Here is a 55,442-nt window from a genome sequence, read left to right on the forward strand (position 1 = left end):
ACTTGATTAGCTACCGACAGGGCGGGCGGCGTCCTCTGTGTCGCCTGCGGCGGAAAAATCAAGCAGCAACAACGGCGGACCTTGTGGTTTCCGGCAACTAGGCCTTAACCACACTATCAGGTTGTACGGAGTTGAACCCCGCCGTCAACGGTCGATTCATCATGGGAGGCGCAGAAGCCAGGATACCCGTGCATAAAAAGCACGGCAAGCATTTGCGGGGGTAAGGATGCTTCTCAACAAATTCTGGCGCTCGACGAGCGGCAATTTCACACTTGTGCTGGGACTGGGCTTGCCGACCATCCTGACGGCTGTCGCTTTCGCAACCGACGTCTCCACCCTCATGCGGGCCAAAAGCAATCTGCAGAGTGCGCTGGATGCGGCAAACCTTGCCTCCTCGCATCTTGGCGATCTCGACATCACCCGCAATGACGCCTTCGACCGCTATTTCCAGGCCAACATCGTTGGTCATGGCGAACTCAGCAATGCGCAGGCGACGTTGACCGTCGACAAGGGCATCAATTTCGTCAAGACAAAGGCGGTTGCCTCGGCGGACGTCAATCTCAACTTCGCCTTCCTGTTCGGCAAGGACAAGCATATCGAGGTCGATGCCTCCGCCGTCGAATCGAACAACCAGCTCGAAGTCGTTCTGGTGCTGGACAACACCGGCTCGATGGCCGGCGCCCGCATGACGGCGCTGAGGACAGCGACCAAGTCATTGCTCGACACGCTTGAGGCGGCAAAATCGCCGACACGCAAGATCCGAGCCTCGCTGGTTCCATTCGTCACGGCCGTCAATGTCGATGGCGATGGATTCGACCCCTCCTGGATCGACATGGACGGCAAGTCCTCCACCAACGGCGTCAATTTCCCGGTCATCGACGGCAAGCGGCCGAACCACATGGCGCTGTTCAAACAGCTTCAGCAGGATGTTCCTGTCGGCAAACGGACAGGCTGGAATGGCACTGGATGGAAAGGCTGCGTCGAAGCGCGGCCGGGAACCTACAATATTTCGGACACGCCGCCCGATCCGACCATGCCCGACACTCTGTTCGTGCCATACTTCGCGCCCGACGATCCGGCGAATGCCACGAAGCCGTCGGGCTCCTACGGCAACTCTGCCACCGGCTACAACAATTCCTATCTCGACGACATCAGCGACAAGACCAAACTTGCCCAGTCGGGCGTCAATATTCTCGGCATCGACCTGAGTGGGCTGCTTGGATCCGTCGTCAACCTGCCGCTCGCGGCAGACCTCGAAAAGATCGCCAGATATGTCGCGCCCGCCAACAAGCTGATCACCGAGACCGGCACCGCCATCACTGTTGGCCCCAATCGTTCCTGCCCGACTCCCGTTGTTCCCCTGACCGATGATTTCGACAAGCTGCGCAAGGCGGCCAGCGAGATGACCGAGTGGAACGGTTCCGGCACCAATGTCTCCGAAGGCCTGTCATGGGGCATGCGGGTGCTGTCGCCTGGCGCGCCCTACACCGATGGAGCGCCGTGGAAGACGCCCGGCATCAGCAAGATCGTGCTGTTGCTCACCGACGGCGAGAACGTCGTCTATGGCGCCAGTCAACAACCGACGAAGTCGGACTACACATCCTATGGCTATCTGGCAGGTGGCCGTTTCGGATCGGACAACCAGACGACGGCGGCGCGCAATGTCGACGGCTGGACCAAAGGCGTTTGCACGCAATTGAAGAACGAGGGCGTGCAAATCTACACCATGGTGCTGCAATCCGACACCGCCGCCAACCGCACGCTTTACAGCGCCTGCGCCTCGGATCCGAGCGGCTATTATGCCGTCAACGATCCGACCAAATTGCCGGATGTTTTCCAGCAGATCGCCAACAAGTTTTCGAAGCTGCAATTGACGAATTGAGCGCTCGATCCGAGAGAGTCGATCCGGCTCCCGACGGGATCGATCGGCTCAACTCGTATGGGCGGCGACAACCTTGTCGACCGTTTCGGGGAAGAAGTCGGGCGCCGCGTGGCGTTTGCCGAACATCATGTCGTACTGCAACAGGCGGAAATCGCGGATCGCCGGGTCGATCTCTTTCTGCCGCGCCCAATCGGGCGTGGCCTCGCCAGCCGGCGTCAGCAACAAATTGCGGTCGACGACGCGGTAGCGTTCGCTCATCTGGCCCAGGAAACCGGTGTAGTAGGGATGGCTGATGCCGGCCGTCTTCAGGATATGATAGGGCAGGAAGGCCGGGCTGACGGCGCCCAGGTCTTCAGCCGGCCCGGTGCGATTCGACCAGATGACCAGCGGCGTCTCGTGGTGCTCGAGGGCAGCTTCGGGCGACGCTTCCTTGCGCGGCGCGACATTGTCCTTCAGGAAACCGGTTTCGACATAGACCGGCCCGAGCGGCGGCAGATGGTCGCCGAAGAAGGCGATTACGGTGGGGCGGGAGCGTTTCTTGGCCCATTCGACGAGGCGTTCGAGACCGCGATCGGCATCGGCTGAGCCCTCGGCGTAGCTGAGCAGCGATTCGCGCGCCCACTGGCTGATCGGCGCCTGCACCGTATGCGTCGGGTTGTAATAGCGGTTCGGCTCGTAGGGGCCGTGGTTTTGCAGGCTGACCGCAAAGAAGAACACCGGCTCATCGCTGGCGTCGGCCTCGCTGATGATCTCGTCGGTCATCGCCGCGTCCGATGCCAGCGGCCCGCGCTTTTGCATCGGTGGCAGCGTTTCTTCCGACTTGAAATCGTTGAAGCCGAAATCGGCGTAGACGGCGCCACGGTTCCAGAACCAGTTGGTGCCGGGATGGATGGCGCGCGCCCGGTAACCCTGGCTCTTGAGGAAAGTGGCGAGCGAAGGCGTCGGCGTGCGCACATATTGCTGATAGGGGATGCTGCCGGCCGGCAGGAACGCGTTGGAAAAGCCGGTCAGCGCCTCGAACTCGATGTTGGCGGTCATGCCGCCGAATTCCGGCGAGAACATCGATCCCGAGCGCAGCGCCCGCACATTGGGGATCGGATCGGGCGTGATGGTGACGCCGGGCAGCTTGGTCGGATCCCAGAAGGACTCGCTCATGACGATGATGATATCGGGCTTCTCGGCCGGCACCGAGGCGGTCACATCAGGCCTGTCGATCGCCGCGATCGCCTTGTCGGAATAGCCCGGCGGCGCCGAGACATGCGCCATCGGCACGTTGAGGGCAAAGGCCAGCGCAAAGCCGTTGGAGGCATAGTTTTCCTTCTGGTCCCACATGATCGGGATGATCTGCAGCCGGTCCCTGGTCCAGGAGAAGGTGGCGTAGTCCATGATCGAAACGAAGAAGGCGAGCAGCGGCACGGCCAGCGTCAGCCGGGCAAGGCGGCCCTTGCGGCTGAGCGCCGGAACCTTGCGGCGCCACAGCCGCCAGCCATAGACGAGCAGCGACAGGCCGGCGACGATGCCGACGACCATGGCAAGCGCGGTCATCGGACGGTCGCGCACCAAAAGCGGCAACAGCGCGAAGATCTGGCGGGCATAGAGGAAATCGGTCGGATAGAGCGGATCGCCGAGATAGTGCGACTTCTGGTGACCGACGAAGGCAAGCGACAGGGTCAGCGGTGCGACGATCATCAGGCTCTGATGACTGCGGCCGAGCACCGCATCGAGGCCGATCAGGATCAGCGCAAACACGACAATGGTGGTCCAGCCAGGCTTGAGCGGCTGCAAGAAGAAGGAGACAGTGCCGGCAAAGTCGCCGCGCACGATCAGTTCGATGGCAAACACCAGGACGGCAGCGATCGCCAGGCTGATCAGCCCATAGCGCACGACCGGCCATCTCCGGCCCGGCAGATAGCCGGTGGAGGGGTCGTCTTCCAGGAACTGTGGCGCGGCCTTGCCGGCGCGTTTGTAACTCTTTGCCACCTTAACTTCCCCACCCAGCGACAAACACGTCACTCGATTGTCATAGAATTGTCACGCAAAGCTAGCGCCTGTAGCGAAAATAAGAAGAGCCAGCAAACGAATCGTGAGCGGTTTTCATCAGGAGTGATCGCCAAAAAGCCTTTCGGATCAGGCACTCGGCGCACGAAGCCGCTGCCGGGCAGGGTCGAACCGGGCTTGACTTGGCGGCCTGCCTTGCGTCACAGGCAAGAAAAACTCGTCTATCAGGCAAGCAAAACCAGCCCTTGGGAGTCCTCGCATGGCCGTTGCATTCACTTTTCCTGGACAAGGCAGCCAGGCAGTCGGCATGGGCAAGGATCTCGCCGACGCCTTTCCCGAGGCGCGCAGGATCTTCCAGGAAGTCGACGATGCGCTGGGCGAAAACCTGTCGAAGCTGATCTGGGAAGGACCGGAAGAGACGTTGACGCTGACCGCCAACGCGCAGCCGGCGCTGATGGCAGTGTCGCTGGCCGCGATCCGGGCGCTGGAATCGCGCGGCTTCTCGCTGCAAGACAAGGTCGCCTATGTCGCCGGCCATTCGCTGGGCGAATATTCGGCATTGGCCGCTGCCGGTTTTGTTTCGGTTGCCGATGCGGCCAGGCTGCTGCGCATCCGCGGCAATGCCATGCAGGCAGCGGTGCCGGCCGGCGAGGGCGCGATGGCGGCGATCATCGGACTGGAACAGGCCGATGTCGAAGCCGCCTGCGCGGAGGCTGCAAAAGGCTCCGTCTGCCAGATCGCCAACGACAATGGCGGCGGCCAATTGGTCATTTCCGGCGCCAAGGCCGCGGTCGAACTGGCGGCGAAACTGTGCATCGAGAAAGGCGCCAAACGGGCGCTGATGCTGCAGGTGTCTGCGCCCTTCCATTCAGCACTGATGGCGCCGGCCGCGAACCTCATGCGCGACGCGCTCGCCGGCGTGACAAAGAACGCACCGGTCGTCCCGGTCGTCTCCAACGTGTCTGTGGCGCCGTCGAGCGATCCGGATGAGATCGCGCGGCGTCTGGTTGAGCAGGTGACCGGTCGCGTGCGCTGGCGCGAGACGGTGGAATGGTTCGGCGCAAATGGCGTCACCACGCTTTACGAAATTGGCGCCGGCAAGGTGCTTTCGGGATTGGCGCGGCGCATCAACCGCGACATCGCCACCGCGTCGGTCGGCTCCGCGGCTGAGGTCGAGGCGGCATTGGCAGCGCTTGCATAAAGCGTCATTTGATCCCATCCCTGTAAAAAGGGTGTTCTCTTCTCAATCAGGAGACAAAAATGTTCGAATTGACTGGCCGCAAGGCGCTCGTCACCGGCGCATCCGGGGGCATAGGCGAGGCGATCGCCAGGGTGCTGCATGCGCAAGGCGCCATCGTCGGCCTGCACGGCACCCGCGTCGAGAAACTGGAAGCGCTGGCCGCCGAGCTTGGCGACCGGGTCAAGCTGTTTCCGGCCAATTTGTCGAACCGTGACGAGGTCAAGGCGCTCGGCCAGAAGGCGGAGGCCGATCTCGAAGGTGTCGATATCCTGGTCAACAATGCCGGCATCACCAAGGACGGGCTGTTCGTGCGCATGTCGGATGCCGACTGGGACACCGTGCTCGAGGTCAACCTGACCGCCGTGTTCAGGCTGACCCGCGAACTCACCCACCCGATGATGCGCCGCCGCCACGGCCGCATCATCAACATCACCTCGGTGGTCGGGGTCACCGGCAATCCCGGCCAGACCAACTACTGCGCCTCCAAGGCCGGCATGATCGGCTTTTCCAAGTCGCTGGCGCAGGAGATCGCCACCCGCAACATCACCGTCAACTGCGTCGCCCCGGGCTTCATCGAATCGGCGATGACCGACAAGCTCAACGACAAGCAGAAGGAGGCGATCATGGCGGCGATTCCGACCCGCCGCATGGGCACCAGCGCCGAAGTCGCGTCCGCCGTCGCCTATCTCGCCTCTAACGAAGCCGCCTACGTGACCGGCCAGACCATCCATGTGAATGGCGGCATGGCGATGATCTGACGGACCTTGTTGATAATTCTACCCCTGCCGGCCCTCTGCGCTTCCGGTGCCCGCGTGCTGAAAGTACGCTCCGCTCCGGTTCTCGAAAACCGCACCATATGACTCGGCAGGGCGAATTCTGAACAAGGTCCGGCGGGCTGTGAAAAGAGACCATTTCGGCTTGGACCTCAGCTGTTTTTCGTGTAATGCGGCCCGCAACCCGGCGGTTCGGGCAAAAACCGGTCTGTAGCCGTTGCGTTTCCGGCAGGACCATCTTTCAGCTTGATTAGCGGCATTCTGCCCGCTAACGAAGACAGACAAACAAAAGACGAGGATGCCCAAATGAGTGACACCGCAGAGCGCGTCAAGAAGATCGTCATCGAGCACCTTGGCGTCGATGCTGACAAAGTGACGGAGCAGGCGAGCTTCATCGATGATCTGGGCGCCGACAGCCTCGACACGGTCGAACTCGTCATGGCGTTCGAAGAAGAATTCGGCGTCGAGATTCCCGACGACGCAGCCGAGACCATCCTGACCGTCGGCGATGCCGTGAAGTACATCGACAAGGCTTCGGCCTGACGCTTTCCGCAGTCGTCACCGGGGAGGACCTGCGATGAGGCGTGTCGTCGTCACGGGCCTTGGGTTGCTGTCGCCGTTCGGCATGGGCTTTGAGCACAGCTGGAAGGAACTTCTGACCGGCCGCAGCGCTGCCAAGCGCATCACCGAGTTCGAGGTGGAGGATCTTGCTTGCAAGATCGCCCACGTCATTCCGCGTGGCGATGGCAGCAATGCCACCTTCAATCCCGAGGCCGTGCTCGAGCCGAAGGAATTGCGCAAGATCGGCGACTTCATCCTGTACGGGATTGCCGCCGCCGACGAGGCGCTGAAGGATTCCGGCTGGGAACCCAAGACGCATGAAGAGCAGTGTGCCACCGGCGTCCTGATCGGTTCCGGCATTGGCGGCATCGAGGGCATCGCCGAGAACGCGATGATCCTCAAGGAACGCGGTCCGCGCCGCATCAGCCCTTTCTTCATCCCGGGCCAGATCATCAATCTCGTTTCCGGGCAGGTTTCGATCCGGCATGGGCTGAAAGGCCCGAACCATGCCGTCGTCACGGCCTGTTCGACCGGCGCGCACGCCATTGGCGATGCTGCCCGGTTGATCATGTGGGGCGATGCCGACGTGATGGTCGCCGGTGGCGCCGAAGCGCCGGTGACACGGCTGTCGATCGCCGGTTTCGCCGCGTGCCGGGCGCTGTCGACGGAGCGCAATGATTCGCCGCAAACGGCGTCGCGGCCCTATGATCGCGACCGTGACGGCTTCGTCATGGGCGAGGGCGCCGGCGTTGTCGTGCTCGAGGAGCTCGAGCATGCCAAGGCGCGCGGCGCCAAGATCTATGCCGAGGTGACGGGTTATGGTCTCACCGGCGACGCGCATCACATCACGGCGCCCGCCGAGGATGGCGATGGGGCCTTCCGTTGCATGACGGCGGCGCTGAACCGGGCCAAGCTGACGCCTGCCGATGTTGACTACATCAACGCCCACGGCACCTCGACCATGGCCGACACCATTGAGCTCGGCGCTGTCGAGCGGCTTGTCGGCAATGCCGCGTCGAAGATTTCGATGTCGTCGACCAAGTCGTCGATCGGCCACCTGCTTGGGGCGGCCGGTGCCGCCGAAGCGATCTTTTCGATCCTCGCCATCAGAGACAATGTCGCGCCGCCGACCATCAACCTCGACAACCCGGAGCGCGAAACCGCGATCGACCTGGTGCCGAACAAGCCGCGTGCCCGCCAGATCGACGTGGCGCTGTCCAATTCCTTCGGCTTTGGTGGTACCAACGCGTCGTTGGTCTTCCAGCGCTACAATGGCTGATCGCCCGGCTATCGGGCGACGCTTTGACGTGCCGTCAATTTTGCCATATTCGCCCCTACTCTGCCGCTGGGGATTCGTTGGGCGATCAAACGGTAGGGCGAAATGAACACAAATCCGGCAGGCAACGGAGAATTCGGGCAACGGCCGGCGACATCCGGACCGATCGTGCCGAAAACGGCCAGCGAGGCGTTGCGGCCAGAGGCCGGCACGCCGCCGCCGAAGCGCTCGCGTGCATCACGCAGTCAGGTCGTCGTGTTCATGAACTTCGTCATCTCTTCGGTGATGCTGATGGTTCTGGCGGCCGGCGTCGCGGTCTATTTCGGCAAGCAGGAATTCACCGAACCCGGCCCATCGGCCAATGGCGACACCTTCCTGGTCAAGCCGAACACCGGCGTCCAGGATATCGCCGACCAACTCGAACGCCGCGGACTGATCAGCGATGCCCGGGTATTCCGCCTTGGCGTGCGGGCCTTCGGCAATGATTCCGCGCTGAAGGCCGGCGAGTACGAGATCAAGCCCAAGGCTTCCATGCGCGACATCATGGAGCTTTTGAAGAGCGGCAAGTCGGTGATGTATTCGCTGACCATTCCAGAGGGGCTGACGGTCGAGCAGGCGCTGCAGCGCATCGGCGACGAGACTGCCTTGAGCGGCGACATGCCGGCGACCACGCCGCCGGAGGGCAGCCTCGCCACCGACACACTGCGCTTCACGCGCGGCGCGACGCGCCAGCAGATGGTCGACAAGCTGCTGGCGGATCAAAAGAAGCTGGTTGACGATGTCTGGCAGCGGCGCGCGCCGGACCTGCCGCTGGCCAACGTCGAAGAGTTCGTTACTCTGGCCTCGATCGTCGAGAAGGAAACGGGCAAGGGTGACGAGCGTTCACGGGTTGCCGCGGTCTTCCTGAACCGGCTTGCCAAGGGCATGCGCCTGCAATCCGATCCAACCATCATCTATGGGCTGTTCGGCGGCAAGGGCAAGCCGGCGGACCGGCCGATCTACCAGTCGGACATCCAGAAGCAGACGCCCTACAACACCTATGTGATCAACGGCTTGCCACCGACGCCGATCGCCAATCCGGGTCGTGCAGCGCTGGAGGCGGTGGCCAATCCGTCGAAGACCGACGACCTCTATTTCGTTGCCGATGGCACCGGCGGGCACGTCTTTGCCGCGACGTTGGACGAGCACAATGAGAATGTCGCCCGCTATCGCGCCTTGCAGAAGAAGCAGGCAGACGAGGCCGCCAAGGCCGCTAACACCACTGGCGCCGGCGACGGCAATGCCGACAAGCCGGCTGACAGCGGGCCGGCTGACGGTGGCGACGACAGCGGCGACGGCGGCGGTGACGCGGGCGCTGCCCAGTAGAATAAAGAAAGGCGTTGCCCACCAGGCGATGCCCTGACATTTGGAAGAGCGTCGCGCGTCCGATTTCGACGCGCCTGCGGCGCAGTCATTTTCAAGCCGCACTTGCTCCTCTCCGGAAAGCCGGGTTCGGGGTGGTGCACCAGGGACGTGTGGGCGATATGAATTTGCAGAGCATGACCGGTTTTGCACGTGCCGTCGCCGAGCATGACGGCACCTCGATCGCCTGGGAGGTCAAGTCCGTCAACGGCAAGAGTGTCGAGGTACGGCTGCGACTGCCGCAAGGTTTCGAGCGGCTGGAACCAGCCGTCCGGCAGATACTTCAGAAGCGTTTTGCGCGCGGCAATTTCCAGGCGACGCTGACCATCGGCCGTGCCGCCGGTGCGCAAGCGCAGCCGGTCGTCAACGAAGCCTTCCTGAAGGACCTGGCCGGGCTCGCCAAGCGGCTGCAGGAGCAATTCGGCGCTGCCCCCGCGACATCAGACGGATTGCTGTCGCTACGCGGCGTGCTCGACATTCCCGAAACTGTCGAAACCGAGGAGGCGAGGGCCGCGCTCGATGCGGCGATCATGGCCGCGCTCGAGGTGGCCCTGAAAGGGCTCGAACAGGCACGACAGAGCGAGGGTGCCGCGCTGGCTGTGCTGCTGTCGGGTCATATCGACACAATCGAGGCGCTGACGCTGCGGGCCGAGGCGGATCCGTCACGCGAGACGGCGGCGATCCGCGAGCGCATCGCCGAGCAGGTCAGGCTTCTGATGGACGCTTCCGCCAATCTGGACGCGACCCGACTGCACATGGAGGCGGCGTTCCTGGCCACCAAGGCCGATATTCGCGAAGAGATCGACCGGCTGAAAACGCATGTCGCATCCGGTCGGGCATTGCTGGAGGGCGGCGGCGCGGTCGGCCGCAAGCTCGATTTTCTGGCACAGGAATTTAACCGCGAATCGAATACGCTGTGTTCGAAGTCGAATGCCGCCGCCGTCACCGCGATCGGGCTGGAGCTGAAGGCGGTGGTCGACCAGTTTCGTGAACAGATCCAGAATCTGGAGTAGCCGATGGTTGCCAAGGATTTGGGGTCCCGCATTCGCCGCCGGGGCCTGATGCTCGTCCTGTCGTCGCCATCCGGCGCCGGCAAGTCGACGATCGCGCGCAATCTTCTGGAAAGCGATTCCAGTCTCGAACTGTCGGTCTCGGTCACCACCAGGCCGCGCCGCGGCAGCGAGATCGAAGGCGTTCACTACCATTTTAGGACGATGCGCGAGTTCGAGCGGCTGCGCGATTCCGACGCGCTTCTGGAATGGGCCGAGGTGCACGGCAATTGCTATGCGACCCCGCGCGAACCGGCCGAATTGGCGCTGTCTGAAGGGCGCGACATGCTGTTCGACATCGACTGGCAAGGTGCCCAGCAGCTCAAGGAGAAGATGCGGGCCGATATTGTCTCGATCTTCATCCTGCCGCCATCGATGAAGGAATTGAAGGCGCGGCTGAAGCGCCGCGCCGAAGACCAGGAAGCGGTGATCGAGACGCGGTTGAAAAACGCCCGCAACGAGATCGAGCACTGGAAGGAATATGATTTCGTCATCGTCAATGACGACCTCGACCGCGCCTTCGCCGAAGTGCGCGGCATCGTCGTCGCCGAGCGGCTAAGACGCGACCGCCGGCCAGGCCTGTTCGATTTCGTCTCGGGACTGTTGGACGAGAAGACGGGCTAATCCTCTTCCTTCTCCCCGTTCACGGGGAGAAGGTGGCCCGAAGGGCCGGATGAGGGGCGGAGCTAGCATTTCAAGGTTCGTGCTGCCCCTCATCTGCCTGCCGGCATCTTCTCCCCGTAAACGGGGAGAAGAGAGCTATACCGCGTTGGTCAGCCGCACGAATTCCTCGACGCTGAGCGTCTCGGCGCGGCGTGTCGGATCGATGCCGGCGCGTTCGAGCAGGGCTTCGCCGCCGAGGCTTTTCACGCTTTGCCGCAGCATCTTGCGACGTTGGCCGAAGGCGGCTTCGGTAACGCGGCCGAGTTTTTTCACCTCGGCGGGCAAAGGGGTCAGGCGCGGCACCAGATGCACCACCGAGGAGGTGACCTTTGGCGGCGGCGTGAATGCCTGTGGCGGTACGTCGAAGGCGATCCTCGCCTCTGTCCGCCAGCCGGCAAGAACCCCCAGCCGGCCATAGCTGTCGCTGCCGGCGGGCGCGACGATGCGCTCGGCCACCTCGCGCTGGAACATCAAAGTCATCGAGGTGTAAAAGGGCGGCCAATCGCTGACCGTCAACCAGCGCACCAGCAACTCCGTGCCGATGTTGTAGGGCAGGTTGGCCACGATCTTTACCGGGCCGCCGTCTCCGGCCGCTCGACTGGCAAGTGCCGCGAAATCCGTCTTCAGCGCATCGCCGGAAACAATCTCCAGCCGGCCGGGATAATGATCGGACACTTCGGCAAGGGCAGCCAGGCAGCGTTCGTCACGCTCGATGGCAATGACGTGACGCGCCCCGTTGGAGAGCAAGGCGCGGGTCAGCCCGCCGGGACCGGGACCGACCTCGATCACGGTTGCATCGGACAAGTCGCCGGCGGTGCGGGCGATCTTGCCGGTGAGGTTGAGGTCGAGCAGAAAATTCTGGCCGAGCGCCTTCTTCGCCTGCAGGCCGTGACGCTCGATCACCTCGCGCAGCGGCGGCAGTCCGTCGATACTCATGCCAGCGGTCTCATGCGGCAACTGCCTTCGTGTCTGTGTCGGCCAGCCGCCGGGCAAGCTTCAGCGCCGCCATCAGGCTGTCGGGCCGCGCCACGCCCTTGCCGGCGATGTCGAAGGCCGTGCCGTGGTCGGGTGAGGTGCGGATGAAGGGCAGGCCGAGCGTGACATTGACCGCCTCGTCGAAGGCCAGCGCCTTGGCCGGGATCAGCGCCTGGTCGTGATACATGCAAAGGGCTACGTCGTAGCCGGCCCGTGCCCGGGCGTGGAACAACGTGTCGGCCGGCAGCGGGCCGAAAGCGTCGATACCTTCGGCACGCAGGATGTCGACAGCCGGGCGCACGATCCGCTCGTCCTCGAGGCCCATGGCGCCGCCTTCGCCGGCATGCGGATTGAGCCCGGCAATGGCGAGCCTCGGCCGGGCGATGCCGAAGCGGCCGGTGAGGTCGGCGGCGGTGATGCGCGCAGTGGCGACGATCAGTTCGGTGGTCAGTGCCTTCGGCACTTCGGCCAGCGGGATGTGGATGGTGACGGGAACGGTGCGCAGGTCGGGGCCGGCCAGCATCATCACCGGCATCGCTTCGACGCCGCTGTGCCGGGCCGCCAGATGTGCCAGATATTCGGTGTGGCCGGGAAAGCGAAAGCCGGCATCGTAGAGCGGCTTCTTGGCGATGGGGCAGGTGACGACGGCTAAGGCTTCGCCGGCAAGGCAGTCGGCGACGGCGCGGTCGATGGCTTCGATGGTGGCGGCCGCATTGGCCGGGTCGGGTCGGCCGGGGCTGTCGATGCAGCGGGCAGTCAGTGGAACGATCGGCAAGGCGTGGGCAAAGACTTGCGCCGCCTGCGCTGATGTCGTTTCGACGACCGGCAGCGAAATGCCGAGGAGGCGCGCCCGCGAGGCGATCAGCGCCGGATCGGCGAGCAGATAGAAGGGGGGCAGGGCGGAAGCCTCGCGCGCCATAAAGGCGGCGATGGCAATCTCCGGCCCGATGCCGGACGGATCGCCGGCGCTCAGCGCGAGCGCAGCCACGGTGCTGGCCACGTCAGCGCTTGACGATGCGGGCTTTTGCCTTCAACTCGTCGACATATTTCTTGCTGAGCTCGTCGGCGTTCTTGTCACCGGAGCTTTCACCCTGGAAGACCATCTGCGCGACCTTGTCGTCGGACACTTCGCGCGACGAGCAGATGCCGATGAATTCGACGCCGCGTTCGGTTTCGCGCGTGACGGTGGCGCCGCCGACCTTGGTAGCCTTGATCTGCTCGGCCCAGTCCGGCGGCAGTTGCGGCGCCAGCACCCGGCCCAGATCGCGAACGGTGACGTCGATCAGGCCCTTGGCGAATTCGCGCGTCGTGTTGCAGCCGTTGAAGCGGGCGCGCATGGCATCGGCCTCGCGCTTGCGCTTGCCCAGCGTCGCGCTGCGTTCGGCCGCCGGAACCACGAAGATGACCTGCTGCAGCATGTACTCGGTGGCGCTCGGCTTGGAGCCGCCTTTTTCCAGCATCTTCCTGACAAGATCCTGTTCGCTGACGGCACCGGTGCCGTCGCCGGACCGGTAGCGCGCACTCAAGGCCTGGTTCCAGGCCATCTGGGCGCGGATGAATTCCTTGAAGTGGCCCTTGGTGACGCCCGACTTCTCCATCACGCCGTCGAGCTGGCTGAGCTGCATCTTGTTGCTTGACGCAAAGCGCTGATACGCCGCCTCGACCTGGGCGTCGCTGATGCGGATGCCAAGCCGCTTAGCCTCGGCCATGCGCAGCGTCTGGTCGATCATTTCCTGGCCGGCATCACCTTTCTTGCGCTGCAGCTTCAGGAAGGCGGCGCGATGGGCGATGTCGCCGGTGGTGACCGGAATGTCGTTGACGACGTATTTGATCTCGCTGGCGAAAGCCGGCGGCGTCATCACCGTGATCGACACGGACGTCGCCGCCACAAGCAACGCGAAACCTGCTGAAAAGAGGTATTTCCTCATCGTTGGCATCCCAATTCTATCCCGGTTCCGCCCAATTTTTATCTTTTCAGGTGCGCGAAATCCGTGCCAGCCCTATGCGGCGAAACGATGTCGCCGATTGTTACTGGATCGTGTCGATGGCACTGCTCGACGAGCCGAAATCGCCGAGGGTGCGGAACGACAGATTGAAGCCGATGGTCTGCGACACTTCCCTGGTGTTTATGTCGCGCGACTGCGAGTAGGTCATCAAATAGGTGAAGCAGGAATCGTTGTAGGCGAAGCCGACACCGTCCTTGACCAGCAGGCTTTCCTGCAGGTCGTAGGTTCCGGTGCCGAAGACGCGCCAGTTCTCGGCGAGATGTGTTGATGCACCAAGTGTGACCTCGTGGCGGTCGGTCGTGAAACCGTAGAGCGGCTGGGCCTGGATGAAGGCGTATTTGGCGCTCAGCGACACCGGCAGGCCGGAATAGGCGGCCTTCACCTCGGCACGGCGGATCTCAAAGCTCTGTTCGTCGAAACGGCCGCTGACCGAGGCCGCGAAGCCGTTGGGGCTGTTGATGCCGAACAGGCCGACATAGTCGGACTTGGTCGTGTCGAGGCCTGAATAGGCGCCGACATTGACCAGATCCGGCGCGGCGAAGGAGTTCTCGCCGCCGATCTGATAGGATTGGCCGAAAATGGCATTGGTGCCCCAGCCATTGTTGTACGAGCCGGAATAACGGAAGCCGACATTGGCGCGAGAACCGCCTTCGACGCGGTCGTAGCCGGAGAACTTGTCGCGCTCGAACAGAGTGGTCGCGTCGAACACCATGCTTTGGGCGTCTTCGTTGGGAACGGCCAGACCGCCGACATATTGCTCGTTCGGCCGCATGAAGACCTGCGCCATCGGCTCGATCACGTGGCTGGATCCGCTCGCCATGGAAAATAGCATCGGCCAACGCATTTCAAGGCCTGCAGTTGCCATGTAACGGGCAAACGACGAGCGCATATCGGCCTGCTCGCCCAAATTCGTTGCCATATCGTTGATGGCGTTGAGCGAAGCCGATGACGCGTTCAGGTAGTCCACGTCGCCCTGCAGCGCGAGCAACGGCGTCAGCACCAGCCCGCCATCGGTGACGAAGCTCCGCTTCCACTCGGCCTCGGCGGTGAGACGGCCTGATTCGCCTTCGATACCAGGGACACGCTGTGTGGGGGTGAAGAGCGTGTCATCGAGTTCGTCGCGGCTGATGACACGTGCATTGACGTTGAGCGACAACTGGCCGCCAGCCACTGATACGTCGGGAATATAGGCGTAGTCGAGCGACGGCAGCACCCAGGGCTGTTGTCCGCTTCGCGCGGAGATGTTGTTGTCGAGCGTATCTTCCTGCACGTCGAAATGCATGGCACGCACGTCGAAATAGTTACGGCCGTTGAGACCCGTCAGGTAGACTGTCGATTGGTGGACGCTGCTACTGTACTTGTCGATGTTGTAGGTGTTCGAGAAGTTCTTGTCGGTCTGCAGTAGCACATCCCAGCCGAAATTCCAGCGCGGATTGATGGCGAACTGGCCCTGCGTGCCCATCATGCCACGGAATTTGTTGGGATCGCCCGCTGCGCCCGAATCGACATTGTGGCCAGCGGTGCTGGGGAAGGCAGTCGTGTCGAGGAAGGCGTCGGGATCGTTCTGCCGAATCCCGGCGATCTTCAAACTGTACTGGCCATTGTTGAAGCGTTGGCGCCACTCGGCCTCACCGAGGAAGCCCTGCTTGGTGTAGCCGGTGCCGGTGACGGTCAGGTCATAGGTCGGAGACAAGGCGAAATAATAGGGAACTTTCACGCCGACGCCGAGATCGCTCTTGTAGACGATGCTGGGGATCAGGAAGCCGCTCTTGCGCTTCACCGTCGGGTCGGCAATTTCGAATGCAGGCAGATAGGCGAGCGGGAAACCGAAGAACTCGAAATTCGCATTCTCGAAGCGAACCGTTTTTTTCTCACCGTTCCAGATGATCTTCCTGGCCTTGACGCGCCAGGTCGGCGCTTTGTCGGGCTTGTCCTCGCACGGTTCGCAGGCGGTGTAGACGCCATTGTGGAACGTGGTCAGCACGCCGCCCATGCGCTCGGCGCTTTCGGCGGCGAAATAGGCCTTGTCGACGGTTTCGACGCGCAACGCGTTGACGAAGCCGTCGGCGAAATCATCGGTGATGTCGATATGTTCCGAATTGATCTTGGTGCCGTCGCTGTTGATGACTTCGACGTTGCCGCTCGCGACCATCCGCTTGGTGTTGCGGTTGTATTCGACCCGCTGGGCGACAAGGCGATTGCCACCATAGTCGATCTGCACGCCACCGACGGCGGTCACCGTCTGGTTGTCGTTGTTGTAGACCAGCGTGTCGGCCGCCAGCAGCATCTGCGAGCCGGCCGGAACCGATGTCGCCATGTCGCCGACATCCTGCGCGAACGCCGGCATCGGGACGACAAATGCAAGCAGGCACGCCAAGGCGGTCGCCGCATAGAGGCGCGCCAAACGGGCCTGCCTGTTGCTGGGCAAAAACGCCTCCCTCACTAGCCGTCTTCCTTGTATAGCAGGAAAGTCACCCCGAAGAACATAGCCACCACGACCGGCACCCATGCGGCTACGGCAGTCGGCACGAATCCCGCCACGCCGAATGCCTTCACCAGCACCGAAACGACATAAAGCAGAAAGCCGGCGATGATGCCACCCAGAATCATCGTTGCCGACTGCCCCATCCTAGCAAATCGCATTGAAACCGTTGCCGCAATCAGCGTCATGGCGACGAGAAGGAACGGCAACGCCACCAGCGAATCAAACTGCATGGCAAAGGCATTTGCCTTGAGGCCGAAGGAGCGGGCAACCTCGATCTTTCCCGGCAGGTCATAGAAAGGGATGGTTTCGGGGCGCGCCAGCCGCTCTTGCACGAATTCGGGCTTCAGATTGGTCGGCACGCGATCGCTTGCCGATGCCTGGATCGTGCCGTTCTGGAGCGTCTTGACGTCCTGCAATTCCCAATAGCCGTCGCGCAGGAAGGCGCGCGCGGCGTCCTTGCGCTCGACGATGTTGCCTTGCGGGTCGAGAATGAAAAAGACGACATCGGCCATCTCCAGGCCTTGGTTCAGGATGGCCCGCGCACCGATGATGGTGTCCCCCGAACTGGTTTTCTGCCGAATCCAGGGCGCGGCATCGGCCGAAACCGTGTTCGATTTGCCGGAACGCAGCTGGGTTTCGATCTGCTCGGACCAGGAGAATGCGTGCGCGGCGAGCGGATTGATGACGCCAACCGACAAGACGCCGAACAGCAAGGCTCCGATGCAGCATGGCAACAGGAACTGCCAGGCCGAAACGCCGGCGGAACGCGCGATGACCAGTTCGTAGCGCCGGTTGAGCGACACCAGCGTCGCCATCGCCGAGAACAAACCGACAAACGGCACCGTCTGCAGCATGATCATCGGCATTCGGAGCCCTGAAATGGCCACTGCCGTTCCGTAGGTGAAGCCGGGCAGGCCGGTGGTGCGGCCGGAGAGTTCGGTGAAATCGATCAGGAACACCAGCGCCAGAAGGCCGATGAAGAACCAGATGGTGATCGTCACATAGCGGAAGAAGAAATAGCGGCCCAGCGTCCAACCCATCAGCTGACCCCTTGCCCTGAAGTGCTGCGTCTGGACAAACGCAGTTTGAGAGCGTTCCAGCTGTCACCGATGCGCGTGGCGAAATTTGTCATCCAGTCGGCCCAGGCAATCGGCAGTTCCATGGTCCGGTTGGAGACGATGAACCAGATCGCCACCGCGGAAGCCACGATCGGCACGCCATAGACCATATAGGCATATTGCGGGATCTCATCGGCCTTGCTGGCGGCAAAAAAGCCCAGCCAACGCACGAACAGCGATATCGCGATGGCCGTGATCAGCGGATTGACGCGCGCCTCACGGTGCGAGCGCGCATCTCCGGCGACCGCCAGCGCGATGAGCGCGAAGACCATGGAATACGTCCATTCCGAAAACCGCTGGTTGACCTCGGCCCGGTATTCGTAGGGGCTCTGCTGATAATACTTGTCGTTGGCGCTCGGGTTGAGCAGGTACTGGGTCGTCTGGTCCTTCGGCAGCAACGTCACCGCCGAAGCCGCCGCCATGAAGGCCGACATGTCGAAGGCGTAGGAGGTGAAGCGGATGACGGAGAGATCGCCGGTCAGCGTTTTGCGATGGATGACGCCGTCATTCATCATCAGCACCTTTTCGCCGCCGCGTTCGACGATGCTGCCGGTCTTGGCGTAGTAGACGAGGTTGACGCCTTCTTCGCGCGAATCGGCGACGAAAATACCGCCCAGCCGATTGTCGGGAAGCCGCTCGCCGATCTGCAGGAACAGCCCGTCCTCGATCTTGCGGAAGGTGCCTTCCTGGATGATCAGCGACAACAGATCCGCGCGTGACGACGCCACCAGGGCCCGGTTCTTCTGCCGGGCATAGGGATCGATGCCGTTGTCGACGGCAAAGGAAAAGACCGCGGCTGCCAGCGCCAAAAGCATGATCGGCCGCACGATCGTCCAGCGCGAGGCGCCCGCGGCGTTGACGACGGCGAGTTCGGAATCCGAATTCATGGCACTGAGCGTCTGTGCGACCGCCACCACCAGCGCGAAAGGCACCACGATCGGGATGATGGACGGAAGAATAAGGGCAGCGACCTCGAAGAAGGTCAGTGCCGACTGGCCGCTGTCGGTGACCAGGTCGATCTTTGCCAGCACCTGCGTCGTCCACACGATGGCCAGCGTCCAGACAAGCGCGGCCATGAAGACCACGAAAGTACGGCGCATGATGTAGCGTTCAACGACCTTCATGAAGGCTTTTCTCGATTTTCTCGAACGGCATCATGCCACCGCACAAGGGTAGCTGTCCGGCAGCGCCTGCACAACTGGCTCCAACAGATGGTCGATCCGGTTCCCGTCCCAAGTCACCCGCCCCGGCGGGCCGGAGTGTCGGCGGGAATGGATAAGAAAGGGAGAACATCGATGGTTAACAACAGGTTGCGGCGAAAAGCGGGGCCGTTCCGCGAAGAATCACCATCGATTCCATCGTTGATATGGGGTGCGAATTTGGCAAAGTCTTGCCAAATGGCGGAAAACGACCAAATGTCGCGCATCGTTTCGAACCGCTTCCCCAAAAGCTACGCATTCCCTGAAAGCAGGACATAATGAGCCAAAGACCGTCGATCGCCTTCGCCAAATTTTCCGCACCTCAGAGCGCGGCGAACAGGAAGGGTACAGCCTTCGTGCTGTTGGCGGATGAGGGCGGCCTGAGCGACGCCGCCAAGGCTTGCGATCCCGGCAAGACACTGGAGCGGGCCTTTCCGGTGGCCGAGTTCACGGGCAAGTTCGCCAGCGTGGTGGAGGTTCTGGCGCCGCAGGAAGCGTCGCTTGACAGGCTGGTGGCGATAGGCGCCGGCAAGGTGTCGGGGCTCGACGACTATGCGTGGCTGAAGCTTGGCGGTACCATTGCCGCCTCGCTGCGCAAGGCGACTGATGTAGCGGTGGTGCTCGATCTCGCCGGCGCGTCGCCAAGTGGCAAGGATGCGGCAAGCCTTGCAGCGGGAATTCTTCTGCGCAGCTATTCCTTCGACAAGTACAAGACCAGGAAGGACAAGGACGACGGCAAGGCAGAGCCGAAAAAGCCGGTCAAGGTGACCATCCACACGGCAGATCCGGCCGCGGCGAAAAAAGCCTTCACCGACGCCGAGGCGGTGATCGACGGCGTCCTTCTGGCGCGCGACCTGGTCAACGAACCGGCAAACGTGCTCGGGCCGGTCGAGTTCGCCGCCCGCGCCAAGGAACTCGAGGCGCTCGGCGTCAAGGTCGAGATCCTGGCCGAGAAAGAGATGAAGAAGCTCGGCATGGGCTCGCTGCTCGGTGTCGCGCAAGGCTCGCCGCGCGGCGCCCGCATGGCGATCATGCAGTGGAACGGCGGCAAGCCGAAGGACAGCCCGGTTGCCTTCGTCGGCAAGGGCGTCACCTTTGACACCGGCGGCAATTCGATAAAGCCGGCCTCGGGCATGGAGGACATGAAGGGCGACATGGGGGGCGCCGCCGCGGTCACCGGCCTGATGCATGCGCTGGCTGCGCGCAAGGCGAAAGCCAATGTCGTCGGCATCATCGGCCTTGTCGAAAACGCCGTCGACGGCCATGCCCAGCGCCCCGGCGACATCGTCACCTCGATGTCGGGCCAGACCATCGAGGTGCTCAACACCGATGCGGAAGGCCGCCTCGTGCTGGCCGATGCGCTGTGGTACTGCAACGACCGCTTCCAGCCGAAATTCATGGTCAATCTGGCGACGCTGACCGGCGCCGTCATGGTCGCGCTCGGCCAGCACTATGCCGGGCTGTTTTCCAACAATGACGAACTGTCCGAAAAGCTGACGGCGGCGGGGCAGGCAACGCAGGAGCGGTTGTGGCGAATGCCGCTCGGAGCCGAATACGACAAGCTGATCGATTCCAAGAACGCCGACATGAAGAACATCGGCGGCCGCTATGGCGGCGCCATTATCGCCGCGCAATTCCTGCAGCGCTTCGTCAAGGACACGCCTTGGGCGCATCTCGACATTGCCGGCACCGCGATGGGCTCGCCGTCGAACGAGATCAACCAGTCCTGGGGTTCGGGTTTCGGCGTCAGGCTGCTCGACCGGCTGGTGCGCGACAATTATGAGCAGTGAGTTGGTTCAATCAGTATAGACTGAAGCGATGGCCGACGTCCTGTTCTACCACCTGACCGAATCGACGCTGGAGGATGCGCTGCCAGGCCTCCTGGAGCGCAGCGTCGACCGTGGCTGGCGCGCCGTGGTGCAGACCGGCACCGAGGAACGCCGCGATGCGCTCGACCAGCATCTTTGGACCTTCCGCGACGATTCGTTCCTCGCGCACGCAACCGATCGTGAGGCCTATCCCGGTGAACAGCCAATCCTGTTGACCACCGGCGACGGCAATCCCAACCAGGCCAAGATAAGGTTCCTCGTTGACGGTGCTGTGCCGCCTGACCTTGGCGGCTACGAGCGTGCCGTGTTCCTGTTCGACGGCCACGACGCCGCCCAGGTCGAGGCGGCGCGGGGGCACTGGAAGGTGATGAAGGACGCCGGCCATGCCGTCACCTACTGGCAGCAGACGCCAGACCGCCGCTGGGAGCGCAAGGCCTAATACATGTCGCCCAAAAGTGACCTCGGTTTTGGGAGAACGGAATCATAAAAAACAAATCTAAAGCAGGTCGCCTGAACCGTTCAGTCGACCCGCTTTAGACCAGTGGCTTGTCGCAGAAGACAGTATCTACTGCTTTGCCTTGATGCGGTTCATTTTCCTTGTGACGTAGTCGCCGTATTTCAATTTCATCGACTCGTCCGACCGGTTGCGATGCGAGCTCTTGAAAACGTACCATTCGCCATCAGGCGATTTACGCTTGTAGATAACCTTGCCCACCTGGCGATGCTCGAAGCAGGTCATCGAGCCCTTCACACCCCAGGAGCCGTGCCATTGCGCGCGGTAGCACAGCTTGCCGCCGCCAGGAATGAACCACATGCCGTCGCCGTAGCCCGACTTGCCTTTGTCATGGGTCCAGGCGTCGAACTGCCGCTGCTTGACGGCAAAGAACCCGGCGCCCTTCTTGCCCCATAGCCACGAGTGGTTCTCATAAATCTGGTAGACGCCTTCGTCAGGAACCACTGTGGCCTCTTGCGCCTGCTCGGCGATTTTCGTCGCCGCCTTGGCTGTCGCTGGGACCTGGAAGGCAAGAACAAGAACGGAGCTGGCGAATGCCGCTCCGAGACAATTTCCCACTACTCGTTTCACGAAACTACTCCACAGACTGATTTACGCCACGCCTCAACCATCATCCCGAACCGTTGGTTCGGGATGGATCACGATCAAACAAGGAGATTGGAGATCCATCCCGATCGCGTCGGGATGGATCGGCACGATGCGTCTACGGCAGGACGTGCTGGGTCACCCTCCAGTCGGGCAGACCATAGCTACCCAGCCACGGCCACACTTCCTTCTGGTTGAAGTAGACGACCGAAGTCAGCGCCGGGAACTCCGCATAGGATTTGCGGGTATCGTCCTGCCACTTCGACACATAGTCCTGCTTTCCGACATAGCCGAGTTCCGCCACCACGATCGGCTTGTTGAACCCTGCGACGCGGTCATAGCCGGGCTTCAGCATCTCGGCGAAGGTACGGTCACGACCGGCCTCGTCATTATCCTTTTTCTGCAGGCCGAATACAGACAGGCCGATGACATCGACGTAATCGTCGCCAGGGTAGTATTTTTCCAAACCCTCTTCGCCTTTGGGTGACCACATGTACTTGGCGGCGGGGGCAGCCTTGCGGCAGATATCGACTTCGCGCTTGTAAGCGGAGATCCAGTCCTTGGGAGCCCAGTTGGCCCAGGTGAAGCGGCCGTTCTTGTCTTCCATTTCCTGCGCCCAGCGAATGGTCACCGGGCTCTTCATCTGTCCCACGAGGTCGCAGATTGCCTGCATGTTTGCGTCATATTTGCCGCTCAATATGCCGTCGCGCAATTCGGGCGGGGTGATGCGCCAGTCCTTCGACCAGGTCCACGGCTCAACCGTGATCAGCAGCGAACGGCCGCGTTGCAGCGCATAGGTGTCGGCTAGTGGCAGCGTCGCCAGATCGACGTCTTCCCAGGGCAGGAACAGCTCTTCGATGCTGGCAGTCTTGTCGGCGCTGAAGTCCCCATACGGATCATAGGATCCGAACGCCGAGGCGGCGCTGCTCGTCTGGACGGGGTCCGTCGCTGCTGCGGAGCCAGCGCCTCCTGTAGTGGGGAATGCGGCGCTTCCGCCCAATGCCAGCGCGATTGCAAGTGCCTTTGCTGCAGAGTGTTTCATGTTGATCTCCCATGGCCTCAACTTCTTGCGGAAGTTAAGGCTTCGCCCGTGCGCATCGATGCTTGATCGATACGCCTACCCAAAAACCGATCGGCTCTATTGGCAGAATCTGCGGGATTTCGGAGCGACCATTGGCGGATGTGCGAACCTTGGCACAGGGCCACCCAAAAATTATCTCTCAAGGCGCCGACACAGAGGGGCCGTCGAGAGAAGTTCGCCGCGATACTCACAAATTCGCGTCAATATCCCGATATATCATCCCTAGCTAATTTAAGAGCCGGTCGCGGCCAAGAGTCAAGTGCAATTAACGGTTGCTTAACCATGTCACGCGCAACATGGTTAACGCTGCTCTCGGGTCGGGTCCGCCCGAGCAGCCTCAACCCCGTCAGCGAATTTCCAACGCCGAAGAATTTTCGGCTCACCACGGGCTGGTCGGTGGCGGTTATTCCCTCCCGATTCAAGGTGTTAGGTTAATCGGATCTCAAGAATCGTAGTTAGCGAACATTTAATTTAGTTGACTCTAAGAAAGCGCGAGCTGATTCTATCGCCGGGATTTGGAAGCTTTCAGCCATCTGTCGGCGGAAGCCCAAAGTGGCGGCGAGTAAGTGTATGAGTGCTTCCGTGCATGCAGGCGTCGTTGGCCATACGAGCAGACGGGCGCATCGATCTGAGGCGGCTCTGGCCGCCACTGCGCGGAAGGGGCCCTTTCTGGTGCCCGTGCTGTCGGCCACCCAGCAATGGATCCTGAGACTGGCGCTGGCTTTCTGGTTCTGCACACTCGGGTTTTTCTGGATCTGGTGGCTGAAGCCGGAGCATGTCGAGCATCTCGGGCCATACACATTCGCGACACTCGTCCTGGCATGGCTCACGCTCATGCCGTTGTACTTTCTCTTGAACGTGCATGCGTCGAAAAAACCGTCCAAGCTTCATACGATCCTGAAGCGTTCGCGGGTCGCGATGGTGGTCACCAAGGCTCCGTCCGAACCGTTTGCCGTGGTCGCGCGCACGCTCGAAGCGATGTTGGCGCAGGATTATCCACACGATACCTGGCTGGCCGACGAGGACCCATCAAAGGAGACGATCGCTTGGTGCGATGCTCACAACGTCATGATTTCGACGCGACGCGGCCGGGAAGACTATCATCGCAAGGTGTGGCCACGCCGGACGCGCTGCAAAGAGGGGAACCTGGCGTTCTTCTACGATCACTATGGCTATGAACGCTATGATTTCGTCGCTCAGATGGATGCGGACCATGTACCGACGCCGACCTATCTGAGGGAGATCCTGTTTCCCTTCGCCGATCCCTCGGTTGGCTATGTCTCGGCGCCGAGCATTTGCGACAACAATGCCGCCGAGAGCTGGGCGGCGCGCGGCAGGCTGTTTCCGGAAGGGATGTTTCACGGGCCCTTGCAGTCCGGCCATACGGGCGGTGGAGCTCCGCTCTGCATCGGCTCGCACTATGCCGTGCGGACCAAGGCGCTGAAGCAGGCGGGCGGTCTCGGCCCGGAACTGGCGGAGGATCACTCCACCTCCATGCTGATCAACGCGGCCGGATGGCGCGGCGTGCATGCGCTCGACGCCATCGCCCATGGCGACGGCCCGCAGACCTTCGCCGACCTCATCACCCAGGAATTCCAGTGGTCGCGCAGCCTGATGACGATCCTGCTCGAATACTCGCCGAGCTACCTCCCAAAGCTGTCGCCGCGGCTGAGGTTCCAGTTCCTCTTTTGCCAGCTCTGGTATCCGCTGTTCGCCGTCTTTGCGTTGCTGATGTACGTCATGCCGATCTATGCGCTGTCTACCGGGCGCAACTTCGCAAATGTCATGTATCTCGACTTCCTGTTCTACTATCTGCCGAACGCGGTCGCACTGGTTGGCCTGGTGATGATGCTGAAGGCGTTCGGCCTTTCGCGCCCGATGACGGCCAAGACGATCAGCTGGGAAGGCACGCTGTTCCTCTTCTTCGCGCGCTGGCCGTGGGTGCTCGCCGGCACGCTGTCGTCGATCCGCGACTATCTGACCAAATCGTTCGTCGATTTCCGCGTCACGCCCAAGGGCAGCGGTCCCAAGCACCTTCTGCCGGCCCGCGCCCTCACTCCCTATGTGGCGCTGGCGATCGGTGCGGCACTGCCGGTGCTGTTGGTGGAGCACCCCTTCGATGCCACTGGCTTCTACTGGTTCGCCGCCTTCAACGCCTTCCTCTACGGGCTTCTGGTGCTGGTCATTGTCGTAAGGCACGTCATCGAAAACCGGATTCCATTGCGCGCCAATGCCGCGAAAGTCGCTTTTCAGGCGTCGCTTGCCGTGCTGGCACTGATCGTGCCGGCAGCAGGCTTCTACGATCGTGGCATGGAAGGCGTCTACGGGCTGCAGCAGGGCGCCGGCGGCTTGCGCATCGTCCGCATCGCTTACGTGGTTTCCGGCGCCGGCCAGGGCAACATCGGTGCCCGCAATTTCTACTTCGATCCAGGTTGGGAAGCGCCGCGCTGACCCGAGAGGCGTCCGCGCGCAACCAGCTCCCCTGAACTGCATCTGCCTTGATAGCCGGCCTTCATAACCGGCCGGCACCCTGGAACGGCTGCAGGCACAAGCCCAAAAAGATCAAATTTTAATAATATCCGATCGAGTGCCGAAAGACCGCGCTCATCATGTCGTTTGCATGATCTTTAATAAGTCTCCCCTAATATACAATCCATGATGTGAGTGGCGATAGGCTGCTCGCGTGGCGCGGAAAGCAAACAAGAGCAAATAGATCTCCGCGCTCCAGCGACTTATATTCGTGGCAGGGGATGGCGATGAACAAAGTTATGGAAAGAGGGGCAAGGATGGGCAAGAAATATACCTGTGCATTTGCCGCTGTTGCATTGATCTCGATAATGTCCGGTTGCCAGAGCATGGACGCCACCAAGACCAGCTCGATCGGCACCAAGCCCGCGGTTCATACGCTCGGCAAGAAGGTGCACTACGTCAAGAAGAAGCGGCTGCATCTGATCAACCGCAAACCGCTCACACAGATGACCAGCGTGACGCGGACGAGAGAGGAGGCCTATGCGGCCTTCGTGCGGCCGCAGCGTGTCGGCAGGCCGGCGCCGGTGAAGGTGTCCTACCGCCTGGGCAATGGCGGCCCGTTCCTGGGTCATTCGCCCTGGATTTGTGGCCCGAGCGGCTTCGGCCAACGCGCCAGCTGCCGTTCGCGTTACTAGTGCATGTCGCCCAAAAGTGACCTCGGTTTTGGGAGAACGACATGCATAAAAACAAAGACCTAAAGCGCGTCGCCTGAATCCGTTCAAACGCGCCGCGCTTTAGAACATCAAGCCAAAAGTGGCGGCGCGATTTGACTGAAGAGTCCGCCGCTCTGGTCTTCGCCGGGGGGCGCGAGTCGAGGGCGAGAGGTTGGCGCAGACGTGCGCCTTGCCTCTTGCCCTCAGACCGCCTTTGCTGGCGATACCAGTCGACGAACCCTGCCAGTCCTTCCTCGATCGGCGCCTTCGGCCCTGAAACCGAAATCCCTCTCTAGCGCGCTACCGATGAAGCTACTGCTCCGGTCAACGCTATGGGCGCAGAACCTCTATGGCGTTCCAGTCAGGTCACGATGGTCGGCTGGAGCGGAGCCAGCCGTCATTGGGGCCGGGCGCAGGCCGCGGCCGCGCGACATAGGCCGATGCTCCGTTCGCCTCGTGATAGACGCGTGCCAGCATTTCCGCCAGCACGCCCGACGTCACCATCTGCACCCCGGCGATGAGCAGGAAGAAGCCGGTGAACAGCATCGGGCGTGTTCCGATCTCTTCAGCGAAAAACAGCTTCAGGCAAAGCAGATAGGCAAGGATCAGCGAACCCAGCGTGCCAAGCACGATGCCGATGCCGCCGAAGAAATGTCCCGGCCGTGTGCGATAGCGCATGAAGAAATACATGAACACCAGATCGAGCACGACCCTGAAGGTGCGCGAAATACCGTATTTGGACTGGCCGTGGATGCGGGCATGATGCGTCACCACCTCCTGCGCGATGCGTCTCGGGGTCGTCACCGTGGCCAGCCATGCCGGGATGAAGCGGTGCATCTCGCCATAGAGCTTGACGCTGCGGATGACGTTGCCGCGATAGACCTTGAGGCTGCAGCCATAGTCCTTGAGGCGCACGCCGGTGACGCGCGCGATCAGCGCGTTGGCGATGCGCGAGGGGAGTCTGCGCATGAAAAAACCTTCCTGGCGGTCCTTGCGCCAGCCGACCACCATGTCGAGATCCTCGCTCAGCAGGCGGTAGACCATGCGCGGGATGTCGAAGGGATCATTTTGCAGGTCGCCGTCGATCGTTGCGATGACGTCGCCGCGCGCCGCGTCGATGCCGGCTTGCATCGCGGCGGTCTGCTTGTAGTTGCGCACGAGCTCGACCGCATGCACATGCGGGCCGTAATGCGCTGCCAGTCGCCTGATCTCGCTCACCGTCGCGTCGGTGCTGCCGTCATCGACCAGCACGACCTCCCACGGCTGGTCGTATCGTTCCATCGCCTGGTGAATCCGTGCCAGCAGCGGTTCGACGTTTTCGGCCTCGTTGTACATGGGCACGACGATGGACAGCGTATGGTCCGGCATTACCGCGCCGTCAGGCAGTCCCGAAGCAGGGATGGGCAATACATTCATTGGGATGGCTTCCTTGCAGGTCCGACAGCCGGGTTCCCCGGCAGCGTCGATTTCGAGGGAAACAACCAGGCGATCGCACCGGTGACGATAGCCGAGCAGAAAATGAACAGGTGCAGCGCCAGCGCCGCCTGCAGGCCGTCCTTCATCGTGATCCCGGAGGTGAGCAGCGCCGCCGCCGCTCCCGCTTCATAGGTGCCGAAGCCGGCGACGCCCTGCACCGGCAGTATGGCCGCGCCTTCGGCCCCGACGACGCCTGGAAAGGCGGTCGAAAAGGATGTCCCCAGCAGCATTGCCAGCAACCATCCCTGCACGGCGAGCTTCAGCGACCAGTTGGCGATCGTCCACCACCAGCCGTAGCGCGAGCGCCCGGTCGCTTCGGTGAACACATCGCGGAGCTTGCCGAGCTTCGCCACGATCTTGCCGCGGCCGGCCCAGTCATGCGGCGCGCGCGCCCAGCGCGGCAGGTACCAGGCAGCGGCAATCAAGACGGCCACGCCCGCGATCCTTATCGCTGGATGCAGGCCCGGCCACACCGCCAGGGCCAGCACGCCGACGACGAAGGCGTCCTGCAGTCTGAACCACAGCAGCGAGGCGCTCGCGCGCAGGATCGGCACGCCGAAGACCTGGCGCAGGAGCAGAGGAAAGGCCGTCTCGCCGCCGCGAAAGGGCACGACGTTGATCATCGCATTGTGGATCAGAATGACGCGCAGGCAGGCGCCGAAGCGGCCATGCACCTCGTCGCGGAACTCGTCGCAGACGCGCAGTGCACGCAAGACATAGGTGACGAAGAACGCGATCGTCGCCACGGCGAAGGTGCCGGGCGGGATGCGGGCGAAGGCGTCGCCGACCATCCGCCAGCGCGAGTCGCTGGCGAGCCAGGCCAGCAGGGCCAGCGTCACGACTATCGAGATTGCTCTTTTCAACCAATTCTCCGCCGGTTTCCACCGCCGAGTTCAAGTGGCAGCATCGCGTGGTGCCCGAATATCCCTAGCGCCATCCGGGATCGGTTCGCCTGGCCCATCGCGTTGCCGGCCTTCAGCAGGCGAATGCGGGGCCGCTGAACCGTCGGGACCTGTCCAAGGCCCACAGCCCCAGACTGTCGCGGTTCTCATGGACGGCTGATCCTATAGACCAGCAAATCATCCGAATCCACAAGCTTGGTTCCGGTCTTGTCCAGATAGTCGATGACCCCGTCATGATGCTCGACGAACAGCCGGTCCTGCTTGTCGGCGGCGTTCTTGGTCGTGCCGAACAGGTCTGCGCCTTGCGCGCGCAGTTCCTCGAGCTGCGCGATCGCGGTGGCGTCGTCCGCGACGAATTTCGACCATTCGACATCGCCGCCGCCAGGCGGGAACACCCAGCCACGCGCCCTGCTGTAGTAGACGGCGACGGGATCGCCGACCTCGGGCGCGATGGCGACGACGAGGTCGCCCGGTTGCGCCAACCGCGCCAGTTCCTCGCCAAGCAGCTTGCCGTTCATGGCGATCGGCGTCTTCATTGTCCTGACGAGGGGAAAGGTTGACCAGACGAGCGTGACGGCCGCGATGCAGATCGCGCGCAACACGACCGCCGGCGACAGAACGGTTCCCGATGCAAGCGTTGCCAGGAGAAGCGCGCCGCGGCCGCAGAACATCGCGAACGGCACATGGAAGATGTGGTAGTTCCAGGGATTGCTGGTGATCTCGCGCGCCGCCGCCAGATAGACGACCATGGCCGCAGCCAGCCAAACATAGGGGATTGCCGAAAGGGTGCGTTGCTTCGGGTCTTCGACGGGTCTGGGCGGCAGCCAGAAGCCGACCGCGATCAGCACCATGAGCGGGTAGCCGTAGAACCACCAGATTGAAGTGTTCCATACGGATTTGAAGTAGAAGCTGTTCCTGAAGAATGTCCAGAAACCGGAATCCCAGATATAGCCGCTGCCCGCGACATGAAACGGCGGATAGCTGCGGCCGAGATAGATGGCCCAGCTGAAATAGGCGCCGATGATGGCCAGGCTCAAAAGCCCCGACAGGAAGACCTTGGCCGCCTGCTTTCGCTTCTTCTCCAGGATCCAGCAGACCATCAGGTAGAAGATGACGGCGCCTGCGGCGAGGCCCGGCGGCTTTGCCAGCACACCGAGCGAGAAGCTGACCGTGGCGAGCGGCAAGAGCCAGCCGCTGCTGCCGGCCCAGTATTTCGCGAACAGCCAGACGCCGAGCGTCACCAGGGCCAGCATCGAGGGATCGGGAAGAAACGAGCTGTCGATCATGATCGTCGCCGGCATCAGCGCGTAGGCGAGCGCCGCGGCATGGGCGTGGGTCTCGTCCCAGCATAGCGCCGTTAGTCTGTGCAGCGAAAACACCGTCACCAGGCCAAAGAAGGCCGCAACCATGCGGCCGAACCAGTCGTGCCAGCCGAAGAGTTGGTAGAGCAGGGCGGTCAGATAGCTAACGATCTGGAACTCGCGGCCCTGATAACTTGGCCCGGGCCCAGTCCAGCTGACCTCCGGGAAGAAGATGTTCCAGCTGCGCTGCTGGAAATTGTCGGCCATCATTGCGGTGCTTGTTTCGCGCCAGCTGAAGGCATCGACGAGCGGCAAGGTGATGTTGTGGAACCTGAACACGACCGCAATGAACAGGATCCCCAGCAGGATCGCCGTGTTGGGGCTCAGGTAGTTGCGAGCAGCCATGTCCCGGTCGGTCGACTGCTGCAGGTATTGCCGACCTTCGGCCTGATTCAATTCCGGGTCGTCCGTCATTTGAAACCGCGTCCCCCCTGACGCCTGCAGATGTTGCTTTGCGCGCGATTGTCAGAGATGCACGAGTATACGGCGCAATCCTTAATTTTGACGACTGCGGACTGCGCGCGGATCTCGAATAGTTGTTGTCCTCTCCCTTCGCACAGGTTGACATTGCCATTCTAGCGACTGTTAAATAGTTGGCACGGCTGTCAGAGCGCTGATAGCGCTGCCTTGGGCCAAACAGAGATGTCAACGCCAATTGTACCGACAGGTCTGAACAGATCGCCGCCGTTTGGTGTTGACTGTTGGGGACGCAAGGAACGCGGTCGGGCCGCAAGTTGCACGCAATTTATGTTTCTCCTGGCCCTCTGCGGCCAGATGGCGCTTTCGGGAACGGCGCACGCCGCTGCCGCCAAAGACAGTGGGCCTGTGGAAGCAGTTGCCGCCACTGTTCCGACTGCCTACGAGCTGTCGCTTCTTTACGCCGACCGCACATGGGTATGGAAAAACGGAGCGGCCTATTTCGCACAGGGCAATCGACGCCTCGAGGCCTGGACGTCCGGGCAGGACACGGCATCTTTCGCTGCGGGCAGATGGCTGGTGACCAGTAACGGCAAGATGTGCATGGAGCTCGCCTGGCGGTCGAAGGGCTACACCGGCAAGCAAAATCGCACCTGCTACAGCCACCGGATCCAGGGCGGGAACATCGAGAAACGCAAGGATCCGGATGGGGAATGGTACAGTTTCAAGCGATCTCCCGAGGATATTGCCGACGAATACCGGAAATTCGAAGCAGGCAACACAAAGGGCGTGCAGTTCGAAGAGGCCCGCAAGCTGGTCGATTCCAAGAATTAGGTCGTATTTCAGCCGCGCTGGGACACGACCTACTGGCCCCGTAGGCCCCGTCTTCGTTGCTGATGGTATCGTTCAGCATGGTCGCATGAGCCATGACGCAGCCAATGATTTTCGCGATCCCGCTCCCGACCCCAATCCTGACGGGTTGAACAAACCACCCAAATCCGTTCCTGTTTTGAGAGCAGGCTGCTCTTGCCGGGCGCCTGTCAAGGAACTGGCGAATCGCTTATGGTGAGGCGTCAAGCGGTTCGGCTGGAGCGGTCGGCGCGCCGATCGCTGATTGATCGCATTCAATTCTATCTGACAGAACGACGAGACGATGGGCCTACCATAGGGTTTTCATGAAATTTAATAATTAGTGATATCTAATGTTTCTGCGTGATGTGCGAGTGGTTGCTCATGCGGCGTGGAAGCGACGAAGGCATAGTATGTCGTGACGCGCCCTTGGCTTATACTTGATAACAAGGGACACATGATGAACAATTCCGGGATGGGTGCATTTCGCCCAAGCAAAAATATCGTATCTATTAAAAATACCGTATCTATTGTTGCGGCTGTCGCCATGATCTCTGTGGTTGCAGGTTGTCAGGGTATGGACGCGACCGAAACCAATTCGGTTCTCATCAAGCCTGTGGTCCACGCGGTCCACAGCCAGCAGCCGGTCCAAGCCGGATTCTTCGTGCGTTCGCTCAGAGCCGAGCCGACGATCCAGATGACCAGCACAGTGCGAACGACTGAAAGAGATTACGCCTTTGCACCGCCGCAGCGGATCAACGTCCGCGCGCCGGCGCCGGTGAACGTCTCTTTCAATCCGGGGGATGGCGGCACGTCCTTGGGCGCTTCGCCCTTTGTCTGCAGCCCTAGCGGGTTTGGCCAGCGCGCGAGCTGCCACCCCCGTTATCTCTGATCTGTCGAGCGGCGATGGATGCTGCCGCCTCGGTTGGCGGCAGTTTCATTGGTTTCGTCTTCAGCCCAAAAAACGGGGCAGCCGTCCTGACGATCGTGTCGATGTCGGAAAGCTCCGGCACGAAGCCAAGCTGTTCGCGTGCGCTTCCCGGATCGGCGTAGAGCTCTGCCGGATCTCCCGGGCGCCGGCTCCTGAAGACGGCCGGAACCGATCTTGACGTCATTCGGGCGACCGCCTGGACAATCTCCTTGATGGACACGCCTCGCCCGGTGCCGAGGTTGACCGCAAGGCTTTGTCCGCCGCCCTCGAGATGCATGAGGGCTTTCAGATGGGCGCGGGCCAGATCGCTGACATGGATGTAGTCGCGTACGCAGGTGCCGTCCGACGTATCGTAATCCGTGCCGAAAACCTCGATCTCGTCGATGATGCCTGATGCGGCCATGAGCACTCTGGGAACCAGATGCGTCTCCGGCGAATGCCACTCGCCAAGCTCACCGTCGGGATCGGCGCCGCAGGCGTTGAAATAGCGCAGGATGGCGAATTTCATTCCGTACGCGGACGCATAGTCGCCGATGATCTGTTCGCCCATCAGCTTGGTGCGCCCGTAAGGGCTGATCGGATTTTGCGCGGAGGTCTCGCGAACGGGCAACGCTTCCGGCACGCCGTAGGTTGCGCAGCTGCTGGAGAAGATGATGTTCTCGATGGAACAAGCGCGCGCGGCATCGAGCACCGCGATGGTGCCTGTTACATTGGTCGAATAGTATTCGGCCGGCTCGCAAACGGACTCGCCGACATAGGCCAGCGCCGCAAAGTGGATCACTGCCGTTGGCCGGTACGTTTCCATCGCTCCCCGTAGCGCATCCCGATCCCGGATATCGCCGACGACAAGCGGACCCCAGGCAACGGACTTCGCGTTGCCGCGGCTCAGATTGTCGAAGACCACAGGCATATAACCGGCCGCGGCCAGCAGCTTGCAGGTGTGGCTGCCGATGAAGCCGGCCCCACCCGTCACCAGGATTGCCGGCCGGGTCATGAAGCGGCTGCCCCTTTGGCTATCTGACTTCCGTAGAGCAAGGTGTCAAAATACTCGACGGTACGCGCGAGCCCCTGGCTCAGGCTGATTTTCGGCTCCCAGCCGAGATTGGCCCTGGCAAAGGAGATGTCCGGCTTGCGCTGTCTGGGGTCGTCGACCGGCAGCGGCCGATGCACGATCTTCGATCGGGCGTTGGTGTAATCGACGACCAGCGTCGCCAGTTCCATGATGGTGAATTCGGCAGGGTTGCCGAGGTTGACCGGGTGCGCGGGCGCGCTCGGCGCGTTCATCAGCCGGATAAATCCCTCGATCAGGTCGTCGGCATAGCAGAAGGAGCGCGTCTGCAGGCCGCTCCCATAGACGGTCAGGTCTTTGCCGCGCAACGCTTGGACAATGAAGTTCGAAACCACGCGCCCGTCATCGGGCTGCATGCGGCGGCCGTAGGTGTTGAAAATACGGGCGACGCGGATATCGAGGCCATAGGTTCTCGAATAGTCGAAGAACAGCGTTTCGGCCGAGCGCTTGCCCTCATCGTAGCAGGACCGCGGTCCGTGCGTATTGACGTTGCCGAAGTAGCTCTCGGGCTGTGGGTGCACGAAGGGGTCGCCATAGACTTCGGACGTCGAGGCCTGGAATATCTTGGCCTTGTTCTGTCGCGCGAGCTCCAGAAGGTTCAGCGAACCAAGCACGCTTGTCTTGAAGGTATGGATCGGGTCTGCCTGGTAGTGCGGCGGAGAGGCTGGGCAGGCAAGATTGTAGATCTCATCGCACTGAAGGCCCGAAGGCAGTGCATCGACGATATCGTGCTCGATGCACGTGAATCTCGGATTACGCAGAAGGGTATTGAGATTGTATCTCTTGCCGGTGTGGAAATTGTCGAGCGCGACGACGTCGTATCCGTCCCGCAAAAGACGTTCGCACAGATGCGATCCTAAAAATCCCGCACCTCCGGCGACCAGGGCGCGGCTTCGGCTTTGGTTCACGCCCCTTTGACTGTTCCCGGATTCCAGCTTCAGAACCTTGACAATCTTACCCATGCTTTCCTCGCACGCACCGCACACGCTACCGTCGGGCCGGGGCAAAGCATTGCCCGGCCACGTCCTTAAGAACGTGGCAAACCTCCGCATCTGCGGAATCGCCATCACTGATGTGCGTTAATTGTTCTCTGGGTTCGCGGAGCTGGTGCTACGACACGACCTATGTGTTGCCGTTCAGCATTTTCTGCGCCCCGAAACCGCGATCACACGCCTAGTGCCATCATCGTCGATTGCTCGCCCAAATTGCACATCCCAACACATCGAAAATATACCTGTGGAAATCATAGTCAACTAAATTAGCAATTCCTTAATCATATCCGTTTGCGAATGGTTAATCATGAGGCTGGCATCCGCTTCCCGAGGCTGAATGATGGTGTCCAAGGGGCGATCCTCGTTGTGAATCAGCGTATTGGCTCCGCCGCTGGGAACATACAGCCGGACGCGTCTAGCTGTTCTTAAGGCAGAATCAAAGCTTGGCAGCGAGGAGCGCCAAGAATGAGCCGCGTGGCGCAATTCAGGGTGCAACCCGGGAAATATTCAGGTGAAAGATGAAACTTTCCGGTCTTGGTGATGGTAAAACTTTCAGAGCGCAGTGAGATTGTTGCCAAAAATCGCTCGGGTTGCAAATGTAAACGTCAGGATGTGAATATTTATCCGAAATGGATTGAACGATAGAAGCCGGATCGCAGCTGATTATAAAAGGAAAAGAGCCAATGGCCTAAGATTTGTAAAATTCTGCTCACAAGGACGAATTCGAATTTCAACTTCTTTTGATGCTGCTGTTCATGATCTTTTCGCACACCAAGATCTCTCATTCGCAAGGCGCGCGTCCGTGGTACCATTTCGTTGGAAAGCGCATGCGCGCGTCTATTCCACAGTGGAATACCGGTCATTTTAGCAATGGCTTTTGAGCGCATAGGTAGAACCTTGTCTGCATCGTTGCGCGGCCGCGCCGCCAACCGGCTTGCTGCCGCACCCCTGATCCACCTCCTGAATGGCTGCAGCAACTGGCCATCGCCTTTTGACCGTCGGGGCGCTATTGGCAAGGTCACGATATCCTGTGGTGATGTGAATGCGCTTTCTGTTTGTCCTGATCCTGCTTGCCGGCGCCGGGGTCGGTGTCATCTATCCCTGGGCGATGAGCAATTTCTCCGGCCAAGAGATCGGCACCTGGCGGGTCTACGAGCAGGGTCGCTTCAAGCCGCTGACGGTGCCGCTCGCCGCCCGCGACGCGCCGGTGCGGGTGCTGGTCGACCTGACCGCGAGAGCCGAGCGCATCGTCTCGCAGCAGCGCACCGTGCTGACGCTGACCGCCGCCAGCAATGGCCGCACGGTGCTCGCCTCGACGCTCCAGTTCAACCACTCCGACAACCCGCGCCAGGCCAGCCCGCAGCTGCCCGACAAGATCTTTCGCGACGCCGCCGGTGTGATCGCGACCGTCAGCCCAGGTCCCTATATCTTCACCGTCGGACCGGGTGATGCCGACGACATACCGATGCGGGCGGTCGATCTCATCCTGCGCTCCGGTGTCGGCGAGATCGACAGCCGCGCGCGGCCGGTCGGCTTCTCGCTGATGGCGATCGGCTTGATCGGGTTTTTGCTGACCCTGCGCTCTGGCCGCGGCCGGCCGGAAAATCCGAACTCGCAGCCGCCACCGCCGCGATGGGGCAGGGGCTGATGCATGTCGCCCAAAAGTGTGCAGCGGTTTCGGGACAACGACATGCATAACGGCAGCGAACCATGAACTACCGCCACGCCTATCATGCCGGGAATTTCGCCGACGTCGTCAAGCACGTCGTGCTGACGCGACTGCTCGACTATCTGAAGCAGAAGGACAAGGCGTTTCGGGTCATCGACACCCATGCCGGCATTGGCCGCTACGATCTGTCGTCGGTCGAAGCGCAGAAGACCGGTGAGTGGCAGGGCGGCATCGGCAGGCTGATCGAGGCCCCGTTTGCCGCACCGGTGGCGGCACTGCTTGCGCCTTATCTGGAGACGGTGCGGTCGCTCAACCCCGAGGGTGGCATCCAGAAATATCCGGGATCGCCGCTGATCGCGCGTCACCTCATGCGCAAGCAGGACCGGCTGACGGCGATCGAGCTGCACCCCAAGGATGTCGCGAAGCTGAGGACGCTCTTTGCCGGTGATTTCCAGGCCCGGATCATCGAACTCGATGGCTGGCTGGCGCTCGGCGCGCATCTGCCGCCGAAGGAAAAGCGCGGCCTGGTTCTCATCGATCCGCCATTCGAGGAGGCGGGTGAATTCGAGCGCCTCGTCGACGGGCTCATGAGGGCGCACAAGCGGTGGCCCGGCGGCATCTATGCGCTGTGGTATCCGATCAAGGACCGCAAGGCGATCATCGCCTTCCGCAAGGCGCTGAAGCAATCCGGCATCCCGAAGCTGCTCGACATAGAATTCGAGATCAGGCCGGCCTCTTCGGAGCCTAGCCTCGACGGCAGCGGCCTGCTGGTGGTCAACCCGCCATTCACGCTGGAGGGCGAGCTGCGGACGCTGCTGCCGGCTTTGCACAGATTGCTTGCGGTGGGGAGGCCGGCGCACTGGTCGCTGGAATGGCTGGCCGGGGAGTAGGCTTGACGGGGAGGGCTTCGGACCTCGCCGTTCGGCGCCAGGCGCGAAAAAGCCCGCGTTCCGGAAGGGTGAGAAGGCGGGCTCTTTAACGACCCGGGGCTCGCGCAAGACCGGCTTTGGCCAACGCAGTTCCCAACTGGGAAACCATTGTTTCCGCAACCGCTTGACCGCCGCCAAGCGAATCCGCACAGTGCGCGCAATCGACCTTGAGAGGCTGCCATGACTCGCTTCGCCAAATCCGCACTTGCTGCCCTGATTTCGCTCTGCACCCCGCTTGCCGCGCCGCTCGGCGTTACCCAGGCCGTGCAGGCGGCCGATCTTACGGTCTATTCCGATGAGGACAGCGGCGTCTGTGGCGAAGCCTGGGTGCTGAACAAGATCACCAGCCGCTTCTCCTACCAGGTGCATCACGTGCCGCATCTGCCGGACGTGCAGATCACCGATTTCCAGCGCATCCACCAGCACCGTTACCTGCCGGCCAACGACAGCTGGCCGATCGGCCGCCGCTACTGCGGCGCCACCGTCAGTCTCTCCGACGGCCGCGATCGCACCATCTGGTACCTGATCGAGGAAGGCCAGGGTTTTGCCTCGATCGGCGACAATGTCGAATTCTGCGTCTCGGGCTTCGACCGCTGGATGGTCTACAACGGCCGCTGCCGCGTCCTGCGCTAGAACGCGGCTTTCCTGTTTCCAACCTCTTTCGCGCCTGCGGCTTGATCGGCTGCGGGCGCTTTTGTGTGCCGTGTTGACAGAAGGCGCGATCTGTCGCATAGCTACGAGACAGACCTGTCTCAACACTTGGCATCATGACATCATTGCCTTCCGACAAACGCCAGCATGTCGTTGAAACGGCCTACGCGCTGTTCAAGCGCGCCGGTTTCCATGCCACCGGCATCGACCGGATCATCGCCGAGGCCGAGGTGGCCAAGATGACGATGTATCGCCACTTTCCCAGCAAGGACGAACTGATCGTCGAGGTGCTCGACTATCGCGCCAGGCGTTTTGAAAGCCAGCTCGACGGCCTCGCCGAAGAGGTCGCCACGCCCGAGCAGAAAATCGGAAAAATCTTCGACTGGCACCAACGTTGGTTCCGCAGCCCGGATTTCCATGGCTGCCTGTTCGCGCATGCGCTGGCCGAGTTCGGCGATCCCCGGCATCCGGTGTTCAAGGCTGCCGCCAGGCAGAAGAACGGCCTCAAGCGGCGCATGCAGTCGATCCTCGAAGAGGTGATGCCGCGCGGCCGCGCCGGGAGTGTGGCGGGGGCACTGCTGATGTTGATCGAAGGTGCGACCTTGCTGGCGCAGATGGGGCAGGCGGACACCGCCATTCGCGACGCCCGCAAGGCGGCCCTGGGCATCATCGCTGCTTCGCGCAGGCCGCAATGAGCCCGTTGGTCATCGGGCTCGCGCTGTTTGCCGCTGTTCTGCACGCGACCTGGAACGCCTTTCTGCGAACCGGGGCCGACAGGTTGTGGACCGTCACCGTCATGAGCTTTTCCAGCACGGCGCTTGCCATTCCCTTCGCCGTCTTCCACGCCCTACCGGCCGCACCGGCCTGGTTCTATATCGTTCTCTCGGCCTGCCTGCAGGTCGGCTACAGCGTGTTTCTGGTGGCCGCCTACAGATATGGCGAGCTGGGACAGGTCTATCCGATCGTTCGCGGCAGCGTGCCGCTGCTTGTCACGCTCGGCGGGTTCTTCCTCGCCAATCAGCAGCTCACCATGCCGCAGACCGTCGGCGTCGCGCTGGTCGCCGGCGGCATCATGGGCCTCTCGCTCGGAAGAGGCAGGGCCGCGACGACATCGATACTCTATGCGCTGGCAACGGGAGCTATCATCGCCGCCTATGCGACCGTCGATGCGATCGGCGTTCGCGCGGCGGGTAATGCCGGCGCCTACACCGCCTGGGTCCTGCTGATCTACGGCGCCCTGCTGCCGGCGACCTTCGTCGCCTGCCGTGGCCGGCTCATCGTCGACCTGCGGGCGCCGGAAACCTGGAAGGCGCTGGGCGGCGGCCTGTTCGCACTTTTGGCCTACGGCGTCGTGGTCGCGGCCTTCGCGCTTGGACCGGCCGGCCCGATCACCGCGATCCGCGAAACCAGCGTCGTCTTCGCGGCCTTCATCGGGCGCCTGTTCCTGGGCGAGATGCTGACGCCGCGGCGGGTCGGCGCCTGCGCCATCGTCGCGCTCGGCGCCATCTGCCTCGGCTATCAGCCGTGACGAAAATGCGCGTCGCGAAGATCCTGAACTTTCCTGATGGCGCCGACAGGCAAACTGGCTAATCTGAATGCCCGAGAGCAACAGATCACTTTCGGGAGTCTTCATGGACCTTGCCACCATCCTTGCCTTCGCGGCTGCCTTCTTCGTGTTCGCTGCCAGCCCCGGACCGGACAACATGACGATTGTCGCGCGCACGATCTCCAGCGGCGCCGCCTCGGGTATCGCCTATGGCGCAGGCACGGTGGTTGGCATTCTCATCTTCCTGATCCTCGCCGCCTTCGGCCTGTCAATCATCGCCGCCAAGATGGCGGTCGTCATGACGGTGCTTCGTTATGGCGGAGCGGCCTATTTGATCTGGATGGGCATCAGGCTGTGGACCGCCGTGCCCGTCGTGCCGGAACTGCAGCCCGTCTCCGGACGGCGCGGGCTGCTGACGATTTTTGCCACCGGCATCGCGCTCAATCTCGGCAATCCGAAAATGCCGTTGTTCTACGTTGCGCTGCTGCCGAATGTCGTCGGCGCATCGCTCGACGCTGGTCATCTCGGCGTGCTGATGATGGTGATCCTGGCCGTCGAGGTCGTGGTGATCGGCGGCCATGTCATCCTCGCTGGTCGCGCCCGCAGTCTGTTGCGCACGCCGAAGATCGTGCGTCGCGTGAACCGCGCGGCGGGCGGCGTGATGATCGGTGCCGGCCTCGCCGTGGTCGCCACGCGCTGAGAAGTTTTGCGCGATCGTCGCGCTATTTTCTGCGCGGCGTCGCCTCGGCCTGATCGAGGATTTTGCGCAGGAACGCGGCGTGGCCGCGAAACGCGCGCCGTCCGCTCGTCGTCGCCCTGATGCGCGTCTGCGGCCGGCGCCCGACGAACAGCTTTTCGATATCGACATAGCCGGCCCTGGCCAGCGTATCGAGATGCGCGCCGAGATTGCCGTCAGTGACGTCCACGATGGCCTTCAACTGGCTGAAGTCCAGCGTTTGCCGCCTTTCCAGCATGTTCAGGGTGGCCATGATCCTGAGCCGCGTGCTCTGGTGGATGATTTCGTCGGCACTCATCGGTCAGCTCCGATGCGGCCGGGGTCGTTGCCGTAGGGCTCTGCAATCTCGAACGGCGACAGCGCCGCTTGATCCTGTGCGATCGACATTGAAGCACTCCAGTATCCTATGCAGAATACTCTGTGATGTAGAGTCGTCTGTCAATTCACTCACAGGCGGGTGGTGCCATCGTGCTTGACAAGGTGATGCAGCGATCGGCTATCAGCTTGCAGTATAGATCGTCTGCTTGCACGAGATGATCGCACCGATAAGGCAGCGGGTCATGATATCAGCGACCGAAGATCGATGCGCAAAGCTGCTGACTGATCTTCGGAGCTTCACGGGAGGAACGGTCTCGCAGGATGTAGAGAATGTCGACGGTACACTCTAGGCAATGGTCGAAGATCAGCAGCGAATTTTTGCAACGATCAGCACGATCGTGTGCGATCCGTAACCAAAATTTAAGCTGCAGAAATCAGTCTGTTGCTTCGCTGGCTAGCAAGCCGCGAGTCAGATATGCATGAGCGCGCCGGGTCATTACGGCCATCGGCACAACGGAAGGGGCATCGCATGGCTAAGCAGTCATCCAAAGCGCCGGCGTCCAAGGCACCGGCAAAGAAAGCACCCGCAAAAGCAGCAACGGCGAAGGTCGCAGCTGCAGTGAAGAAAGCAGCACCTGCTGCCAAGCCGAAGGCGGCCGCGCCCAAGGCAAAAGCAGCGCCGGCCAAGAAGCCGGCAGCAAAGGCCGCTGCAAAACCGGCAGTAAAGAAGGCGGCACCGGCCAAGGCAGCGGCAAAGCCGGCTGCGAAGGCGGCACCGGCCAAGAAGCCGGCTGCAAAGGCTGCGGCAAAACCCGCAGTGAAGAAGGCGGCACCTGCCAAGAAACCGGCTGCGAAAGCTGCACCTGCCAAGAAACCGGCAGCGAAGGCTGCACCGGCAAAGAAGGCGGCGGCAGCGAAGTCTTCAGCACCGGTGAAGAAAGCGGCACCCGCGGCCAAGCCGAAGGCAGCACCCGCGAAGGCCGGCAAGAAGTAATCGCGTTTCTTCCCTCGCCGGGGGCAGTGCCGAGACAGTCAAGGGCGGGTGCCTGACTGGCGCCCCGCTTGATGCTTGGTCACTCGGAAGGCGAGAACAGAGGCGGACGGAGGATATCTTTTCGCAGCTCCCAGGACTTCGCCATCGGGCGAAGTCCGGTGGGGCTTTGTCCGCGTCAACAATGGCGGATCAAATCTTGGCGCGAAGCCTTTCAGTCTTTGTTGTCGACCGGCTGATCCGCGTGCCGCCACTGTCTGCTCCGCACAGAATTCGGGTCGGCTGCCTGGTGGTTACTGGTGGTTAAGTGACTTTGGAGCTCACGATTCGCAGAGCAAACGAGGACGATGCGGAAGCCGTGAGCCGCGTGATCCTGGCAGCTCTGCGACAGACCAATGCGAAAGACTATTCGCGAGACATCATCGCTCGTGTGGAACAGAGCTTCAGCCCATCCGCTGTCTTGGCGCTTTTGAGAAAGCGGCGGGTTTCTGTCGCGGTTGTGCGTGGCAGGATCGTTGGAACAGCCAGCCTCGATGGAAGCATTGTTCGATCCGTCTTTGTGGATCCTGAACTGCAAGGCCATGGTATCGGCAAACGACTTATGGCGGAGGTCGAGGAAGCGGCGCACGCGGGCGGTGTCGCCGTGCTGACCGTGCCGTCCTCGGTGACGGCAGAGTCATTTTACTCCGGGCTTGGATTCAAGGCAGTTCGAGACAGTTACTACGGTGATGAACGCACCATCATCATGGAGCGCTCGCTAAACGGCCCCGGTCAACGACGCTGATACAGGCGCCGACTTGCCAAACCCGTCGCTCACTGGCGGCCGGGTTTTCCGCTTCTGGCCATTGCTCGAGCGCGCCTGATCGGTCAACACTGCCCGCCTGCAAAACAGGAACCCTATCATGCCCAGACTGCTCTATGCGTCGTCTTCTCCCTACAGTTCCAAGGTACGAATGGCAGCAGCCTATGCCGGCATTGCCGTTCATCTGGTGCCGATCAAGACCGAGGAGAAGCCGGCCGACTTGATGATCGCCAACCCGCTCGGCAAGATCCCGGTTCTGGTGCTCGACGACGGCCGCTCGATCCATGACAGCCGCGCCATTACCCAGCACCTCAACCGGGTTTCGAAGAGCGCGCTTTTCCCGCGCAATCCCGACAAGCGGCTCGAGGCGGAAGTGCTGGAGGCGTTGGCGGACGGCATTTGCGACTGTGCGCTGTCGATGGTCTATGAACGGCGCACGCGCCCTGAGGAGATGGTCTACCAGCCCTGGCTCGATCGCCAATGGGGAAAGATCACCGCAGCACTCGATCTGCTCAACGCCAACCCGCCGAAGCTGCCGAAGAAGATCACTGCCGGCCAAATGGCGCTGCGCGCCTGCCTCGGCTATCTCTCGCTGCGCTTTGCCGGAAAATGGGAGAAGGGTCGCGCCCGACTGACGCGGTGGGCAGCGCGCTTCGACGAGAAGTTTCCAGAGTTGAGGCCGTGCATCCCCGGGTGATCGGTTCGATCACCCAGGGTGATCAGTTGGATCCTCCCGCGGTGGTCGATCGATCTCCGCGGCGACAATTCGGGCACAAAAAAGCCGGGCGCGAGGCCCGGCTTTTCGTGTCGTGGCTTGAACGACTTAGAACTTCATACCGACGCCGAAGGTGACGCGGTTGTCGGTGGCCTTGACCTTGCCGATACCATCGAAGCTCTTGCTGCCGAAGTCGGTGTAGCGATACTCGACACGGCCGAAGATGTTGTCGGTCAGCTTGATGTCGGTGCCGAGGCCGGCGGTCCAGCCGAGCATGGTTGCGGTATCGCTGGCGGGAATGACAGAGTCCTCCACCTTCAGGGTTCTGCCGGCGAGACCGCCGGTGCCATAGAGCAGGATTTCCGGGGTCACAGCATAGCCGAGACGGGCACGCAGCGAGCCTTCGAAGCCGCCCTTGGAGTTGATGCCATTGTCGTCACCCTTCACGCCGTTGTAGCCGAGTTCGGCTTCAGCACCGTAAACGAAGTTCTCCTGCTGCCACTGGTAGCCGCCGAAGACGCTGCCGACGAAACCCTTGGTATCGGTGTCAACGCCGAAATCCTTTTCCTTGGTACGGCCGCTGAAGCCATAGCCGACGTTCAGACCGGCATAGGGGCCGGCCCACGAAGCGACCGGAAGTTCAGCAATCGGCGCGGGTGCCGGCGGCTCTTCCTGGACGACGTCCGCGGCGTAGGCGGTTCCGCTGAGGGCGAAGAGCCCGAGCGCGACGGCCAACGGCCGTGCGAATTTGAAATTGGCTTGCATTGTTCTTTACTCCTTAAGCCACAGGACACAGGCTTGTTTCTCACGATCGCCATCTACCCGTCCGGGGGGTGAAACGGATCTGGCGTTCGTCGGTTCCAAATGTCGTGTCAAAATGCGGCTGAAGCGAACCTGAACTTGGGTCATTACCCGGCGCGAATGAGGCGGAACCTTGACGTTGCATCTTCGCAACAGCGAAATGGCAGGAGCCGTTCAATGCTGCGCTGCACACCGCTTGGTGCAAGGAGTCCAGCGTCCTATATTCCGCTCGGGCGGCTTCGAGTCAAAGATGAGTCAGGACGCCCAACCGGCCGTTTCGCCACAATGCTGCCCAAGGTGCGAACGCCATTTAACGCATGCTGGGCCATATTTCGCCGGCACCGTGTTTTCGGGCCGAAATTGAGGATTGACACCATATGAGCAGAGCCACTGCCACCGCGCTGGTGACGGGCGGGGCGAAACGGATCGGCAGGGCAATCGTCGAGGATCTAGCCGCCCATGGTTTTGCCGTCGCCATCCACTGCAACCGCTCGCGTATCGAGGCTGATGCGTTGGCTGCCGCAATCAACGCCAGCGGCGGCCGCGCTGCGGTAATCGCCGCCGACCTGACCGATATGGATGCCGTAGGCGACCTCGTCGGCCAGGCGCAAGCAGCGCTCGGACCGCTATCGCTGCTGGTCAACAATGCGTCGCTGTTCGAGGACGATTCGGTTCTGGATTTCGACTGGCGGGCCTGGGATCGGCACTTTGCCGTTCATGTGAAGGCGCCGGCGCTGCTGGCGCAGAACTTTGCCCGGGCGTTGCCGGGAGAGCAGGAGGGCCTGATCGTCAATATGATCGATCAGCGTGTCTGGCGGCCGACGCCGCGCTATTTCTCCTACGCGCTGTCCAAGTCGACACTGTGGACGGCCACCCAGATGATGGCGCAATCGCTCGGCCCTCGCATCCGCGTCAATGCCATCGGCCCGGGACCTACCCTGAAGAACGCGCGCCAGGACGACAGCGATTTTTCCGCCCAAGTCGATGGCTTGATCCTCAAGCGCGGCCCGGAATTGCCGGAATTCGGCGCCACGATCCGCTATCTCTGGGAAGCGCGCTCGGTCACCGGCCAGATGATTGCGCTTGATGGTGGCCAGCATCTTGCGTGGCAGACGCCCGATGTGACAGGCATGGCGGAATGAGTCCTGTAGACCACAAGAACAAGCCGCGCGGTGGTACCGACGATCTGCCACCCGAGATCGACCTCGAGGACGAGGCGGTCGAGGAGATCGTCGAACCAGCCGGTCCCGATGTCGCCTTCACCGCCATCGACTGGACGCCGCATGCCGGCGACGCCGAAGGCATGGTCGGCGCGGAGGTGATCCAGACGCTGGTCAAGCGGCTGCCCAATGCGCCGGGCGTGTATCGCATGATGAATGCCGCCGGCGATGTGCTCTATGTCGGCAAGGCGCGCAGCCTGAAGAAGCGCGTCACCAGCTATGCGCAAGGCCGCTTCCACACCACCCGCATCGGCCGCATGGTGCGCGAGACATCGACGATGGAGTTCGTCGTCACCCGCACCGAGATCGAAGCGCTGCTGCTCGAAGCCAATCTTATCAAGCGCTTGCGGCCGCGATTCAATGTGCTGATGCGCGACGACAAGTCGTTTCCCTATATTCTATTGACCGGCGATCATGTCTCGCCTGGTATCTACAAGCATCGCGGCGCACGCTCGCGCAAAGGCGACTATTTCGGCCCCTTCGCTTCGGCTGGCGCTGTCGGCCGCACCATCAACTCGCTGCAGCGCGCCTTTCTGCTGCGCAGCTGCACCAACTCATTTTACGAGAACCGCACACGGCCGTGCCTGTTGTATCAGATCAAGCGCTGCGCCGGCCCCTGCACCGGAGAGGTCTCGCACGCGGACTATGCCGAGCTGGTCGGCGAAGCGAAGGACTTCTTGTCCGGCCGCAGCCAGAAGGTGAAGACGGAAATCTCGGCCGCGATGCAGCAAGCGTCGGAAGCTCTCGATTTCGAGCGCGCCGCGATCTATCGCGATCGACTAGCCGCCCTGTCGCATGTGCAGAGCCACCAGGGCATCAATCCGGCGACAGTCGACGAGGCTGATGTTTTTGCCATCCATCAGGAAGGCGGCCAGGTCTGTATCCAGGTGTTCTTCTTCCGCACCGGCCAGAACTGGGGCAACCGCGCTTATTTCCCCAAGGCCGATCCGGCGTTGGAAGCGGCGGAGGTGTTGGGGTCGTTCCTGGCGCAGTTCTATGACGACAAGCCGACGCCGCGGACCGTTCTTTTGTCGCATGGCGTCGAGGATCAGGAACTGCTGGCCGAGGCCCTCTCCACCCGCGCCGGCCGCAAGGTCGCGATCTCCGTGCCGCAGCGTGGCGAGAAGAAGGACCTGACCGACAACGCCTTGCAAAATGCGCGCGAGGCGCTCGGACGCCGGCTGGCCGAAACGTCGACACAAGGACGCCTGCTGGCCGGCTTTGCTGAGACCTTCGGCCTGCCTAAGCCGCCGGTGCGCATAGAGGTCTATGATAACTCACACATCATGGGCACCAATGCTGTCGGTGCCATGGTGGTTGCCGGGCCGGAAGGTTTTGTGAAGAACCAGTACAGAAAATTCAACATCCGCTCGACCGAGATCACGCCTGGCGACGATTTCGGCATGATGCGCGAGGTGATGGAGCGGCGGTTTTCGCGGCTGCTCAAGGAGCATGGCGATGTTGCCGTGGCCGACGATGCGGCGGCAGGCGAGGCGATGGCAGCCGAAGCGGGCGATGATATCGAAGACGATATCTCCGGCAGCTTCCCGGCCTGGCCCGATGTCATCCTGATCGACGGCGGCCAAGGCCAGATGACGGCGGTGCGCAAGATCCTCTCGGATCTCGGTATCGAGGACCGGGTGGTGGCGATCGGCATTGCCAAGGGCCAGGACCGCGATGCCGGCCGCGAGCGCTTCTTCGTCAGGGGCAGGGATTCGTTTTCGCTGCCGGTCCGCGATCCCGTGCTTTATTTTGTCCAGCGCCTGCGCGACGAGGTCCACCGTTTCGCCATCGGTTCGCACCGTGCGCGCCGCAAGAAGGAGATGGTCAAGAGCCCGCTCGACGAGATCAGCGGTATCGGTCCGGGCCGCAAACGCGCCTTGCTGCTGGCCTTCGGCACCGCCAAGGCGGTCAGCCGCGCCGCCATCGAGGATTTGAGGAAAGTCGACGGTATTTCCGAGCAGGTGGCGAAACTAGTCTACAATCATTTCCATGAGAGCTGACAGCCAGGATGCTATTTTCGGCTGGCCAATCGATTCTAGCCTGTTGACCCCCCACATTCGCTTCTGATTTGAGTAGGCAGGCAGAAAGAGTTCCCCGGATATGGCCAAGCGCGCGTTCAACCTGCCCAATATGCTCACCTACGCCCGCATCGTCGCGGTGCCGCTGGTGGTGCTGTGCTTTTTTCTCGAAGGACATTTGAAGTCGAGCGACTTCGCCCGCTGGTCGGCGCTGATCATCTTCCTGCTCGCCTCGATCACCGATTATCTGGATGGCTACCTGGCGCGCGCCTGGCAGCAGACCTCCAACATCGGCAAGATGCTTGACCCGATCGCCGACAAGCTGCTGGTCGCCACCTGCCTGCTGCTGCTGGCCGCGGACACCGACCGCCATGCCGGCATTGCCGGCTGGTCGCTGTGGGCGGCGATCATCATCCTGTGCCGCGAAATCCTCGTCTCTGGCCTGCGCGAATATCTGGCGGCGCTGAAAGTCTCGGTGCCGGTGACGCAGCTGGCAAAATGGAAGACCGCGATCCAGATGGTCGCCATCGCCTTCCTGCTGGCCGGGCCGGCCGGCGACAAGATCTTCCCGCTGACCACCCAGACCGGGCTGGTGCTGCTGTGGATCGCGGCCCTGGTCACGCTCTACACCGGCTACGATTATTTCCGCGCCGGCCTCAAGCACATCATGGACGAGTGAGATGACGACCCGGCTCATCTATTTTGCCTGGGTGCGCGAGCGCATCGGCGTGGCTGAGGAAGACGTCGACTTGCCTACTGGCATCGAGACGGTCGCCGATCTCCTGCGCTGGCTGAAATCGCGCGGCGAGGAATACGAGCATGCGCTGCAATATCCCGACGTGATCCGCGTCGCCATCAACCAGGAACATGTCGAGCACCGCGAGAAGATCGCAGGCGCGCGCGAGATTGCACTGTTCCCGCCGATGACCGGGGGCTGACATGACCGGTGCGGTCGTACCTGTCGTGCGCATTCAGGCGCAGGATTTCGACGTCGCCGCCGAGATCGCCAGACTGACGCAAGGCCGCGCCGATATCGGCGCCGTGGTTTCTTTCTCTGGCCTTTGCCGCGACGAGCAGGGCACCTTGTCGGCGCTTGAGCTCGAACACTATCCCGGCATGGCCGAAGCCGAAATCGCCCGCATCGCTGCTGAAGCGGTGGAGCGCTGGCCGTTGCAGGGCCTCACCGCCATCCACCGCCACGGCAAGATCGCGCCCGGCGAGAACATCGTGCTGGTGGTGACCGCCTCTGCGCATCGCCAAGCGGCGTTCGAGGCGGCGAACTTTCTCATGGATTATTTGAAATCGCGCGCGCCCTTCTGGAAGAAGGAGCATCGCGCGGACGGCTCCGAGGGCGGCTGGGTCGAGGCCAAGGAGGCCGACGACGAGGCCGCCGGCCGCTGGAAATCGTCAGACTAAAATACCGCCGCAGCCATGCATTGACCGCAATCCTTTGGCCAATTGAGCGCGGCTGGTCAGCTTGGGCATTGGCAGCCCGGGGCATTGGCAGCCCGGGGCATTGGCCAGCCTGGGCACCGGCGGCCCGGGGTAAGGGAGATGGTCATGCTGGACAGGATCGCGGAGTTCTTCGTCTTCGGTTTCGTACCTTTGGTCGTCGGCATATTGGCCGTGCCGGAACTGTCTGTTGCCGCTGAAAATTCCGTGAGAGGCGAGGTGATCTATCGCGAGCGCATTGCCTTGCCGCCCAGTGCGGTGCTCTCCGTCCAGCTTGCCGATGTGTCGCTTGCCGATGCGCCGGCCACCATCATCGGCGAGCAGAAAGTGAAGCCGGCCGGCCAGGTGCCGATCAGCTTCGAGATCAAATTCGACCCTTCCGTCATCCGGTCGCAGATGACTTACGCGTTGCAAGCCCGCATCACCGTCGACGACAAGCTCCTGTTCATCTCCGATATGCGTCATCAGGTCGATCCGCTGACCGACGTGCCGCAGACCGTCATGCTGAAGATGGTGACGCCGAGCGCCGAGCCGGCGGTTTCCGTCTTTGACCAGCTCTGGCTGGTCGACTATGTCGACGGCATCGGTGCCATCACCGCCCCGCAAGCGACGTTCAGGGTCAGTGAGGCTGGCAAGGCAGGCGGCAGCGGCCCGTGCAACACCTATTTCGCCACCGCCAAGGTCGACGGCCAGGCGATCGCGATCAGCGACATAGGCTCGACCTACAAGGCCTGCGCGCCCGAGATCATGGCTGAGGAAAAGGCGCTGTTCGATGCATTGGCCAAGGCCGCATCATACAGTGTCGATGCCGGCAAGCTCGTCATATCAGACAAGGATGGCCGCGAAATCCTGCGCCTTAGCGCCGCGAGCTAGCGCGTATTTGGATCGCCAACTCTTTTCCGGAATAATTTGGGCAAGGGAAGCGTTTCTCTCTCAGACATGGCGGGCAAGGCAAAGGGGATATTTTCGAATATCCCTTCGTTGAAGCCGCCAGACCTGCTGCGGCTCGTTCTGGCTTAACTCAAAGGAGTCCAGAGATGAAAACGCACGCTCTTATCCTTACTGCCGCAGGCGTATCGCTCCTTGCTCTTACCGGCCTCGCGACGGCGGACGACCATCTGTTCAATGCCCTTCAGCATGGTCTCAATGCCGATGGCCACGCCTTCACGACCAACAAGGCCGGCCACAGCGGCGATCTCGCGCCTGGGCAGGGTAGTCCATTTGCGGGTGCCGATACTCAGACACCGTCCACCGACACGGCAGCAGCGAACGCCCATGCGAACGTAAAAGATCGTCAGCCGAAGTGACCAGAACCCGCCGCGGGGGGGGCGGCGGGCCTCTCAAGCCGTCGTTTGTTCGAACACGGCGCCGTAGTGATAGGGCGGCACCTCGACCAGGTCGGCGAGCCTGAGGCCACCCGCCTCGGCGGCCGCTTCGGTCTGCTCCGGCGACAGCCTCAATTCGGTCCTCGGTCCGCGGGGCTCGCCCTGGACGATCGTTGTTTCGCGCGGGCGCTGGTGCCAGTTGACGATGGCGAAACGGCCGCCCGGACCGAGTGCCGCCCGCACCGCGCGCGCCAAACGCGGCCGGTCGGGAACGCCGTGAAAGGCGTTGGCCATGAAGATGAAATCGGCGGGTCGAGGCGCCAGCCTTGCAAGGTCATAGGCGTCGCCTGCGACAAAGTCGCAATTCGTCGCGCCGCTTTCGGCCAACCGGTGTTCGGCGGCTTCGAGCAGATCGGCGTCGATATCGATGGCGACGACATGGCGGGCCACCCTGGCGATCGGCAGCGTGAACCAGCCGTCGCCGCAGCACAGATCGATCACCTCCATGCCTGGCTTGATCCCCGTTGCCGAAAGCACGGCGGCGGGGTCGGGCCACAGCGCCTCCCACCAGCCGCTGTTCGGCATCTCCGTGCCTTGGAAGAAACCTGGAATGGCACTGGTCATGCTGAGGTGGGCTCCATCGTTGGCAATATACGCTCCATGTCTCACCCTAGTACATGCAGTTCGCACACGAGACTGACTGTTCGGCCATGAAAAAGGCCGGCGAAACGCCGGCCTTTTTACGGGATCCAAGATCTGGACTGTCGGCTCAGCCGACGATCTCGGTGTCCGAGAACCAGTACTTGATCTCTTCTGCCGCGGTCTCCGGCGCATCGGAGCCGTGCACCGAGTTTTCGCCGATCGACAAGGCATGAACCTTGCGGATGGTGCCGTCGGCCGCATTGGCCGGGTTGGTGGCGCCCATCACTTCTCGGTTCTTGGCAATGGCGTTCTCGCCTTCCAGCACCTGCACGATTGTCGGTGCCGACGACATGAATTCAACCAGCTCGCCGAAGAACGGGCGATCCTTGTGGACGGCATAAAAGCCTTCAGCTTCGCGGCGGCTCATCCAGACCCGGCGCGAGGCGATGACGCGCAGGCCTGCCTCTTCCAGCATCCTGGTGATGGCGCCGGTGAGGTTGCGCCGGGTTGCGTCCGGCTTGATCATGGAAAATGTGCGTTCGAGCGCCATGGGTCGTCCTTGTCTGAGAATGGAATTGAGAGTGGCGGGCTCTATACAAGCCGCCCGGCCCATTGCCAAGGGGTGAGGAACGGTCCGCGAGGCGGAGGCTGCACAGCAACGCGTTGCTTGCTATACTGGCGTGTCGGCGCCGCGCTGAAGTCGGCCCGCATGGAGGCAACATGACCATGACAGACGATCGTCAGGAACGCATTCGCAACCGCGCTCATCAGATCTGGCTGCAAGAGGGACAGCCGGCTGGACACCATGAGCGTCATTGGCATCAGGCGGCAGCCGATGTCGACCAGGAGGATGCCGCGGGGAAGTCGGCAGCCAAGAAGCCAATCAAGAAGGCAGCTGGCGCCAGCAAGGCAAAAGCCGCCCCCAAGGAAGCAAAGGCTGCCACGAAGGCCAGCAAGCCAAAGAAGGCGGCGGCCAAGTAAGGCCTGGCTATCGCCTCGCGGCTGACCTTTTTTGCAGGATATTGACGGCCCTCGTGCTGCCTTGCGGCAAGGGCAGGCGTTGCGGCGTCACGCTGCCGCAGCCACTTTTCGTCCCAGCCCGCCATGCAGGTCGAGGCAGCGGGCGAACCACTGCACCACCACATCGCCGTCGTCGAGCAGTTGGTAAGGCGAGGCTATGCGCGCCCATTGCAGCGCGCCGAAGACGATGTAGTCGGCAAACAGCGGCGACGCGCCGCCGATGAATGGCTGATAGCCGAGCATTGAACGCAATGGTTCCAGCGAGGCCCTGAAGGTGCCGAGCCCGGCGTCTCGGGCTGCCATCACGTCTTCCAGCCGCTTGCCCAGACGCTGCTCCCGGTTCTGGCGGAAATAGGCGGCGTTTTCCGCGTCCTGCATGGCATGAAGGTCCATGATCGCCGCGGTGGTCACATAGGGATGGATGGTCAGTTGCGACCAGCGTTCGATGAAGCGCGCCGTCGCCTTGCCGCCTTCACCGCCAAACAGCGTCGGCCGGTCCGGATAGGTTTCATCGAGATAGAGCGCGATGGCGAAGGAATCCGCGACGACCGTCTCGCCGTCTCGGATCACCGGAATGGTTTTCGAAACGCCGCCCTCGACAGCGGGTACCTCGAGAAAGCGCGTCGGCGCGGTTGATATGTCGAGCCCCTTGTGGGCAAGAGCCATCGCCACCTTCCAGCAATGCGGGCTGAACGGACGTGTGGTGTCGCGTCCGACGAGGTCATAGAGCAGAATGGTCATTGGCGGCGGCGTTCCTGCGGGTTAGGTAGGCCCCGCATCGACGCGAGCCGAGGGGAAGCCATGAGACAGCATTTCATGATGTTTGCGGCCTATAATCAATGGGCCAATGGCCGCATCTATGATGCCGCCGCCGAGCTCGACGACGAGGAATTCAATCGCAATGTCGGCGCCTTCTTCGGATCGATGATGGGCACGCTCAATCACCTGCTGACGGCCGACCGCATCTGGATGAAGCGCTTCACAGGCGAGGGCGACGCGCCGACGACGCTGGACGCTATCCTGCATCGCGGGCTGACCGGTCTGCGGATGGCGCGTGAAGCCGAGGACCGGAGGATCATCGATTGGGTCGGTGGCCTCAGCGACAAGGCGTTGACGGGCCGCTTCACCTACATGACCGTCTCGGACATGCGCACGGTCTCGCAAAGGTTGGCGCCGGCGCTGGATCATGTCTTCAACCATCAGACCCACCATCGCGGCCAGGCGCATACGATTCTGACCATCTTGGGACGACCAAGCCTGGGGTTGGATCTGATGCTTTTCCAGCGCACCGAAGAGGGCAGGGCTTTCGCCTGATCCCTGCGATGTTTGGCGGTTGTGAGTCCGAAGGCTGAGGGCTCCGCGCCCACTATCGCTGCATTTTGTGCTGAAGCATCGTCCTTACATCGGGCCGCAATCTGTGGCTCTCAACTTGCTCTTGCCGGTCAAATCTCATCGGCAGACGACCAAATGCTTGCCTGAAATTCAGATAGCGGCCGAAGCTTCGCCCCTTATTTCGCTGTCCATCTGGCACTGCGTCAGAGCCGCTTCCGCCATCACCCACTGCTTGAACAACAGGACCTTGCGTGCGGCAAGGCTTTTTGGGGGAGAGACGAAATACCAACCAGCCGTGTTCGGATGGTGGACGGCGAATGGAGCCACCAGCCTTTCGGCGCGGATGTCGCTGGCCATATAGGCACGGTTGGCCACAGCAAACCCCATCCCGGAATTGGCTGCCTCGTAGGACATCATGCACGAGTCGAAATAGATGCTTTTGGTCTCGCTGAGCACGAAGCTGGCGCCGGCAAAACCGAGCCAGGATTGCCAGTTCTGGGTGCAGGTATCGGAATGCAGCAGCGTGAAGTGCTTGAGGTCGTCCGGTGTCACCTTTGACAGCGGCTTGTCGCCGAGGACTTCACGGAACAGCTTGCGGCTGCACACCGGCGTCAGGTCTTCCCGAAACAGCAGATCCGATTGCAGCCCGTGAAAGTGACCGTCGCCATAGCGGATTTCAAGGTCGAACTCGGAAGTCGTGAACTCATGCGTCGCGTAGGAGGTCGAAACGCGCATCTCGATGTCCGGGTATTGCCGCTGGAACAGCGGCAGACGCGGAAACAGCCAGCGTGCGGCAAAAGTCGGCAACACAGAAATCTTCAACACATGCTCCTGTGATTGCCCGGTCGCTTCCATGCTGGCGGCGACGATTCGCTCCAGCGCCTCGCGAACACGCGAGACATAGGTCTCGCCCTCCGGCGTCAACGACACCGCATTGCCGCCGCGCTGGAAGATCTTGAAGCGCAGCTGATCCTCGAGGCTTTTGACGCGCTGGCTGACCGCTGAAGCGGTGATGAACTGTTCTTCGCCGGCACGCGTGAAATTCCCGTGCCGCGCAGCACTCTCCACGATTTTTAGCGAATTGAGGTTGACCTGACTGAGCAGACGCACGGTTTCGACCTTAAGCTTGGCTTACACTAGCACCAGCATTCCTAATTTTACAGGGGTGGGTGAATTAATCGACTGTTCACCAAGTGTTGCCCCCATCCTGGAGAAGTAGAATGAACGCCCATACCATTCCCGAACTGCGCTATGCGATGAGCCGTGAAGCCATCATCGGCCATGAGACAGCCTGGAAAGTGTCCAGTTTCGGCGTCGCGCAATATTTGCACGGCTATGACCCGGCGCTGCTTGCCGCGATCGAGGAGGCTGCTCTGAAGCTCAAGGCCAGCCATGCCGTGCACAAGCACCTCGATCTGACCTTCATCACCGGGGCCGATCGTTTCATCCCGGAGATCAAGGAATTGCTGCATGACAAGCTGCGCCTGGAGCGGCTGTCCGACATGATGGGCACCAAGCTGGAGCCCTATCCGCTGTCGATCGTCGGCTCGACGGTCACCTTCATGAACCCCAAGGACGGCGCCGTGGAATGGCATTGCGATGGCGTTCCGGTCACCGAGCTCATTCCGCTGTCGATCAGCAATCCGTTGGTCGGCGGTCACCTCGAAATCTACTGCGACGACTCCGAAACCGGCCGCGCCATCCTCGAATCCGGCCGCGAGATCCCGCGCAACCGTGTCATGCGCATCGATCACAAGATGAACTACGCGACGCTCGGGCAGTTCCTGGGCGTCCTGCATCGCACCGCCCCGATCCGGTTCGGCGAGCGCGTCACGCTGGTGCTCAACCAGCGCTCGGTGGCCAAGCCCTATGTCGACGACAACCGCATGTTCTATCTCGCCGCCGACAACGACCACGACCGTGATTGGGTCAACGAGCTGGCCGAAGATGTCTGGACCAACCAGCTGCCGGCCTATCGCCGGTTCGAGGCAGAGCATCCGGTGCCCGCGCCCGTCGACACGCCGGTTCCGGGCGGAGCCAGGGAATCATGGTAATGAACCATGATCCCGAAAAGTGGGAACCGGTTTCCGGACAGGATCATGGTCGGACAGCAAAATAGAGTCCCAGGCCGGTTGTTTCGGCATGGATCAGGCTCGATATCCGCGCTGGCCTTCGCTGCCGGCGCGGTTGCATTGTGGTCGACCAATGCACTGGTCGGCAAATCCCTGCTGGCCAGCCACCCGGTGTCGCAGGTGCAGTTCCTGCAATTTGCAGGCGCTGCACTCGTCTTCGCCGTCATCCGGCTGATGAGCCGGGAAAGAGCCGCGCCGGTCACGGCCGGGGCCGCGCTCATCTCTCTCGCGGTCGGCTTCATCGGTCTGGTCGGCACCATGGTGCTGCAATACATCGCCTTCGCTTCGATGCCGGTGATCGAGGCCAATCTGATGGCCTACACCTGGCCGTTGATGGTCGCGGCGGCGGTCATCGCCTTGGAGAATCCGCGGCGCCCGGCACTGCTGGGCCTTGCCGCGGTGGTGGGCTTCATCGGCGTCGCACTGGTGATTTCGGGAGGGCGTAACCAGTCCTGGCTCCAGGGCGATCTCGTCGGTTATCTCACCGCATTCGGATCCGCCCTATGCATGGCCTTCTATTCGATCATGGTGGGGCGGGTTGCCACCTCGCCGGATCGGCTGTTGCTGCCATCGGCGCTGATCGGCGTCGCCTTGACGTTTCTTTGGTGCGTTCGCGACGGCTTCGCCTGGCCCGTCGGTACGGACCTGGCTCTCGGCCTCTATCTGGGCGCCGGTCCGATGGGGTTGGGCTACTATTTCTGGTCACGCGCCTTGAAGCTCGAAGGCAGCGGCAAGGTCGCGGTCGTCGCCTATCTCACGCCGATCGCTTCGACCCTGCTTTTGACCCTGTCCGGCGAACGGCTGACGATGACGGCCATTGTCGGAGCCGTCCTCGTCATCGGCAGTTGTATCGCGGTCGGTGTGGAACGTTCGGAGGCCGAAAGCCATGTTTGACGAAAATGAACGCCTGGCCATTCAGGAAGCGCATTGGCTGGTCAAGGAGTTTGGCGCCGAGGCGCCGCTCTACGCCGCGATGAAGGCCGAAAAGGCGATAGAACAAAAGGATTTCGGGCGTTGCGCCCGCTGGAAGCGTATTCTGGAGATATTGGCCGACAGTCCTGCCGCGAAGTCTGCTAGTTCCAAGTATTAGATTTTCTAATTTGCATAGCGCCGATTTCGCATGAAAGATACTTTTGCCGATTCTTGATTCCTTTTTGAGACTTGGCGGTCCGTTGGGGGACGCGGTTAAAGAGATACATCGACACAAGTCTTCGCTGGGGTGGATGATTTTGTCGCAAATAAGGTGAAAGAATTGTCAAATATCGATGATAAGACCGTTATCGAGCTGACGGCCGATATTGTCTCGGCCTATGTAGGCAACAATCC

At 61.8% G+C, this 55,442-nt stretch carries 57 protein-coding genes (1 of these 57 running past the window's edge); 35 read left to right on the forward strand and 22 right to left on the reverse strand.

The window, feature by feature from the left end:
- The first annotated feature begins 226 nt into the window (after positions 1-226).
- Positions 227-1,882 (forward strand): pilus assembly protein, encoded by a 1,656-nt coding sequence (locus FCU66_RS00005; protein ID WP_136622737.1) that lies wholly within the window; start codon positions 227-229, stop codon positions 1,880-1,882.
- A 48-nt stretch (positions 1,883-1,930) separates the two neighbouring features.
- Here the strand turns inward: FCU66_RS00005 and FCU66_RS00010 are convergent, their stop codons facing one another.
- The gene (locus FCU66_RS00010) at positions 1,931-3,886 is read right to left on the reverse strand and encodes an LTA synthase family protein (protein ID WP_136622740.1); all 1,956 of its coding nucleotides are present in this window, start codon (positions 3,884-3,886) and stop codon (positions 1,931-1,933) included.
- A gap of 253 nt (positions 3,887-4,139) precedes the next feature.
- Between FCU66_RS00010 and fabD the strand changes: the two genes are divergently transcribed.
- The 7 genes from fabD (at position 4,140) to gmk (ending at position 10,804) form a co-directional block, all read left to right on the forward strand.
- The gene (gene fabD, locus FCU66_RS00015; protein ID WP_136622738.1) at positions 4,140-5,081 is read left to right on the forward strand and encodes an ACP S-malonyltransferase; all 942 of its coding nucleotides are present in this window, start codon (positions 4,140-4,142) and stop codon (positions 5,079-5,081) included.
- A 59-nt stretch (positions 5,082-5,140) separates the two neighbouring features.
- Complete coding sequence (fabG, locus tag FCU66_RS00020) at positions 5,141-5,878, forward strand: 3-oxoacyl-[acyl-carrier-protein] reductase (RefSeq protein WP_136622739.1); 738 nt, start codon at positions 5,141-5,143, stop codon at positions 5,876-5,878.
- A gap of 321 nt (positions 5,879-6,199) precedes the next feature.
- Entirely contained in the window at positions 6,200-6,436 is a 237-nt protein-coding gene (locus tag FCU66_RS00025) for an acyl carrier protein (RefSeq protein WP_006203723.1), read from the forward strand.
- Between the two features lie 34 nt (positions 6,437-6,470).
- Positions 6,471-7,733, forward strand: a complete 1,263-nt coding sequence (fabF, locus tag FCU66_RS00030) for a beta-ketoacyl-ACP synthase II (RefSeq protein ID WP_013532515.1) — start codon at positions 6,471-6,473, stop codon at positions 7,731-7,733.
- Between the two features lie 102 nt (positions 7,734-7,835).
- Entirely contained in the window at positions 7,836-9,095 is a 1,260-nt protein-coding gene (gene mltG / locus FCU66_RS00035) for an endolytic transglycosylase MltG (RefSeq protein WP_136620038.1), read from the forward strand.
- A gap of 158 nt (positions 9,096-9,253) precedes the next feature.
- Positions 9,254-10,144, forward strand: a complete 891-nt coding sequence (locus tag FCU66_RS00040) for a YicC/YloC family endoribonuclease (RefSeq protein ID WP_136620037.1) — start codon at positions 9,254-9,256, stop codon at positions 10,142-10,144.
- A gap of 3 nt (positions 10,145-10,147) precedes the next feature.
- On the forward strand, positions 10,148-10,804 hold the full coding sequence (gene gmk, locus FCU66_RS00045; protein ID WP_013532512.1) for a guanylate kinase: 657 nt from the start codon (positions 10,148-10,150) through the stop codon (positions 10,802-10,804).
- Positions 10,805-10,939: 135 nt separating this feature from the next.
- Here gmk and rsmA read toward each other — a convergent pair whose 3' ends face one another.
- The 6 genes from rsmA to lptF form a co-directional block, all read right to left on the reverse strand.
- Positions 10,940-11,779, reverse strand: a complete 840-nt coding sequence (gene rsmA, locus FCU66_RS00050; protein WP_136620036.1) for a 16S rRNA (adenine(1518)-N(6)/adenine(1519)-N(6))-dimethyltransferase RsmA — start codon at positions 11,777-11,779, stop codon at positions 10,940-10,942.
- A gap of 10 nt (positions 11,780-11,789) precedes the next feature.
- Positions 11,790-12,818 (reverse strand): 4-hydroxythreonine-4-phosphate dehydrogenase PdxA, encoded by a 1,029-nt coding sequence (gene pdxA / locus FCU66_RS00055; RefSeq protein ID WP_136620035.1) that lies wholly within the window; start codon positions 12,816-12,818, stop codon positions 11,790-11,792.
- A 1-nt stretch (position 12,819) separates the two neighbouring features.
- On the reverse strand, positions 12,820-13,755 hold the full coding sequence (locus FCU66_RS00060) for a peptidylprolyl isomerase (RefSeq protein WP_168992011.1): 936 nt from the start codon (positions 13,753-13,755) through the stop codon (positions 12,820-12,822).
- A 91-nt stretch (positions 13,756-13,846) separates the two neighbouring features.
- Positions 13,847-16,267 carry an LPS-assembly protein LptD gene (locus tag FCU66_RS00065; protein ID WP_168992010.1) on the reverse strand — a complete coding sequence of 807 codons (2,421 nt, stop codon included), beginning with the start codon at positions 16,265-16,267 and terminating at the stop codon, positions 13,847-13,849.
- Complete coding sequence (lptG, locus tag FCU66_RS00070; protein WP_181956519.1) at positions 16,267-17,352, reverse strand: LPS export ABC transporter permease LptG; 1,086 nt, start codon at positions 17,350-17,352, stop codon at positions 16,267-16,269. Before lptG ends, FCU66_RS00065 begins: the two co-directional genes overlap by 1 nt.
- Positions 17,349-18,551, reverse strand: coding sequence for an LPS export ABC transporter permease LptF (gene lptF / locus FCU66_RS00075; protein ID WP_136620031.1), 1,203 nt, complete (start codon positions 18,549-18,551; stop codon positions 17,349-17,351). The genes lptG and lptF overlap by 4 nt, the downstream gene beginning before the upstream one ends.
- Positions 18,552-18,904: 353 nt before the next feature.
- Between lptF and FCU66_RS00085 the strand changes: the two genes are divergently transcribed.
- Positions 18,905-20,416, forward strand: a complete 1,512-nt coding sequence (locus tag FCU66_RS00085) for a leucyl aminopeptidase (RefSeq protein ID WP_136620029.1) — start codon at positions 18,905-18,907, stop codon at positions 20,414-20,416.
- 28 nt (positions 20,417-20,444) lie between these two features.
- Positions 20,445-20,894 carry a DNA polymerase III subunit chi gene (locus FCU66_RS00090; RefSeq protein ID WP_109662848.1) on the forward strand — a complete coding sequence of 150 codons (450 nt, stop codon included), beginning with the start codon at positions 20,445-20,447 and terminating at the stop codon, positions 20,892-20,894.
- Between the two features lie 126 nt (positions 20,895-21,020).
- Here the strand turns inward: FCU66_RS00090 and FCU66_RS00095 are convergent, their stop codons facing one another.
- Together FCU66_RS00095 and FCU66_RS00100 are read right to left on the reverse strand one after the other, a co-directional pair.
- On the reverse strand, positions 21,021-21,539 hold the full coding sequence (locus tag FCU66_RS00095; RefSeq protein ID WP_136620028.1) for a DUF995 domain-containing protein: 519 nt from the start codon (positions 21,537-21,539) through the stop codon (positions 21,021-21,023).
- 133 nt (positions 21,540-21,672) lie between these two features.
- A complete protein-coding gene (locus FCU66_RS00100) occupies positions 21,673-22,596 on the reverse strand; it encodes a glycoside hydrolase family 26 protein (protein WP_136620027.1) in 924 nt (307 codons plus the stop codon).
- 609 nt (positions 22,597-23,205) lie between these two features.
- Between FCU66_RS00100 and FCU66_RS00105 the strand changes: the two genes are divergently transcribed.
- Complete coding sequence (locus tag FCU66_RS00105; RefSeq protein ID WP_136620026.1) at positions 23,206-25,086, forward strand: glycosyltransferase family 2 protein; 1,881 nt, start codon at positions 23,206-23,208, stop codon at positions 25,084-25,086.
- A gap of 305 nt (positions 25,087-25,391) precedes the next feature.
- Complete coding sequence (locus FCU66_RS00110; protein ID WP_136620025.1) at positions 25,392-25,799, forward strand: hypothetical protein; 408 nt, start codon at positions 25,392-25,394, stop codon at positions 25,797-25,799.
- Between the two features lie 384 nt (positions 25,800-26,183).
- Here the strand turns inward: FCU66_RS00110 and FCU66_RS00120 are convergent, their stop codons facing one another.
- The 3 genes from FCU66_RS00120 to FCU66_RS00130 form a co-directional block, all read right to left on the reverse strand.
- On the reverse strand, positions 26,184-27,185 hold the full coding sequence (locus tag FCU66_RS00120) for a glycosyltransferase family 2 protein (RefSeq protein WP_425462832.1): 1,002 nt from the start codon (positions 27,183-27,185) through the stop codon (positions 26,184-26,186).
- A 44-nt stretch (positions 27,186-27,229) separates the two neighbouring features.
- The gene (locus tag FCU66_RS00125; RefSeq protein ID WP_136620023.1) at positions 27,230-28,156 is read right to left on the reverse strand and encodes a lysylphosphatidylglycerol synthase transmembrane domain-containing protein; all 927 of its coding nucleotides are present in this window, start codon (positions 28,154-28,156) and stop codon (positions 27,230-27,232) included.
- Positions 28,157-28,341: 185 nt separating this feature from the next.
- Complete coding sequence (locus FCU66_RS00130) at positions 28,342-29,970, reverse strand: ArnT family glycosyltransferase (RefSeq protein ID WP_136620022.1); 1,629 nt, start codon at positions 29,968-29,970, stop codon at positions 28,342-28,344.
- 228 nt (positions 29,971-30,198) lie between these two features.
- On the opposite strand from FCU66_RS00130, the gene FCU66_RS00135 reads away from it, so the two are divergent.
- Both FCU66_RS00135 and FCU66_RS00140 read left to right on the forward strand, forming a co-directional pair.
- Positions 30,199-30,807 carry a DUF995 domain-containing protein gene (locus FCU66_RS00135; protein ID WP_246093705.1) on the forward strand — a complete coding sequence of 203 codons (609 nt, stop codon included), beginning with the start codon at positions 30,199-30,201 and terminating at the stop codon, positions 30,805-30,807.
- Between the two features lie 472 nt (positions 30,808-31,279).
- The gene (locus FCU66_RS00140; protein ID WP_168992009.1) at positions 31,280-31,714 is read left to right on the forward strand and encodes a hypothetical protein; all 435 of its coding nucleotides are present in this window, start codon (positions 31,280-31,282) and stop codon (positions 31,712-31,714) included.
- Here FCU66_RS00140 and galE read toward each other — a convergent pair.
- The 3 genes from galE to FCU66_RS00155 all read right to left on the reverse strand — a co-directional run bounded on the left by galE (position 31,668) and on the right by FCU66_RS00155 (position 34,791).
- Positions 31,668-32,747, reverse strand: a complete 1,080-nt coding sequence (gene galE, locus FCU66_RS00145) for a UDP-glucose 4-epimerase GalE (protein WP_136620021.1) — start codon at positions 32,745-32,747, stop codon at positions 31,668-31,670. The two genes, FCU66_RS00140 and galE, sit on opposite strands and share 47 nt — an antisense overlap.
- Positions 32,744-33,784, reverse strand: a complete 1,041-nt coding sequence (locus FCU66_RS00150) for a UDP-glucuronic acid decarboxylase family protein (protein WP_136620041.1) — start codon at positions 33,782-33,784, stop codon at positions 32,744-32,746. Before FCU66_RS00150 ends, galE begins: the two co-directional genes overlap by 4 nt.
- Positions 33,785-34,434: 650 nt before the next feature.
- A complete protein-coding gene (locus tag FCU66_RS00155; RefSeq protein ID WP_136620020.1) occupies positions 34,435-34,791 on the reverse strand; it encodes a hypothetical protein in 357 nt (118 codons plus the stop codon).
- 65 nt (positions 34,792-34,856) lie between these two features.
- Here FCU66_RS00155 and FCU66_RS00160 point away from each other — a divergent pair, with 65 nt between their 5' ends.
- The 6 genes from FCU66_RS00160 (at position 34,857) to FCU66_RS00185 (ending at position 39,309) form a co-directional block, all read left to right on the forward strand.
- Entirely contained in the window at positions 34,857-35,462 is a 606-nt protein-coding gene (locus FCU66_RS00160; RefSeq protein WP_136620019.1) for a hypothetical protein, read from the forward strand.
- Between the two features lie 62 nt (positions 35,463-35,524).
- Complete coding sequence (locus tag FCU66_RS00165) at positions 35,525-36,373, forward strand: 23S rRNA (adenine(2030)-N(6))-methyltransferase RlmJ (protein WP_136620018.1); 849 nt, start codon at positions 35,525-35,527, stop codon at positions 36,371-36,373.
- Positions 36,374-36,592: 219 nt separating this feature from the next.
- Positions 36,593-37,045 carry a hypothetical protein gene (locus tag FCU66_RS00170; protein WP_126068605.1) on the forward strand — a complete coding sequence of 151 codons (453 nt, stop codon included), beginning with the start codon at positions 36,593-36,595 and terminating at the stop codon, positions 37,043-37,045.
- Positions 37,046-37,179: 134 nt separating this feature from the next.
- A complete protein-coding gene (locus tag FCU66_RS00175; protein ID WP_136620017.1) occupies positions 37,180-37,758 on the forward strand; it encodes a TetR/AcrR family transcriptional regulator in 579 nt (192 codons plus the stop codon).
- The gene (locus tag FCU66_RS00180) at positions 37,755-38,591 is read left to right on the forward strand and encodes a DMT family transporter (protein WP_136620016.1); all 837 of its coding nucleotides are present in this window, start codon (positions 37,755-37,757) and stop codon (positions 38,589-38,591) included. Before FCU66_RS00175 ends, FCU66_RS00180 begins: the two co-directional genes overlap by 4 nt.
- A gap of 103 nt (positions 38,592-38,694) precedes the next feature.
- Entirely contained in the window at positions 38,695-39,309 is a 615-nt protein-coding gene (locus FCU66_RS00185) for a LysE family translocator (RefSeq protein WP_136620015.1), read from the forward strand.
- A 22-nt stretch (positions 39,310-39,331) separates the two neighbouring features.
- Here FCU66_RS00185 and FCU66_RS00190 read toward each other — a convergent pair whose 3' ends face one another.
- Together FCU66_RS00190 and FCU66_RS41550 are read right to left on the reverse strand one after the other, a co-directional pair.
- A complete protein-coding gene (locus FCU66_RS00190) occupies positions 39,332-39,643 on the reverse strand; it encodes a transcriptional regulator (RefSeq protein ID WP_136620014.1) in 312 nt (103 codons plus the stop codon).
- A 440-nt stretch (positions 39,644-40,083) separates the two neighbouring features.
- Entirely contained in the window at positions 40,084-40,650 is a 567-nt protein-coding gene (locus FCU66_RS41550; RefSeq protein ID WP_181956516.1) for a hypothetical protein, read from the reverse strand.
- Between the two features lie 311 nt (positions 40,651-40,961).
- Here FCU66_RS41550 and FCU66_RS00200 point away from each other — a divergent pair, with 311 nt between their 5' ends.
- Positions 40,962-41,438, forward strand: a complete 477-nt coding sequence (locus tag FCU66_RS00200; RefSeq protein ID WP_342778100.1) for a GNAT family N-acetyltransferase — start codon at positions 40,962-40,964, stop codon at positions 41,436-41,438.
- A 118-nt stretch (positions 41,439-41,556) separates the two neighbouring features.
- On the forward strand, positions 41,557-42,153 hold the full coding sequence (locus FCU66_RS00205; protein ID WP_136620012.1) for a glutathione S-transferase family protein: 597 nt from the start codon (positions 41,557-41,559) through the stop codon (positions 42,151-42,153).
- Positions 42,154-42,279: 126 nt separating this feature from the next.
- On the opposite strand, the gene FCU66_RS00210 is transcribed toward FCU66_RS00205, so the two are convergent.
- On the reverse strand, positions 42,280-42,936 hold the full coding sequence (locus FCU66_RS00210) for an outer membrane protein (protein WP_136620011.1): 657 nt from the start codon (positions 42,934-42,936) through the stop codon (positions 42,280-42,282).
- 413 nt (positions 42,937-43,349) lie between these two features.
- Between FCU66_RS00210 and FCU66_RS00215 the strand changes: the two genes are divergently transcribed.
- From FCU66_RS00215 to FCU66_RS00245, 7 genes are all read left to right on the forward strand, one after another.
- Positions 43,350-44,114: an SDR family oxidoreductase gene (locus FCU66_RS00215; RefSeq protein WP_136620010.1), complete on the forward strand. Its 765-nt coding sequence runs from the start codon at positions 43,350-43,352 to the stop codon at positions 44,112-44,114.
- On the forward strand, positions 44,111-46,195 hold the full coding sequence (gene uvrC / locus FCU66_RS00220) for an excinuclease ABC subunit UvrC (protein WP_136620009.1): 2,085 nt from the start codon (positions 44,111-44,113) through the stop codon (positions 46,193-46,195). The genes FCU66_RS00215 and uvrC overlap by 4 nt, the downstream gene beginning before the upstream one ends.
- Positions 46,196-46,295: 100 nt before the next feature.
- Positions 46,296-46,892, forward strand: a complete 597-nt coding sequence (pgsA, locus tag FCU66_RS00225; RefSeq protein WP_023673449.1) for a CDP-diacylglycerol--glycerol-3-phosphate 3-phosphatidyltransferase — start codon at positions 46,296-46,298, stop codon at positions 46,890-46,892.
- 1 nt (position 46,893) lies between these two features.
- Entirely contained in the window at positions 46,894-47,151 is a 258-nt protein-coding gene (gene moaD, locus FCU66_RS00230) for a molybdopterin converting factor subunit 1 (protein WP_136620008.1), read from the forward strand.
- 1 nt (position 47,152) lies between these two features.
- Complete coding sequence (locus FCU66_RS00235) at positions 47,153-47,629, forward strand: molybdenum cofactor biosynthesis protein MoaE (protein ID WP_126068613.1); 477 nt, start codon at positions 47,153-47,155, stop codon at positions 47,627-47,629.
- A gap of 144 nt (positions 47,630-47,773) precedes the next feature.
- Positions 47,774-48,538 (forward strand): YbaY family lipoprotein, encoded by a 765-nt coding sequence (locus FCU66_RS00240; RefSeq protein ID WP_136620007.1) that lies wholly within the window; start codon positions 47,774-47,776, stop codon positions 48,536-48,538.
- Positions 48,539-48,702: 164 nt separating this feature from the next.
- Positions 48,703-48,972 carry a hypothetical protein gene (locus tag FCU66_RS00245; RefSeq protein WP_136620006.1) on the forward strand — a complete coding sequence of 90 codons (270 nt, stop codon included), beginning with the start codon at positions 48,703-48,705 and terminating at the stop codon, positions 48,970-48,972.
- A 33-nt stretch (positions 48,973-49,005) separates the two neighbouring features.
- Here FCU66_RS00245 and FCU66_RS00250 read toward each other — a convergent pair whose 3' ends face one another.
- Together FCU66_RS00250 and ndk are read right to left on the reverse strand one after the other, a co-directional pair.
- Positions 49,006-49,614, reverse strand: coding sequence for a class I SAM-dependent methyltransferase (locus FCU66_RS00250; RefSeq protein ID WP_136620005.1), 609 nt, complete (start codon positions 49,612-49,614; stop codon positions 49,006-49,008).
- A gap of 145 nt (positions 49,615-49,759) precedes the next feature.
- Positions 49,760-50,182 (reverse strand): nucleoside-diphosphate kinase, encoded by a 423-nt coding sequence (gene ndk / locus FCU66_RS00255; RefSeq protein WP_136620004.1) that lies wholly within the window; start codon positions 50,180-50,182, stop codon positions 49,760-49,762.
- A 170-nt stretch (positions 50,183-50,352) separates the two neighbouring features.
- Between ndk and FCU66_RS00260 the strand changes: the two genes are divergently transcribed.
- Entirely contained in the window at positions 50,353-50,613 is a 261-nt protein-coding gene (locus tag FCU66_RS00260) for a DUF2934 domain-containing protein (RefSeq protein ID WP_136620003.1), read from the forward strand.
- An 87-nt stretch (positions 50,614-50,700) separates the two neighbouring features.
- On the opposite strand, the gene FCU66_RS00265 is transcribed toward FCU66_RS00260, so the two are convergent.
- Positions 50,701-51,393, reverse strand: a complete 693-nt coding sequence (locus FCU66_RS00265) for a glutathione S-transferase family protein (protein ID WP_136620002.1) — start codon at positions 51,391-51,393, stop codon at positions 50,701-50,703.
- A gap of 60 nt (positions 51,394-51,453) precedes the next feature.
- Between FCU66_RS00265 and FCU66_RS00270 the strand changes: the two genes are divergently transcribed.
- Positions 51,454-51,966 (forward strand): DinB family protein, encoded by a 513-nt coding sequence (locus tag FCU66_RS00270; RefSeq protein WP_136620001.1) that lies wholly within the window; start codon positions 51,454-51,456, stop codon positions 51,964-51,966.
- Between the two features lie 168 nt (positions 51,967-52,134).
- Here the strand turns inward: FCU66_RS00270 and FCU66_RS00275 are convergent, their stop codons facing one another.
- On the reverse strand, positions 52,135-53,094 hold the full coding sequence (locus tag FCU66_RS00275) for a LysR substrate-binding domain-containing protein (protein WP_136620000.1): 960 nt from the start codon (positions 53,092-53,094) through the stop codon (positions 52,135-52,137).
- 110 nt (positions 53,095-53,204) lie between these two features.
- On the opposite strand from FCU66_RS00275, the gene FCU66_RS40965 reads away from it, so the two are divergent.
- The 4 genes from FCU66_RS40965 to FCU66_RS00300 form a co-directional block, all read left to right on the forward strand.
- Positions 53,205-54,038 (forward strand): hypothetical protein, encoded by an 834-nt coding sequence (locus FCU66_RS40965; protein ID WP_168992008.1) that lies wholly within the window; start codon positions 53,205-53,207, stop codon positions 54,036-54,038.
- Positions 54,039-54,083: 45 nt separating this feature from the next.
- Positions 54,084-55,010 (forward strand): DMT family transporter, encoded by a 927-nt coding sequence (locus FCU66_RS00290; protein WP_136619999.1) that lies wholly within the window; start codon positions 54,084-54,086, stop codon positions 55,008-55,010.
- A complete protein-coding gene (locus FCU66_RS00295; protein ID WP_136619998.1) occupies positions 55,003-55,206 on the forward strand; it encodes a hypothetical protein in 204 nt (67 codons plus the stop codon). Before FCU66_RS00290 ends, FCU66_RS00295 begins: the two co-directional genes overlap by 8 nt.
- A gap of 162 nt (positions 55,207-55,368) precedes the next feature.
- A protein-coding gene (locus FCU66_RS00300; protein WP_136619997.1) for a Ros/MucR family transcriptional regulator crosses the window boundary here: on the forward strand, positions 55,369-55,442 show its 5' end (the start). The gene runs 376 nt beyond the window's last position; 74 of the gene's 450 nt are visible here — the first part of the coding sequence; its start codon is at positions 55,369-55,371; the stop codon falls past the right edge of the window.

This window comes from Mesorhizobium norvegicum (assembly GCF_004919685.1).
Lineage (GTDB): Bacteria > Pseudomonadota > Alphaproteobacteria > Rhizobiales > Rhizobiaceae > Mesorhizobium > Mesorhizobium norvegicum.

Excerpts from the sequence above, each read along its gene's own strand:
- FCU66_RS00005 (WP_136622737.1), top strand. The coding sequence starts at position 227 with ATGCTTCTCAACAAATTCTGGCGCTCGACGAGCGGCAATTTCACACTT.
- fabD (WP_136622738.1), top strand. The coding sequence starts at position 4,140 with ATGGCCGTTGCATTCACTTTTCCTGGACAAGGCAGCCAGGCAGTCGGC.
- fabG (WP_136622739.1), top strand. The coding sequence starts at position 5,141 with ATGTTCGAATTGACTGGCCGCAAGGCGCTCGTCACCGGCGCATCCGGG.
- FCU66_RS00025 (WP_006203723.1), top strand. The coding sequence starts at position 6,200 with ATGAGTGACACCGCAGAGCGCGTCAAGAAGATCGTCATCGAGCACCTT.
- fabF (WP_013532515.1), top strand. The coding sequence starts at position 6,471 with ATGAGGCGTGTCGTCGTCACGGGCCTTGGGTTGCTGTCGCCGTTCGGC.
- mltG (WP_136620038.1), top strand. The coding sequence starts at position 7,836 with ATGAACACAAATCCGGCAGGCAACGGAGAATTCGGGCAACGGCCGGCG.
- FCU66_RS00040 (WP_136620037.1), top strand. The coding sequence starts at position 9,254 with ATGAATTTGCAGAGCATGACCGGTTTTGCACGTGCCGTCGCCGAGCAT.
- gmk (WP_013532512.1), top strand. The coding sequence starts at position 10,148 with ATGGTTGCCAAGGATTTGGGGTCCCGCATTCGCCGCCGGGGCCTGATG.
- rsmA (WP_136620036.1), bottom strand. The coding sequence starts at position 11,779 with ATGAGTATCGACGGACTGCCGCCGCTGCGCGAGGTGATCGAGCGTCAC.
- FCU66_RS00060 (WP_168992011.1), bottom strand. The coding sequence starts at position 13,755 with ATGCCAACGATGAGGAAATACCTCTTTTCAGCAGGTTTCGCGTTGCTT.
- lptF (WP_136620031.1), bottom strand. The coding sequence starts at position 18,551 with ATGAAGGTCGTTGAACGCTACATCATGCGCCGTACTTTCGTGGTCTTC.
- FCU66_RS00085 (WP_136620029.1), top strand. The coding sequence starts at position 18,905 with ATGAGCCAAAGACCGTCGATCGCCTTCGCCAAATTTTCCGCACCTCAG.
- FCU66_RS00090 (WP_109662848.1), top strand. The coding sequence starts at position 20,445 with ATGGCCGACGTCCTGTTCTACCACCTGACCGAATCGACGCTGGAGGAT.
- FCU66_RS00100 (WP_136620027.1), bottom strand. The coding sequence starts at position 22,596 with ATGAAACACTCTGCAGCAAAGGCACTTGCAATCGCGCTGGCATTGGGC.
- FCU66_RS00105 (WP_136620026.1), top strand. The coding sequence starts at position 23,206 with ATGAGTGCTTCCGTGCATGCAGGCGTCGTTGGCCATACGAGCAGACGG.
- FCU66_RS00110 (WP_136620025.1), top strand. The coding sequence starts at position 25,392 with ATGAACAAAGTTATGGAAAGAGGGGCAAGGATGGGCAAGAAATATACC.
- FCU66_RS00120 (WP_425462832.1), bottom strand. The coding sequence starts at position 27,185 with ATGCCGGACCATACGCTGTCCATCGTCGTGCCCATGTACAACGAGGCC.
- FCU66_RS00130 (WP_136620022.1), bottom strand. The coding sequence starts at position 29,970 with ATGACGGACGACCCGGAATTGAATCAGGCCGAAGGTCGGCAATACCTG.
- FCU66_RS00135 (WP_246093705.1), top strand. The coding sequence starts at position 30,199 with ATGTCAACGCCAATTGTACCGACAGGTCTGAACAGATCGCCGCCGTTT.
- FCU66_RS00140 (WP_168992009.1), top strand. The coding sequence starts at position 31,280 with ATGATGAACAATTCCGGGATGGGTGCATTTCGCCCAAGCAAAAATATC.
- galE (WP_136620021.1), bottom strand. The coding sequence starts at position 32,747 with ATGACCCGGCCGGCAATCCTGGTGACGGGTGGGGCCGGCTTCATCGGC.
- FCU66_RS00150 (WP_136620041.1), bottom strand. The coding sequence starts at position 33,784 with ATGGGTAAGATTGTCAAGGTTCTGAAGCTGGAATCCGGGAACAGTCAA.
- FCU66_RS00160 (WP_136620019.1), top strand. The coding sequence starts at position 34,857 with ATGCGCTTTCTGTTTGTCCTGATCCTGCTTGCCGGCGCCGGGGTCGGT.
- FCU66_RS00165 (WP_136620018.1), top strand. The coding sequence starts at position 35,525 with ATGAACTACCGCCACGCCTATCATGCCGGGAATTTCGCCGACGTCGTC.
- FCU66_RS00170 (WP_126068605.1), top strand. The coding sequence starts at position 36,593 with ATGACTCGCTTCGCCAAATCCGCACTTGCTGCCCTGATTTCGCTCTGC.
- FCU66_RS00175 (WP_136620017.1), top strand. The coding sequence starts at position 37,180 with ATGACATCATTGCCTTCCGACAAACGCCAGCATGTCGTTGAAACGGCC.
- FCU66_RS00180 (WP_136620016.1), top strand. The coding sequence starts at position 37,755 with ATGAGCCCGTTGGTCATCGGGCTCGCGCTGTTTGCCGCTGTTCTGCAC.
- FCU66_RS00185 (WP_136620015.1), top strand. The coding sequence starts at position 38,695 with ATGGACCTTGCCACCATCCTTGCCTTCGCGGCTGCCTTCTTCGTGTTC.
- FCU66_RS00190 (WP_136620014.1), bottom strand. The coding sequence starts at position 39,643 with ATGAGTGCCGACGAAATCATCCACCAGAGCACGCGGCTCAGGATCATG.
- FCU66_RS00205 (WP_136620012.1), top strand. The coding sequence starts at position 41,557 with ATGCCCAGACTGCTCTATGCGTCGTCTTCTCCCTACAGTTCCAAGGTA.
- FCU66_RS00210 (WP_136620011.1), bottom strand. The coding sequence starts at position 42,936 with ATGCAAGCCAATTTCAAATTCGCACGGCCGTTGGCCGTCGCGCTCGGG.
- FCU66_RS00215 (WP_136620010.1), top strand. The coding sequence starts at position 43,350 with ATGAGCAGAGCCACTGCCACCGCGCTGGTGACGGGCGGGGCGAAACGG.
- uvrC (WP_136620009.1), top strand. The coding sequence starts at position 44,111 with ATGAGTCCTGTAGACCACAAGAACAAGCCGCGCGGTGGTACCGACGAT.
- pgsA (WP_023673449.1), top strand. The coding sequence starts at position 46,296 with ATGGCCAAGCGCGCGTTCAACCTGCCCAATATGCTCACCTACGCCCGC.
- moaD (WP_136620008.1), top strand. The coding sequence starts at position 46,894 with ATGACGACCCGGCTCATCTATTTTGCCTGGGTGCGCGAGCGCATCGGC.
- FCU66_RS00235 (WP_126068613.1), top strand. The coding sequence starts at position 47,153 with ATGACCGGTGCGGTCGTACCTGTCGTGCGCATTCAGGCGCAGGATTTC.
- FCU66_RS00240 (WP_136620007.1), top strand. The coding sequence starts at position 47,774 with ATGCTGGACAGGATCGCGGAGTTCTTCGTCTTCGGTTTCGTACCTTTG.
- FCU66_RS00245 (WP_136620006.1), top strand. The coding sequence starts at position 48,703 with ATGAAAACGCACGCTCTTATCCTTACTGCCGCAGGCGTATCGCTCCTT.
- FCU66_RS00250 (WP_136620005.1), bottom strand. The coding sequence starts at position 49,614 with ATGACCAGTGCCATTCCAGGTTTCTTCCAAGGCACGGAGATGCCGAAC.
- ndk (WP_136620004.1), bottom strand. The coding sequence starts at position 50,182 with ATGGCGCTCGAACGCACATTTTCCATGATCAAGCCGGACGCAACCCGG.
- FCU66_RS00260 (WP_136620003.1), top strand. The coding sequence starts at position 50,353 with ATGACCATGACAGACGATCGTCAGGAACGCATTCGCAACCGCGCTCAT.
- FCU66_RS00265 (WP_136620002.1), bottom strand. The coding sequence starts at position 51,393 with ATGACCATTCTGCTCTATGACCTCGTCGGACGCGACACCACACGTCCG.
- FCU66_RS00270 (WP_136620001.1), top strand. The coding sequence starts at position 51,454 with ATGAGACAGCATTTCATGATGTTTGCGGCCTATAATCAATGGGCCAAT.
- FCU66_RS40965 (WP_168992008.1), top strand. The coding sequence starts at position 53,205 with ATGAACGCCCATACCATTCCCGAACTGCGCTATGCGATGAGCCGTGAA.
- FCU66_RS00290 (WP_136619999.1), top strand. The coding sequence starts at position 54,084 with ATGGTCGGACAGCAAAATAGAGTCCCAGGCCGGTTGTTTCGGCATGGA.
- FCU66_RS00295 (WP_136619998.1), top strand. The coding sequence starts at position 55,003 with ATGTTTGACGAAAATGAACGCCTGGCCATTCAGGAAGCGCATTGGCTG.